The sequence below is a fragment of the Agrococcus sp. ProA11 genome (assembly GCF_039880525.1).
Taxonomy (GTDB): Bacteria; Actinomycetota; Actinomycetes; order Actinomycetales; family Microbacteriaceae; genus Agrococcus; species Agrococcus chionoecetis.
Genome location: NZ_CP156989.1, coordinates 1,125,037 through 1,181,823, shown reverse-complemented (window position 1 = coordinate 1,181,823; position 56,787 = coordinate 1,125,037). Strand labels below are relative to the sequence as shown.

The window sequence follows — 56,787 nt, the reverse complement described above, 5'->3', positions numbered from 1 at the left end:
GTGCTGCAGCAGCGTCGCGCCGATGCCGTAGCGCTCACGCTGCCGGTCGTACAGGGCCAGCAGGTCGGTCGGCACGGCGGCGACGCGATCGCCGCGTTCCGCGCGCGCGTCAGCGAGCTCCCGCTCCAGCGCCTCGGCCTCGGCGTCGCGCTCGGCCGCGAGCCGCTCGCGCTCGGCGCGTGCGGTCGCCGCCTGACCTCGCGCGGCCGCCAGCGCCGCGGCGGCATCCTCCTGCTGCTGCATCGACTCGAGCTCGAGATCCTCCAGGTCGCCGCGACGGCGCTCGAGCGTGGCGATCTCGTGCTCGGTCGCCGTGGCGACCTTCGCGTCGGTGATCGACGGCAGACGATCGCGATTGCGCTTGAGGCGAGCCTCGACGGTCTGCACGTCGTTCTCGATCCTGGCGACCTCGGCGGCGATGTCGTCGTGCTCGCCGAGCCGCTCGAGCACGGCGCGGTCGAGCGCGACGAGCTCGGTGTCGAGCTCGTCGATGCGCTTCGTCTGCGGCAGCGCCTTGAGCTTGCCCTGCAGTCGCACGATGCGCGTGTCGACGTCCTGCAGCGTCAGCAGTCGTCGCTGATCCTGATTGCTGGCCTTCAGTGCCATGTCTGCTCCTCTTGTGGAACCGCGAAGTCCCACGGGTCTGTTCTGATCTCGCTCACGATGACCTCGACCCCCGGCAGGGCGCTGCGCAGCTGGTCGGCAGCGGGACGCAGCCACAGCGACTCGCTCGCCCAGTGGGAGACGTCGACGAGCGCCGGCCCCGCTCCGGCGGCGTGCCGCTCGCGCGCATCCGAGGCCGGATGGTGGCGAAGGTCGCTGGTGATGTAGACGTCGGCGCCTGCGACGGGGGGTTCACGCAGCAGCGAGTCGCCCGCGCCGCCGCAGATCGCGACGCGCCGCACCGACCGCTCGGGGTCGCCAGCGGCGCGCAATCCTCCGGCGACCGACGGGAGGAGCGCCGCGAGGTGCTCCACGAGCTCGCGCAGGGCGACGGGCTCCGGCAGCTCGCCGACGCGCCCGAGCCCCTTGTCGGGGTCCACGCGGTTCACCACGATGGGCGCGACCTCGACGAGGCCGAGCATGGTCGCGAGCTCGCCGCTCGTGCCGCGGTCGACGGCGTCGGCATTCGTGTGCGCCGCGAGCAGCGCCACACGCTCGCGCACGAGCCGGGTGATGACGCGGCCGGCGGGGTTCGTCGCCGCCACGCTCGTCGCGCCGCGCAGCAGCAGCGGGTGATGCACGAGCAGCAGATCGGCCGCTCGCTCCACGGCCTCCGCGGCGGTGGCCCCCACCGCGTCGACGGCGAGCAGGATGCGGCGCACGGGATCGGCCGGATCCCCGGCCACGAGCCCCACCGCGTCCCAATCCTCGGCGGTGGCGGCGGGCCAGAGCTGCTCCACCGCCAGCTGCACATCGGCGACGCTGGTCATGCGCTCCATCCTAGGGAAGCGCGAGGCCCCCGGTCGCCGCGGCGACCGGGGGCCGTTCGTGAGCCTGGACGGGATCGAACCGCCGACATCCTCGGTGTAAACGAGGCGCTCTGCCAGCTGAGCTACAGGCTCCGGGGTGCGGATCCACAATAAGGGCCGAGTGCCGCGAGCGCGTCACGATAGGTCGCCATGTCGCGCGACCGGGACGGGCTGACGCGGAAGTGCTGGTCGATCCGGCCGTCACGGTCGATCACGTAGGTGGCCCTGGTCGCGACGCCCCGCTCTGGCAGGAAGGCGTCATAGCTCTGCGCCACCGCGCCATGCGGCCAGAAGTCGCTCAGCAGCGGGAAAGTCAGGCCCTCCTGCGCGTGGAAGACCGCGAGCGATGCCGCGGTGTCCACCGAGATGCCGTAGACCTGCACACCGGCATCCTCGAACGCGGCGATCTCGTCGCGGATCGAGCAGAGCTCGCCGGTGCAGCGGCCCGTGAACGCCGCCGGGTAGAAGACCAGCACGACGGGTCGGCCGCGCATGGCCGAGAGCGTCACGGCCTCGCCCGTGTGATCGCGCAGGGTGAAGTCGGGGGCGAGCTCGCCGATCTCCAGGGCCACAGGCATCCTCTCGTCACGCGGACTCCCCGCGCCCGCCATCGTGCCACGACCCCCAGTGTCAGGTGTGAGCATCGGGCGGTGGCCAGGTGTGAGCATCGGGCGGTGGATAGAGTGGGGGCGCGGGCGCCATGACCCAGGCGCGCCTTCAGAACGACGTCAGGAGCTTCGGTGCTGAACGACCAGGACCCCTACTCGGGCCACACGAACGACGCAGACCCGAGCGAGACCGCTGAGTGGCAGGAATCGCTCGATCAGCTCGTCGCGGCGCACGGCCCGCAGCGCGGTCGCGAGATCATGCTCAGCCTGCTCAAGCGCTCCAAGGAGCTGCACCTCGGCGTGCCGATGGTGCCCACGACCGACTACCTCAACACCATCGCCGCCGAGGACGAGCCGAAGTTCCCCGGCGATGAGCAGCTCGAGCGCACCTACCGCCGCTGGATCCGCTGGAACGCGGCGATGATGGTGCACCGCGCGCAGGCGCCCGGCATCGGCGTCGGCGGCCACATCTCCACCTACGCCTCCTCTGCGGCGCTCTACGAGGTGGGCCTGAACCACTTCTTCCGCGGCCAGGACGCTCCCGGCGGCGGCGACCAGATCTTCTACCAGGGTCACGCCTCCCCCGGCATGTATGCCCGGGCCTTCCTCGAGGGCCGCCTCTCCGAGAACCAGATGGATGCGTTCCGGCAGGAGAAGTCGAAGGCGCCGAACGGCCTGCCCTCCTACCCGCACCCGCGGATGATGCCCGACTTCTGGCAGTTCCCGACCGTGTCGATGGGCCTGGGCCCGATCGGCGCCATCTACCAGGCGCAGGCGAACCGCTACCTGGCGAACCGCGGCATCAAGGATGTCGCCGACTCGCAGGTGTGGGCGTTCCTGGGCGACGGCGAGATGGATGAGGTGGAGTCGCGCGGCGCGCTGCAGCTCGCAGCCAACGACGGGCTCGACAACCTGAACTTCGTCATCAACGCCAACCTGCAGCGGCTCGACGGCCCGGTGCGCGGCAACGGCAAGATCATCCAGGAGCTGGAGTCGTTCTTCCGCGGCGCCGGCTGGAACGTCATCAAGGTGGTCTGGGGTCGCGAGTGGGATTCGCTGCTCGCCAATGACCACGAGGGCGCGCTCCGCGACCTCATGAACGCAACCCCCGACGGCGACTACCAGACCTACAAGGCGGAGTCCGGCCTGTTCGTGCGCGAGCACTTCTTCGGCCGCGACCCGCGCACGCTCGAGATGGTCAAGCACCTCAGCGACGACGAGATCTGGGCGCTGAAGCGCGGCGGGCACGACTACCAGAAGGTCTACGCCGCCTATAAGGCCGCCGTGGAGCACAAGGGCCAGCCGACCGTCATCATCGCGAAGACGGTCAAGGGCTATGGCCTGGGCAAGAACTTCGAGGGCCGCAACGCCACGCACCAGATGAAGAAGCTCACGCTCGACGACCTGAAGTCGTTCCGCGACGCCATGCAGCTCGACATCTCCGACAAGCAGCTCGAGGCCGACCCGTACCGCCCGCCCTACTGGAACCCGGGCGCGGACTCGCCCGAGCTGCAGTACATGGTCGAGCGTCGCCGCGAGCTCGGCGGCTTCACGCCCGAGCGGCGCGCCAAGCACACGATCATCCCGCTGCCGGACTCGAAGCTCTACGACATGCCGAAGAAGGGCTCCGGCAAGCAGGAGGTCGCCACCACCATGGCGTTCGTCCGACTGCTGAAGGACCTGCTGCGCGACAAGGGCTGGGGCAACCGCATCGTCCCGATCATCCCCGACGAGGCGCGCACCTTCGGCATCGACGCGTTCTTCCCGACCGCGAAGATCTACAATCCGCACGGCCAGAACTACACCTCGGTCGACCGCGACCTGCTGCTGAAGTATCGCGAGGCTCCTGACGGTCAGATCGTGCACGTCGGCATCAACGAAGCCGGCGCGATGGCCGCCTTCACCGCCGCGGGCACGTCCTACTCGACGCACGGCGAGCCGCTCATCCCGATCTACGTCTTCTACTCGATGTTCGGGTTCCAGCGCACCGGTGACTCGATCTGGGCGGCCGCCGATCAGATGACCCGCGGCTTCCTCATCGGCGCCACCGCCGGTCGCACGACGCTGACCGGCGAGGGCCTGCAGCACGCCGACGGCCACTCGCCGCTGATCGCGTCGACGAACCCGGCCGTGCTCGCCTACGACCCGGCCTACGGCTACGAGATCTCGCACATCATGCAGTCCAGCCTGGAGCGCATGTACGGCGAGCAGCCCGAGAACGTCATCACCTACATGACGGTGTACAACGAGCCGATGGTGCAGCCGGCCGAGCCCGAGGGCGTCGACGCCGAGGGCATCGTCCGCGGCATCCACCGCATCTCCGTGAGCGACCACCACCCGCTCAAGGTGCAGCTGCTCGGCTCGGGCGTCGCCCTGCCGTGGCTGCACGAGGCGCAGGAGCTGCTGGGCAGCGACTGGGGCATCTCAGCCGACATCTGGTCGGTCACCTCGTGGAGCGAGCTGCGCCGCGACGGTCTGGCCGCCGACGAGCACAACTTCCTGTACCCGCAGGAGCCCGCGCGGGTGCCGTATGTCGCACAGCGCCTGTCGGAGGCCGAGGGCCCGTTCGTGGCCACGACCGACTACATGCGTGCGGTGCCCGACCAGATCCGCGAGTGGGTGCCCGGCGACTACGCGACGCTGGGCGCGGACGGCTTCGGCTTCTCCGACACCCGCGCGGCCGCCCGTCGCTTCTTCACCATCGACAGCCACTCGGTGGTCGTGCGCGCGCTCGACGCGCTCTCGAAGCAGGGTAAGGTGCCGCTCGGCATGGTGATGCAGGCGATCGACAAGTACAGCCTGCACGACGTCAACGCCGGCAGCTCGGGCGTCGGCGGCGGCGACGCGTAGAGGCTCCGGCGCTGTCGGCACAGAGTGACCTGAAGGCGCAGCAGCTTGCCTGGCTGCGGCGCATCTCCGGCGACCTCTCGACGCAGGTGACGCGCGCGCTCGACGACCGGCTCCCCTGGTACGGCACCATGCCGCCGTCGCGGCGCAGCGCGGTCGGGCTGGTGGCGCAGTCGGGCATCACGTCGTTCATCGCCTGGCACGAGGATCCGGAGGCGCAGCCCTGGATCGCGGCCGACGTGTTCGCGGCCGCGCCCCGCGAGCTGCTGCGCAGCGTGAGCCTGCAGCAGACGCTGCAGCTGATCCGCACCGTGGTGTCGGTGTTCGAGGAGCGCATCGCCGACGCCGACCCGGCCATGCGCGAGCCGATCCTGCGCTACTCGCGCGAGATCGCCTTCGCGGCGGCGGACGTCTACGCGCGGGCTGCCGAGTCGCGCGGGCTCTGGGATGCGCGCCTCGAGGCGCTCGTGGTCGACTCGATCCTCACCGGCGAGCACGACGACGAGCTGCCCAGCAGATCCGCGGCGCTCGGTTGGCACGGCCGCGGTGAGTGCGCCGTGCTGGTGGGTCTGGCGCCGAAGACCCTGGATGTGGACGTCGTGCGCCGCAAGGCCAGGCATGCCGGCTGCGATGTGCTGGTCGGCGTGCAGGGCACCCGGCTGGTCGTCGTCATCGGCCGCGCCGCCGGAAACGATCTTGCCGACACCACGATCGACTTCCTGGACATCGCCGGCCAGCTCGCGGAGGGCTTCGGTGAGGGCCACCTCGTCCTCGGGCCGGCGGAGCCGAGCATCGTCGACGCGGCCCGCAGCGCCAAGGCCGCGCTCGCGGGCTTCGCGGTCGCGGACGCCTGGCGCCGCACCCCGCGCCCGGTGCGCGCCGACGATCTGCTGCCGGAGCGCGCGCTCGCGGGCGATCCGCTCGCGCGCAGCGAGCTGGTGCGCGGCATCTACGAGCCGCTGCGCGATCACTCGAGCGATCTGCTGGCCACGCTCGCGTGCTACCTCGACACCGGCCGCTCGCTGGAGGCGACCGCCCGCGAGCTCTTCGTGCACCCCAACACGGTGCGCTACCGGCTGAAGCGCATCAGCGAGATCATCGGCTGGGACGCGACCGGCGCGCGCGAGGCGCTCGCCCTGCACACCGCGATCATCCTGGGGGCGATCCACGACTCGTCGCGCGAACGGGCCCAGCGACAGGCCAGAGGTCATGCCGCACGCGGCAAGTCACCGGTGGGAGGATGACGCAGTGATCGTCATCGTGGCTCCCGGCCAGGGCTCTCAGAAGCCCGGCTTCCTCTCTCCCTGGCTCGAGCGTCCCGGCGTGCCGGAGCGCCTCCGCGCGCTCAGCGACGCCGCGGGCGTCGATCTCGTGGAGCACGGCACCGTCTCTGACGCCGACACCATCCGCGACACGCTCATCGCGCAGCCGCTCATCGTCGCCGCCGGCATCCTGACGCTCGACGCGCTCGGCGATCGCGCTGGGCTCGCCGCCGGTGTCGCCGGCCACTCCGTGGGCGAGATCACTGCGGCGGTCGCCGCCGGTGTGCTCACCGCTGAGGATGCGATGGCGCTCGTGGGCGAGCGCGCCAGGGCGATGGCGGATGCGGCTGCCGCGACCCCGACCGGCATGGCCGCGGTCATCGGCGCAGACGAGGCTGCCCTCGAAGCGCGCCTGACCGAGCTGGGGCTTCAGCCCGCGAACTACAACGGCGGCGGCCAGATCGTCGTCGCGGGCGCGCTCGATGCGCTTGCCGAGCTCGCCGAGACCCCGCCGGAGCGCGCACGCGTCATCCCGCTGCAGACCGCCGGCGCGTTCCACACCGACTACATGGCGCCCGCGGTCGAGCGCTTCCGCAGCAAGGCAGCCGAGACGGCGACGGCGGACCCCACCACGACGCTCTGGACCAACCGGGACGGCAGCGTCGTCGCATCCGGCTCGGCATTCCTCGACCTGGTCGTCGGCCAGGTCTCGACCCCGGTGCGCTGGGATCGCTGCATGGCGGCGTTCCAGGAGGCGGGCGTGACGGGCATCGTCGAGCTCGCCCCGGCCGGAGCGCTCACGGGACTCGCCAAGCGCGGGCTCCGCGGGGTGCCCTCGGCCGGCATCACCTCCCCGGACGACCTGGACGCAGCCATCGCGCTGCTCGAGAGCGGAGCGTCAGCATGAGCAAGATCAGCAGCCTTCCCACGCGCGCCGGCTCGCGCATCCTCTCGGTCGGCGCCGCGCGCGGCGACCGCCTGGTGCCGAACGACGACCTCGTCGGCCCCATCGACTCCTCGGATGAGTGGATCCGGCAGCGCACCGGCATCGTCACGCGCGCCCGCGTCTCCGACGGCAGCGAAGCGGTCGATCTGGCGGAGACCGCCGCGAGGCAGGCGATCGAGCGCGCAGGCATCGATGGCGCGCAGCTCGACGCGGTCATCGTCGCGACCATCAGCAACACCGTGCAGACGCCCTCCATGGCGTCGCTGCTCACCGAGCGCGTCGGCGCCACCCCCGCACCCGCCTTCGACATCTCGGCCGCCTGCGCGGGCTACGCCTACGGCGTCGCGCAGGCCGACGCCCTCGTGCGCAGCGGCATGGCACAGCACGTGCTCGTCGTGGGCGTGGAGAAGCTCTCGGACGTCGTCGACCCGACCGACCGCTCGATCAGCTTCCTGCTCGGCGACGGCGCGGGCGCCGTGGTGATCGGCGCCGCCGACGAACCTGGCATCAGCCCCTCGGTCTGGGGCTCGGACGGCTCCCACTGGGAGACCATCCGGATGACGAATACGCTCGGCTCCATGCGTGACGGGCAGCCGTGGCCGACGCTGCGGCAGGACGGCCCGACCGTCTTCCGCTGGGCCGTCTGGGAGATGGCGAAGAAGGCTCGCGAGGCGCTCGACGCGGCCGGCATCGAGCCCGGCGACCTCGCCGCGTTCATCCCCCACCAGGCGAACATGCGCATCATCGACGAGTTCGCCAAGCAGCTGAAGCTGCCCGACACGGTCGCGATCGCGCGCGACATCGAGAGCACCGGCAACACCTCCGCCGCCTCCATTCCGCTGGCCATGCACCGGCTGCTCGAGGAGCAGCCGGAGCTCTCCGGCGGCCTTGCACTGCAGATCGGCTTCGGCGCGGGCCTCGTATACGGGGCCCAGGTCGTGGTGCTCCCCTAGACTCGACCCGTTCAATCCATCAGAAGGAGACACCCCATGGCATTCACCAAGGACGAGGTCCTCGCCGGGCTCGCCGACCTCGTGAACGACGAGACCGGCATCGCGACCGAGAACGTGCAGCTCGAGAAGTCGTTCACCGACGACCTCGACATCGACTCGATCTCGATGATGACGATCGTCGTGAACGCCGAGGAGAAGTTCGACGTCAAGATCCCCGACGACGAGGTCAAGAACCTCAAGACCGTTCAGGACGCCGTCGACTACATCACCGGCGCGCAGGCCTGAGCATCGCCCCGGCGATCGCGTGCGGCCGGGAGACCGGCCGCACGCGGCCCATTGGAGGACACGCATGACGAACAAGAAGATCGTCATCACCGGCATCGGCGCGACGTCGCCGCTGGGCGGGACGGCGCGCGAAAGCTGGGATGCGCTGCTGGCCGGCGAATCCGGCGCCCGCAGCCTCGAGTACGACTGGGTGCAGCAGTACGACCTGCCCGTCACGTTCGCCGCTGAGGCGAAGGTGCGCCCGCAGGAGGTACTGGCGCGCCCCGTCTGGAAGCGGCTCGACCCCTCCAGCCAGTTCGCCCTCATCGCCGCGATGGAGGCGTTCGCCGACGCTGGCTCGCCCGAGCTGCCGTCCGAGCGCCTCGGCGTCGACTTCTCCACCGGCATCGGTGGGCTCTGGACGCTGCTGGATGCGTGGGACACGCTGCGCGAGAAGGGCCCCCGCCGTGTCATGCCCATGACCGTGCCGATGCTCATGCCCAACGCGCCGTCTGCGGCCGTCTCCATGCACTTCGAGGCTCGCGCCTATGCACGCACCGTGGCATCCGCGTGCGCCTCCAGCACCGAGGCGCTCGTGAACGCCTACGAGCACCTGCAGGCGGGCGTCGCCGACGTCGTCATCGCCGGCGGCAGCGAGTCGGCCATCCACCCGATCACGCTCGCGTCCTTCTCGTCGATGCAGGCGCTCTCGCGCCGCAACGACGACCCGGCCACCGCATCCCGCCCCTACGACGTGACCCGCGACGGGTTCGTCATGGGCGAGGGCGCAGCTGCGCTGGTGCTGGAGACCGAGGAGCACGCGCTCGCGCGCGGCGCCCGCATCTACGCCGAGCTCGCCGGAGGCGGCGTGACGGCGGATTCGTACCACATCACGGCACCCGAGCCGGAGGGCAAGGGCGCCAGCCGCGCGGTCGCGTTCGCGCTCGAGGCGGCCGGCGCGACGGCCGATGACGTCACCCACATCAACGCGCACGCCACGTCGACCCCGGTCGGCGACGTCGCGGAGGTGCGAGCGATGCACCGCATCTTCGGCGACCGCATCAAGGACATCCCGGTCTCCGCGACGAAGGCCGCCCACGGCCACCTGCTCGGCGGCACGGGAGCCCTGGAAGCGGTCTTCACCGTGCTGGCGCTGGCCGAGCGCACCGCGCCTCCGACGATCAACGTCACCGAGCAGGACCCGGACGCGCCGCTGCAGATCTCCGGCACGCCGATGCCGCTCGGGGACGGCCCGCAGCTGGCGATCTCGAACTCGTTCGGCTTCGGCGGCCACAACGCCGTGGTGGCGATCCGCTCGGTCTGACCGGCTCGAACGATGCCGAGGGCCCCGCTGTACGCAGCGGGGCCCTCAGCGGTCTGTGGGGTCGGCGGGCGGCTCAGCCGACGCGGTGCAGCGCGATGACCGGCGAGCCGTCGGACGCGTGCCGGTAGACCTCCAGCTCGCGATCCCAGGCGCCTCCCATGGCGTCGTCAAGCGCTCCGACGAGCGCGCGGGCATCGGTGCCGGCGGCCTCGATCGCGGCGCGGATGCGCTCCTCGGGCACCATGAGCGAACCCGAGGCGTCGATGCGCTGCGCGGTGATGCCCAGCTGCGGCGTGTGCATCCATCGCATGCCGTCGCTGCCGGGCACCGGGTCCTCGGTCACCTCGAAGCGCACGCCGCGCCAGCCCGCGAGGGCGCTCGCGATCGCTGCACCGGTGCCGACTGGGCCCGACCAGTGCACCTCGGTGCGCTCGGTGCCGGGCTCGGCGGGCTGGCCCTGCCACAGGAAGCGCAGTGCATCGCCGACGGCATGGCCGACGGCCCACTCGAGGTGGGTGCGCATGGCGCGCGGGGACGCGTGGATCCAGACGACCCCCGCGGTCGTCGCGGGACGTCGTCTGAGCGTGTGCGCAGCAGTCATCGTCTCTCCCTCGTTCGATGCGACTTCCCCATCGGTCGAACCAGTCGAGACACTCCGAGTGTGCCACATGCGCCGCAAGAACAACAAGGCTGTCGTTCGCACTCCCACCGCAGGTCGAGGAGCGCACGGCCGTCGTAGGTCGAGGAGCACGCGGCCGTCAGGCCGCGCGCGTCACGAGACCGAACGCTCACCCCTCGCAGGTCGAGGAGCACGCTCGTAGGTCGAGGAGCACGCGGCCGCTAGGCCGCGCGCGTCACGAGACCGGATTCAGCCCCGGAACACTGGCCGCTGCTCCCCCGCCCGCACCGCGATCGACAGCCGGTTGCCCGCCGGCGGCAGCGGGCAGTTGAACTGATCGCTCATCGCGCACGGCGGCACGATGGCACGGTTGAAGTCGAGCGAGACCGTGCCGTCGTGGCGCGGCCGCGCGTAGAGGAAGCGGCCCACATCGTAGGTCTCCTCACCCGTGGTCGCGTCGGCGAAGACGATCTGCAGGCTGCTGTCGCCGTCGGGCAGCGCAACGAGCTCGATCTGCTCCCCCTCGTGCTCGAAGCGGATGGTGCCGGGCGAGAACGCCTTGCGCAGTGATCCACCCCGCGACTTGCCGTACTCGAACTCGACGCCACCGTCGACCGGCTCGAACGTGCCCTGCTTGTGCCAGGCGGGATCGTGGTCGAAGCTGCTGATGCCCTCGAAACCACGCTCGTCGGCAGCCTCGGCATCCCACACGCGGAGTGCGAACCGGCCATGGTGGTCCGGCCCGATCACGGTGGCAGTCAGGCGGTCGTCGAAGCGCACCGAACTCGGCGTCATGGAGGTCTGGCTGTAGACCATCGCGTCGCCGTCAACGGCCGCGCCGTCGACGATGATCCCTGCCGCAGCATCGGCTGAGACCTGCAGGCCGTCACCGGTCGGTGCCGGTGCCCAGGTGCCGGGCACACCCTCGATGTCGGTCGCCCCAGAGACCCACGCGGTCGTCTGCAGCGCGAGCGGGCCCTGCGGGGCACGCACCCCCTGGTCGCGCTTCTGCCGGAACGCGTCGTACTGCGCGCGCTCCGTCTCGACGGGTGCGGTCACGGCGATATCGGTCATGGATTCAGCCTACCGACGCCCACCCGTGCTGGCGCCCCACGGGCGCCCCGCGTACGTTCTCCCTATGCACGCAGCACCGACGCTCGGCCTCATCCTCCCGCCCGATCAGGCGCCCGAGCGGTTCCTCGATGTCGCCCGCGCCGCCGAGACCGCCGGCGTCGACGAGCTCTGGGTGTGGGAGGACTGCTTCGGCCAGTCGGGCACCTCGACGGCCGCCGCCGTGCTCGCCGCGACCGAGCGCATCCGAGTCGGCCTCGGCCTCATGCCGGTGCCGCTGCGCAACGTCGCGCTGACGGCCATGGAGATCGCGACGATCGCGCGCATGTTCCCGGATCGCTTCCTGCCGGGCATCGGCCATGGCGTGCTGGAGTGGATGGCGCAGGCGGGCGTACGCGCAGCGTCGCCGCTCACGCTGCTGCGGGAGCAGGCGACGGCGCTCCGCACGCTGCTCTCGGGCAAGTCGCTGACGGTCGACGGGCGTTACGTGCAGCTCGACGGCGTGCAGCTGCGGTGGCCGACGCCGGAGGCTCCGCCGCTGCTCATCGGCGGCGGCGGACCGAAGACGCTCGCGCTCGCCGCCGAGCTCAGCGACGGCGTGCTCCTGGCGGGCGATATGCGCCCCAGCCACCGCGTTGACGCGACGCGGGACGCCGTCGCGACGGTGCGGGCCGCCAGAGCAGCGGCAGGGCTGCACGAGACGATCCCGATCGTGCAGTTCGCGAACGTGCCGGCGGATGCCTCGGAGCAGCAGCTCGTCGACCTCGCGACCGCGCTCGGCGAGGCCGGTGCCACGAGCGTGCCGCTGCTCGCCCTCGGCGCCGATGGCGGGCCGGAGACCGGCGACGGCATCCTGCAGCTCGCGGCGACGATCGGTCGCGCCCGCGGCTGACGGGTCTCAGTGGTTGCGGCCTCGGGCCGCGACGCTCCACCGAGCCGACGGCACCGCGTCGTCGGCACGGTCGTAGACGCAGAGCTCGTCGACCATGTTGACGGCGATGCACACATGATTCGGGACCACGCGGACGACGCTGCCGAGCGGCGGCACGGGAGAGCCCGGCGCGTGCAGCTCGACCACGGCGTGGTGCTCACTCAGCTGCACGATGCGAGCCTCGGGATGGTCGAGCAGCCTGCCGTGGCCGGTCGCCCAGGGCGCGCGATCCGGGCCCAGCACCTTCGATCCCGCATCCAGCACCACTCGCCCGCCGGCGTGCGACACGACCGTCGCGTGGCAGGTGAGTGCGATCTGGTCCCGCTCGATCGACTCCAGCTCCCACTGCTGCGCATCGCCGAAGATCGTCACGCCGGGCCGCAGCTCGGTCACCGGCGATGGCATCGCGAGCGACGCCTCGAAGCTCGGGGTCGAGCCGCCCGACACCACCTGCGGTGCGATCCCAGCCGCGCGCATCGATTCGGCAGCAATGGTGAGCGCCGCCGCCTCGTCATGCGCGGCGCGTGCTCCGGCATCCGGCGCGTAAGCGTGACCGGGGAAGGCGAACACGCCCTCCACGTCGACGCCCGCGCGCAGCGCCGCGGCCGCGACCTCCCCCGCATTCGCCGGCGTGCATCCGGAACGATGATGGCCCGCGTCGACCTCGACGCGCACCGCGATCCGACCGGCGAGCCCCGCATGCACGAGCCGCTCCACGCCGTCGACCGAGTCGACACCGATCGAGATCGCGGCGCCCCGAGCGGTCAGGGCGCTGAGCCGCGCGGCCTTGCCTGCGTCCAGCCACAGCGGGAAGGCGATGAAGAGATCGTCGAGGCCTGCGGCGGCGAAGACCTCCGCCTCCCCCACGGTCGCCACGGTCAGTCCGTGAGCGCCCGCGGCGACCTGCATGCGCCCGATCTCGATCGTCTTGTGGGTCTTCGCGTGCGGGCGAATCGCGACGCCGCGAGCGTTCGCGGCCTCCGCGACGCGACCGATGTTCGCCTGCATGCGCTCGAGGTCGACGGCGAGGAACGGCGTTGCGGGGCCCACGCTCGCGAGCGTACCCGCAGACCACTCTCGGCGCGCGCTCGGCCCGCGAGGGCGAGAGACCACCAGGCTCCGCCGAGGGCCTACGCGAGTCGCTCGGCGAGGGCCTCAAGCGTGCGCACGGTGATGTCGGGTTGCGTGAAATGACTCGGATATGTCGCGCCCCGCCGGTTCACCCACACTGTGGAGAGGCCGGCTCGGGCGGCACCGTGGATGTCCCAAGGATGCACCGCGACCAGGTAGGCCCGACCGGCTACTCGTGCTCTGGAGAGCGCCGAACGGTACGAATCCCGGGCCGGCTTCCAGAGCGAGTGTCCCTCGACTGTCAGCAGCGAGTCCATGTGGTGCAGCGCATCCGCTGACTGCAGGAGACGCTCCGCTGTGCTCGTCGGTCCGTTCGACAGGGTGAGCAGGCGATGACCGGCACCGCGCAACGACTGCAACGCGGGTGCGACATCGGCATGCAGCGACACGCTCGCGAAAGCGTCCAAGACGATGTCGACGGCCTCATCGAGGGATGTCGTCAGTTGGAGGCCGCCGAGCACTTGGCGGGCGCTGTTCGCCGCGAGCTCGGCGAATCTAGCGTCGCTTCCGGACGCTGTGAGTGCGAATCCGTCGCGGAGGACCGTGGCGAACCAGGCGTCGCTCGAGCCCGGACCGGCGCCGACGCGCTCGAACGCATCTCCTACGGTGCTGAGGTCGGAGAGGGTCTCGTTGACGTCGAAGATGATGGTCAGCGGCTGCACGGTCATCGCTGCTCCGCGTGAAGCGTGGCTGACGCGCGTCGCGCAGCTCGGCTCGATGGCGATGGTACTTCTCTCATCGGTTCGTCCTTCTGTGGTCGGCTGCGACAGCATCCTGCGTAGCAGGATCGGTGACCCACCGTAGGGCGGACGGGACTTGAACCCGTGACCGAAGGATTATGAGTCCTCTGCTCTGACCAGCTGAGCTACCGCCCCGCGGGCCTTGCGGCCCGGCACACGAGCCTAGTCGGCGATCTCGACTCGGGTGTCGGGGTCGAGGATGTCTTCGCCGCGATACAGCCGCTCGAACGCCGTGATGGTCGCGTCGATGTCGTGCGGCGCCACCATCTGCAGGCTGTGCTGCTGGTACTTGGCGTAGTCCTCGTCGCTCAGGCGCAGGATGCGCTCGAGCTTCTCTGCCAGGTCGGGCGCGTCGTCCGGCCGGAACAGCCATCCGTTGACGCCGTCGGTGACCAGGTGCGGCAGCGCGACGGCGTTGGCGGCGACGACCGGCAGCCCGGTCGCCATCGCCTCCATGGTCGCGATCGACTGCAGCTCAGCTGTCGACGGCATGGCGAAGACCTCCGCCGACCGCAGACGGTCGCGCAGCTCCTGATCGGAGACGTAGCCCGTCAGCGTGACGCGGTCGGCGATGTGGAGCTCGCGCGCGAGCTTGCCGAGCTCATCGATCTGGTCGCCGCCCCCGACGATGTCGAGATGCCACGTCACGTCCTCCGGCAGGAGCGCGACCGCGCGCACGAGCGTGTCGAGCCGCTTCTCGCTCGTGACGCGGCCGACGAAGACGATGCGACCGCGCTGCCGCTCCGGATTCGGGCTGTACTGGTCGCCGGGCAGCCCGCAGGAGATCGCGTGCACGCCACGGAGGCCGGTCTTGAGCTCGAGGTAGTCGGCGCTGCGCCGCGTGGGCGTCGTGACGACATCGCAGCGCTGCAGCACCGTCGCGGCGTCCTTCCACAGCCGCTCGACCGTCTGCTCCTGCAGGAACTTCGGCACGTTCGAGTGGTCCATCAGGTTCTCGAACATGAGGTGGTTCGTGCCGATCACCCGGATGCCGCGCTTCTTCGCCTCGGTCGAGAAGGCCCGGCCGAGGATGACGTGCGACTGGAAGTGGACGACGTCGGGCTTGAGCGCGTCGAGCAGCGACGCTGCGTTCTGAAACATCCGCCACGGCTCCGCGAAGCGCAGCCATTCGTGGCCGGGGTAGAGCATCGAGCGCAGTCGGTGCACCGAGAACCGCTGCCCCTCGTGCTCCTCGACGCGCGTGCCCTGCCGACCGCGGCCCAGCGCCGAGGCCACGACATGCACCTCGTGCCCGCGGGCCGTCAGTTGGGCCGCGAGGCGGGTGGTGAACTTCGCTGCTCCATTCACGTCGGGCGCGAAGGTGTCGGTCGCGATCAGGATGCGAAGGGGTCGATCAGTCATTCTGCTCCTCGGGCGCCAGCGGCGTGCGGATCTGTGGATGGTGCTGAGCGAGCTGGAGCACGCCCCAGACGGCCAGCGCTCCTGCAGCGGCAAAGACCATGATGGCCCACGGCGGGGTGGCTGCGGCCTCGCCGAGCACGGTCACGCCGATGAGCACCGCGACGAGCGGGTCGACGACCGTGAGCCCGGCGATCACGAGGTCGGGCGGGCCTGAGGCGTGCGCGAGCTGCACCGCGTAGCTGCCGATGAGCATGGCCACCACGAGTGCCACGCCGCAGACGATCGTCAGCCAGTCGAAGTTGCCGGAGATGATGCGGTTGATGATGATCTTCGACAGCGTGACGACGAAGCCGTAGAGCACCCCGGCCGAGACGATGTAGAAGATCGCGTTCGCCCGGGCGCGCCAGCTCCACCACACGATGCCCAACCCCACGAGTGCGACCACGAGCAGTGACAGCACCGTGAGCAGCTGGCGATCCTGGATGGGCCGCTCAATGGCGAAGATCGCGGCGACGGTGACGAACAGCCCGATGCCGACCAGGCAGGTGACGATGGCTCGGATGGTGAGGTGGTCGAGCTTGATGCCCGCCAGGCGTGAGTTGAGGATCGCGGTGACCACGAGCGCGACCGCGCCGAGCGGCTGCACGACGATGAGCGGCGCGAGCGCGAGCGCGCCGAGCTGCATCACGATTGCGAGCCCGAGCAGCAGCGTCCCAACGACCCAGGCCGGATTCTTCAGCAGCCCCACGAGAGCAGACCCGCCCAGATGCGCACCGCGCTGGTCGCCGCCCTGGAAGTGCCCAACGCCCCGATGCTGGAACTGCGTCCCGACCGAGAGGAAGACGGCGCCCACGATCGCGACCGGAATCCCGAGCGCCTGCAGAGGGGTGAGCGAGATCTCAGCCGCAAGGTCGTCGAGCGCGGTGAACAGCACCTGACGACCGTACTGCGCCAGGCGCTCGATACTGTGGAGGACATGACCGTTCTGCCCATCTGCATCACCGGCGAGCCCGTGCTCCATCAGCCCGCGGCACCGGTGGTCGACTTCGACGGCGACCTCGCCGCGCTCGTCGCCGACATGTTCACCACCATGGAGGCAGCGCCCGGCGTCGGTCTCGCAGCGCCCCAGGTCGGCATCGGCAAGCGCGTGTTCGTCTACGACTGGACGGATGCGGATGGCACGCGCACGCGCGGCGTCGCGGTCAACCCGGAGCTCTGGGTCAGCCCGCCACCGGTGGGCATCCCCGACGAGGACGACGAGGAGGGCTGCCTCTCCATCCCCGGCGAGCGCTTCGCGCTGCAGCGCAGCGCTCGGGCGCTGCTGCGGGCACAGGATGAGCGCGGCGAGCACTACGAGCTCGAGACCTCCGGGTGGCTGGCGCGCATCCTGCAGCACGAGTTCGACCACCTGGATGGCGTGCTCTACGCCGACCGGCTGGATGCCTTCGGCACGAAGGGCGTGCAGAAGGCCATCAAGCGCAACAAGTGGGGGGTGCCGGGGATCAGCTGGCTGCCGGGGGTCGACGACCTCGAGGCGTGACCGGTTTCGGTCTCGTGACGCGTCCGCCTTCGGCGGGCGCTCCTCGACCTACGGAGGGGCCTACTCGACGAAGAAGGCCCCGCGCGATGCGCGGGGCCTTGTCGCTCCCCGAGATGGACTCGAACCATCAACCTGCCGGTTAACAGCCGGCTGCTCTGCCAATTGAGCTATCGAGGATCGCTGCAGGAGCGACAGCAATCGTAGCATCACTCCCAGCCAGCGGCCACATCGGGCGGCGCCGCCCGTGTCGAGCATCTGCGCCTCACGAGGTCGCGCATCCGCACCCGCTGTGCAGTTTCGGCCGCTAGCGTGCGTCGACAGCCCATCGCCCGCTCGACCAGGAGCATCGCATGACACCGCACCGCCGAACCTCGCCGACTCCGCTGCTCCTGCTCGCTGCCGGCGCGGCCCTCTCGCTCAGCGCCTGCATCACCCCGCCGCCGCTGCCGAGCGGCGCGCCCGCCGACCCGAGCTCGCCGTCCGTCTCCGAAGAGCCAGTCGAGACCGCAGCGCCATCGCCCACGACCGATCCGTCGGGCGCACCGGCCGAAGGCATCCCCGATCTCGTCGCGATCAACACAGAGCTGCCGCCCGGCACGCTCGCGGGCTGGGAGACGAGCCTGCTCACGGCCGACGGCTTCGAGGTGCAGCCCGACTCCACGTTCCCCGCGGGTCCGACCATCAGCGTCGTGGAGACGGCCACCGGATGCACGTTCTGGGCGTTCCAGGGCAGGCAGGACTCGGATGTGTCGGACGAGGCCGAGAATTCGGCCGTGACGCTGGGCATCCTGTCGGATTCGAGCCCCGAGGAATGGGATCCCGACGTCTTCACGCTGGAGGCATCAGCGTCGCAGGGCGCCGAGGTCGAGATGCTCTCGATCATCCAGGACGCCGATGACGGCAGCGCCGAGGCGTGGTTCGCGCGCAACTTCCAGTCCGGCGGCACCACCAGCTCGATCGTCGCCGAGTGCCCGGCGGACGCCGGCGGGGTCGACCACATCGACGACGTGATCCTGGAGCACCTGCAGATCAACTTCCTGGTGCCGTAGCCGAGCCCTACTCGGAGCGCAGCGTCCGCCGCTCGCGCTCCAGGTCGACCAGCTGCTCCTGCAGCCGCTTCGCGCCCTCGGGGTCTGCGGCGCCCATGCGCTGCAGGCTGCCGAGCAGCTCGGCCTTGCGGCGCAGGATGTCGCGGTCGACGAGCGACGAGACGATGCCGCGCACGTACGCCGTCACGCCCTCCTGCGTCGACTGCGGGATCGGCGCCATCGCCAGTGCGCGCACGAGCGGCACGATCTCCGCCGGCACCGTGTGCGCGACCCGCTCCGAGAAGTCGGATGCCTCGATGGCATCGAGCGACGCCAGCACACCATCGCGCACCACGGCGAGCGACGGGTTCGAGACATATGCCGACGCGCCGCGGGCCGCGAGATCCTTGCCCAGCACGGCAGGCTGCTGCAGCAGCGCGGCGATGGCGTCGCGCTCCATGCGCGAAGCCGGGTCGCGCTCGAGCTGCTTGAGCGCGACATCGGCGGGCGGATGCTCGGGCGCCGCTCCACCGGCGCTCGGCAGCGGCCGCGGCCCCGCGTCGCGCACGGCGCGACGCACCTCGTCCGGCCCGACGCCGAGCCAGCCGGCGACGGTGCGCACGTAGCCGTCGGCGAGCGCCCGGTCGCGGATGGACTGCAGCACCGGCGCGGCCCGGCGCATCGCCGCGACGCGACCCTCGACGGTCTCGAGATCGTGCTCGGCGACCACGCGGCGCAGCATGAACTCGAACAGCGGCCGACGCTGCTGCACCAGCTTCCGCACGGCGTCGTCGCCGCGCTCCAGCCGCAGGTCGCAGGGGTCGAGTCCACCGGGCGGCACCGCCACGAACGTCTGCGCGGCGAAGCGCTGCTCCTCGGCGAAGGTGCGCGCGGCGGCCTGCTGGCCCGCCTCATCCGGGTCGAAAGTGAAGATGACGCGCCCGAGCGAGCGGGTGTCGGAGGTCGAGACGTCGCCGAGCACGCGACGGAGCACCTTGATGTGGTCGACCCCGAACGAGGTGCCGCAGGTGGCGACCGCGGTCGTCACGCCCGCGAGGTGGCACGCCATCACATCGGTGTAGCCCTCGACCACGACCGCCTCGTGCCCCTTGGCGATGTCGCGCTTGGCGAGGTCGAGGCCGTACAGCACCTGGCTCTTGCGGAAGATCGGCGTCTCGGGCGAGTTCAGATACTTCGGACCCTTGTCGTCATCGGAGAGGCGACGCGCGCCGAAGCCCACCGTGGCACCGGCGACGTCGCGGATCGGCCACACGAGGCGCCCGCGGAATCGGTCGTAGCTGCCGCGCTGGCCCTCACTCAGGAGGCCAGCGCCCAGCTGCTCGGCCTCCGTGAAGCCGAGCCCCTTGAGGTGCCGTTTCAGTGCGTCGAACGATGCCGGTGCGAACCCGATCCCGAACCGCTGGGCGGCCGCGAGGTCGAAGCCGCGCTCCCCCAGGAACTGCTGCCCGAGCCGCGCCGCGGGCGTGAGCAGCTGCGCCTGGAAGTAGGCCTCGGCGGCTCGGCTCGCCTCCAGCAGGCGCAGGCGACCGCTGGTCTCCTCCTGCGGCTTGCCGTCCTCGTAGTGCAGCGTGTAGCCGAGCTGCGATGCGAAGCGCTCGACCGTCTCGGCGAACGAGGTGTGATCCATGGCCATCACGAACTGGAAGGCGTCGCCATCCTCGCCGCAGCCGAAGCAGTGGTACCGACCGACCGCCGGCCGCACGTGGAACGAGGCCGTGCGCTCGTCGTGGAACGGGCACAGGCCCTTCATGCTGCCGACGCCCGCCGACTTCAGCGTCACGTGCTCGCCGACGACATCGACGATGGAGATGCGCGACCGCAGCTCGTCGATGTCGCTGCGCCGGATCCGGCCCGCCACCGTCTCAGTCCCCCACGAAGCGCTCGTGCCAGGTGAACGCGCCCCGGTCGGTGAGGGTGGAGACCTGGTCGACCACCACGCGGGCGCGCGCCGCCTCATCGGGTGCCGCCGCCCAATCGTCCGCGTACGCGCGATCGAGGGCGGTCGGGCCGATGCGCAGCAGCGCATCGCACAGCTCCTGCAGCACGCGGCGCTGGCTCGCATAGATGGGCTGGCGCCGCTCGGCCAGGATGAAGCTCGCCGCCGTGCCCTTCAGCACCGCGATCTCGGCGCGCACCTCGCGCGGCACCTGCACGGTGCCGCCGAAGCGCACCAGCGGGCCCTCGTGCGACTGACGCGTGCGCTCGGTCGCGGCGTTCGCGAATCGACCGATGAGCTTCGACGTGAGGTTCTTGAGCTTCGCGTGGTCGGCGCGGGAGCCGTCGAACGAGCGCAGCCAGGTCTCCAGGTCGTCGAGGCGGTCGAACGCGGCGAGCAGTTCGTCGCGGGTGAACTCCGGCCCCACCCACGACAGCATCATCGACACGAGCTCATCATGGCCGACCCGGCTCTGCAGCTTGGCGACGTCCACGTAGCCGCCCACCACCGCATCCTCGAAGTCGTGCACCGAGTAGGCGATGTCGTCGGCGAGGTCCATGACCTGCGCCTCGATGCTGGGCCGCCCCTCCGGTGCGCCCTCCCGCATCCACTCGAAGGCCTCGCGGTCGTGCTCGTAGAAGCCGAACTTGATGCGACCGGATGCGTCATGCACGTCGGTCGCGGCCGGCCACGGGTACTTGCAAGCGGCGTCGACGCTCGCGCGCGTCAGGTTCAGCCCGTATGGCTGATCGCGGATGACCTTCGGCTCCAGCCGCGTGATGACCCGCAGGGTCTGCGCGTTGCCCTCGAAGCCGCCGATGGTGAGCGCCCACTCGTTTAGGCCCTTCTCGCCGTTGTGGCCGAAGGGCGGGTGGCCGATGTCGTGGGCCAGGCAGGCGGTGTCGACGACATCCGGGTCGAGATCGAGTTCGACGGCGAGCTCCCGGCCGATCTGGGCGACCTCGAGCGAGTGCGTCAGGCGGGTGCGGGAGTCGTCGAAGCCCATCGTCGGCGAGAGCACCTGGGTCTTCTGACCCAACCGCCGGAACGCGCTCGAGTGCAGCAGCCGGGCGCGGTCGCGCGCGAAGTCGGTGCGAGCGGAGCGGTGCACCTCGGGCAGCCGACGCTCGGCGTCGTGCTCGCTGTAGCCGCGCGCGTCAACCGCCACGGGTATCGCTCTCATCCTCGATGAGCGCCTCGCGCTGCGACGGGCTGAGCTCGGGGCTGTCGAGCCAGCCGTCCGGCAGCGCGGGCTTGCGTGGGCTGCCGGCGCGGCCCCGCTGACCCTCGACGCCCTCGGCGTTGTACGGCGAGGAGCGGTCGAGCGCACCCAGCAGGTCGTCGAGCTGCGCGAGCGACTCGACGACCGCGAGGGCGCGGCGTGCGTCGCCGCCGATCGGGTACCCCTTGAAGTACCAGGCGACGTGCTTGCGGATGTCGCGGCAGGCGCGGTCCTCCTCGTCGAAGAACTCGACCAGCAACTCGGCGTGGCGCCGGAACGCATCGGCCACCTGACCGAGATCCGGCCGGTGGCGCTCGTCGCTGCCGGCGAACGCGGCAGCGAGGTCGCCGAACAGCCAGGGGCGCCCGAGGCAGCCGCGGCCGACGACCACGCCGTCGGCGCCCGTCTGCTCCAGCATCCGCAGCGCATCCTCCGCCTGCCAGATGTCGCCGTTGCCGAGCACCGGCACCGAGGTGACGCGCTGCTTGAGCTGCGCGATCGCATCCCAGTCGGCCAGCCCGGAGTAGTGCTGCGCCGCCGTGCGCCCGTGGAGGGCTACGGCGGCGACACCGGCATCCTCGGCGATGCGGCCCGCATCGAGATAGGTCAGGTGCTCGTCATCGATGCCCTTGCGCATCTTGACGGTGACGGGGATGTCGCCCGCCCGCCGCACGGCGCGCTGCACGATGGCCGCGAACAGGTCGCGCTTCCACGGCAGCGCCGAACCACCGCCGCGGCGCGTCACCTTCGGCACGGGGCAGCCGAAGTTCAGGTCGATGTGATCGGCCCGGTTCTCATCGACGAGGATCGCCACCGCCTGCTCGACCGTCTTCGGGTCGACGCCGTAGAGCTGCACGGAGCGCAGCGTCTCGGACGGGTGGTGGCTGATGAGCCGCATCGTCTCCGGGGTGCGCTCGACCAGCGCGCGCGTGGTGATCATCTCGCTCACGTAGAGCCCCGCGCCGTACTCGCGGCACAACCTCCGGAATGCCGTGTTGGTGATGCCCGCCATGGGCGCGAGCACGACCGGCGTGTCCAGGGCGATGGGCCCGATCGACAGCGCCGGCCTCGTGCTCGTCGCCATGCTCACGCTCTCCCCATTCAAGCTCCGATGAGTCCCTGCGCCAGGTGCGCCTCGAGCTCGTCGACCTTCACTCGCGTCTGCTGCATCGAGTCGCGCTCGCGCACCGTCACGGCACCGTCCTCGAGCGAGTCGAAGTCGACGGTGACGCAGTACGGCGTGCCCACCTCATCCTGGCGACGGTAGCGACGGCCGATGGCGCCGGCGTCATCGAACTCGATCGCCCAGAGCTTGCGGAGGCGGTCGGCGATGCCGCGGGCGAGCGGCGAGAGCTGCTCGTTGCGGCTCAGCGGCAGCACGGCGACCTTGACGGGCGCCAGCCGCGCATCGAGGTGGAGCACGGTGCGGGTGTCGGTGCCGCCCTTGGCGTTCGGCACCTCCTCCTCGTCGTAGGCGTCCACGAGGAAGGCCATCATGCTGCGCGTGAGGCCGAACGACGGCTCGATCACGTAGGGCGTGTACTTGGTGCCGGAGGCCTGGTCGAAGTAGACGAGGTCCTTGCCGGAGGCGCTGGAGTGCGACGAGAGGTCGAAGTCCGTGCGGTTCGCGACGCCCATGAGCTCGCCCCACTCGGAGCCCTGGAAGCCGAATCGGTACTCGAAGTCGATCGTGCCCGCCGAGTAGTGCGCGCGCTCCTCATCCGGCACGTCGAAGCGACGCATGTTGCCCTCGTCGATGCCGAGGTCGAGGAACCAGGCCCAGCACGCCTCGACCCAGGTGTCGAACCACTCACCAGCCTCGTCGGGGTGCGTGAAGAACTCGATCTCCATCTGCTCGAACTCGCGCGTCCGGAAGATGAAGTTGCCGGGCGTGATCTCGTTGCGGAACGCCTTGCCGACCTGGCCGATGCCGAACGGCGGCTTCTTGCGCGAGACCGTCACCACGTTCAGGAAGTTGGTGAAGATGCCCTGCGCGGTCTCCGGGCGCAGGTAGTGCAAGCCTGCCTCGTTGTCGACCGGGCCGAGGTTCGTCTTCATGAGGCCCGAGAACATCTGCGGCTCGGTCCACTTGCCGGTGGTGCCGCAGTCGGGGCAGGTGATGTCCTCCATCGACGCGGCGGCGCGGCCCTTCTTGGCCTCGAACGCCTCCTCCAGGTGATCCTGCCGGTGACGCTTGTGGCACTGCAGGCACTCGACCAGCGGGTCGGTGAACGTGGCGACGTGCCCGGATGCGTGCCAGACGGCCGTCGGCAGGATGATCGACGAGTCGAGGCCGACCATGTCGTCGCGACCCTGCACGAAGGTCTTCCACCACTGGCGCTTGATGTTGTCCTTCAGCGCCACGCCCAGGGGCCCGTAATCCCACGCCGACCGGGATCCTCCGTAGATCTCGCCAGCCTGGAACACGAAGCCTCGACGCTTCGCGAGGTTGATGACGGCATCAAGACGGTTCTGGACCACGGGTGCTCCTTGCGATCGGCCGTGCGCCCCTGGCTGGGGTGCGGCACGTGAACCTCGATTCTACCGAGCCGCACAGGTGCTCGCGGCCCGTCGGGATGCGGCCGTGGAGTGTGTCGACATCCGTGCCTGGGCTAGGCTCGTGGCTTGGGCGCGCGCGCCCGTCGACTCGGCAAGGAGGGCCTATGCAGACCGATGAGCATCTCGAGCTCTATGGTGCATGGGCTGAGCGCTGGCCATCGGATGCCGCGGACCTGCTGGATGGCTATTCGGGCACCTGGTGGATCGGCGGAAGCTGGGCGATCGACACCGCGCTGCGCCGCGCGCGGCCGCACGGCGACATCGATGTCGTCATCCCCCGCAGCGAGCTGAGCCTGCTGCGCGGCTGGCTGGGCGACAAGTGGCAGCTCTGGTGCGCGTTCCAGGGTGCGCTGAAGCCGTTGCTCCCCCACGACTCCGATGTGCTGCCGATCGGCACCTCCAGCATCTGGCTGCGCCGCAGCGCCTACAGCCTGTGGGAGTTCGAGGTGCTGCTGGACCCCAGCGATGCCGAGACGTGGCGCTTCCGCCGCGACACCGCGGTCACGATGCCGCTGGAGGATGCACTCATCGCCGCCGACGGCGTCCGCTTCGCGAAGCCGCAGATCGTGCTCGCGTACGCGGCTGCCGAGCACGCGGACGTCGAGTGGCTTGACGAGGCGATGCCGGCGCTCGACACCGAGGGGCGCACGTGGCTGGCCGAGCGCCTCGCCGACGACCACCCCTGGCGCAAGCGCCTCGCGACCCCGTAGGCCCCGTCGGCGTCGGGTTCCGGTCTCGTGACGGCGGCTCCGCCGCCTCCTCGACCTACGAGGTAAGCCGTAGATCGAGGAGCGGGCGTGCGCAGCGCGACCGCGTCACGAGATCGAAGGCCCCGACGGTTCCGGTCTTGTGACGGCGGCGGGCTCCGCCCGCGACCTCCTCGACCTGCGGGGGCAGCTCGACCTACGCGGAGGGGGTGGGGGCGTCGACGGCACCGCCGAAGCGGCGGTCGCGGCCCGTGTAGATGTCGAGCGCGTGCCAGAGATCCCGCCGGGTGAAATCCGGCCACAGTCGGTCGAGGAACACCATCTCAGCGTAGGCGCCCTGATAGGTCAGGAAGTTCGAGATGCGCTGCTCGCCGGACGACCGGATGAACAGGTCGACGTCCGGCACATCCGGGTTGTACATGCGGCTGCGCACGAGCTTGTCGGTGACGCCGGAGGGCTTGAGCTTCCCGGCCGCGACATCCGCGGCGATCGACCGCAGGGCATCCGTGATCTCCATCGTGCCGCCGTAGTTGACGCACATCTGCAGCGTCATCGCGGAGTTGCCTGCGGTGCGTCGCTCGGCCTCCTCGAGCTCGCGCACCACGCTCGGCCACAGCCGCGGCCGCCGGCCGGCCCAGCGCACGCGCACGCCCCAGGCGTCGAGCTGATCGCGCCGGCGCCGCAGCACATCCTTGTTGAAGCCCATGAGGAAGCGCACCTCGTCGGGGCTGCGCTTCCAGTTCTCGGTCGAGAACGCGTAGACCGAGAGGTGCTGCACGCCCGCCTGCAGGGCGCCCGCGACCACGTCGAGCAGCACCGCTTCGCCCGCGGCATGCCCCTGCGTGCGTGTGAGGCCGCGCTGGTTCGCCCAGCGCCCGTTGCCGTCCATGATGATCGCGACGTGCTTCGGCACGCTGCCGCGGCCGTACGTGGGCGGATGCTCGCCCGTCCAGTCGATCGGCTTGCGCTCGAGCTCGGTCACGGCTGGCTCCGATCGACGTGCTCGAGGCTGCGCAGTCCGCGCTCCAGATGCCACTGCACGTAGGCCGAGACAGCACCGGATGCGCGGTTCCGGACACCCTCGTGGCTCGCCTCGGCCGCGACCCAATCGCCGGTCAGCAGCGCCGAGAGCAGCGCCAGCGTGGTCTGGTCGATGCGCAGCGCTCCGGGAGGGGCGGAGTGGTCGGCGACCATGCCGCCGAGCTGCGGCACGAACGCGCGGTGCGGACCCGGCTCACCGGTGACGGCGCAGTCGCCGAACGAGGGCGCCCAGCCCGCGACCGAGAGGGCGCGCAGCAGGTAGGAGTCGAGGGTGAGCGACGGATCGTGCTCCGCGCGCGCGAGGCTCCGCAGCGCACCCACGAGCAGGAGGTACTGCTGCCGTGACCCGTCCTCATCCGTCAGCCGATCGGCGGTCTCGACCATCGCTGTGGCGGCGGTGTAGGCGCGATAGTCGGAGACGATCACCGGCGCGTAGGAGCCGAGCGTCACCGCCTGCGTGACGATGTCGAGGCTGCGACCCACGGCGAGCTGCAGGTCGGCGACCATGAAGGGCTCCAAGCGCCCCCCGAATCGCGACGAGGTGCGCCGCACGCCGCGCGCGACCGCGCGGACCTTGCCGTGCTCTCGCGTCAGCAGCGTGACGATGCGGTCGGCCTCCCCCAGCTGGTGGGTGCGGAGGACGACCCCTTCGTCGCGATAGGTGGGCACGGTCAGGCGACCGGGAGCGCCCGACGGTCGTGGATGCGCAGGCCCCGGTTCACGCCGGAGATGATCGCCTGCAGCGATGCCGACGTGGAGCTGGGGTCGAGGCCGACGCCCCATACCGTCGCGCCGTCGACATCCAGCTCGATGTAGCTCGCCGCCGTCGCGTCCGAACCCGCGCTCATCGTGTGCTCGACATAGTCGGTGAGCGTCACCTGCACGCCCTCGGCGCGCAGCATCGTCAGCATGGCGTCTATCGGGCCGTTGCCGGTCGCCGCGACCTCGCGGACGAACTCGCCATCGCGCAGCCGGGCGGTGAGCCGCGCCTCGCCCTCGTTCGACGATGTGGTCGAGAAGCCGACGAGCTCGAACCGGCCCCACTGCGTGGCGTTGTTGCGCGGCTCGCTCGGCAGGTACTCGTCGCCGAAGATGTCCCAGATCTCGTCACTCGAGACCTCGCCGCCCTCGCTGTCGGTGCGCGCCTGCACGATGTTCGAGAACTCGATCTGCAGCCTGCGCGGGAGGTCGAGGCCGTGGTCCGACTTCAGCAGGTACGCGACGCCGCCCTTGCCCGACTGCGAGTTGACGCGGATGACCGCCTCGTAACTGCGGCCGACGTCCTTCGGATCGATCGGCAGGTACGGCACCGCCCAGGTGATCTCGTCGATGCTCTTGCCCTGCGCCTCGGCGTCGGCGGCCATCCGTTCGAAGCCCTTCTTGATCGCATCCTGGTGCGAGCCCGAGAAGGCGGTGTAGACGAGGTCGCCCGCCCACGGGCTGCGCTCGTGCACCTTGAGCTGGTTGCAGTGCTCGGCGACGCGGCGCACGTGGTCGAGGTCGGAGAAGTCGATCTCGGGGTCGATGCCCTGCGTCAGCAGGTTGAGGCCGAGCGCGACCAGGTCGACGTTGCCGGTGCGCTCGCCGTTGCCGAACAGGCAGCCCTCGATGCGGTCGGCACCGGCCAGGTAGCCGAGCTCTGCGGCTGCGACGCCCGTGCCGCGGTCGTTGTGCGGGTGCAGCGAGAGGATGACCGACTCGCGGCGAGCGAGATTGCGATGCATCCACTCGATCGAGTCGGCGTAGACGTTGGGCGTCGCCATCTCGACGGTCGCCGGCAGGTTGATGATGACGGGCCGCTCGGGGCGCGCGTCGAGCGTCTCGATGACCGCGTTGCAGACCTCGACCGCGTAGTCGAGCTCGGTGCCCGTGTAGGACTCCGGGCTGTACTCGTAGAAGACCTGCGTCTGCTGCAGCATGCCCTCGAGCTCGAGGCACAGCTTCGCACCGTCGACGGCGATCTGCTTCACGCCCTCGCGGTCGGAGCGGAAGACCACATCGCGCTGCAGCACGCTCGTCGAGTTGTAGATGTGCACGATCGCCTGCTTGGCGCCGTCGATCGACTCGAAGGTGCGGCGGATGAGGTGGTCGCGGCACTGCGTCAGCACCTGGATGGTGACGTCATCGGGGATGAGCCGCTCGTCGATCAGCTTGCGCACGAAATCGAAGTCGGTCTGGCTCGCGGAGGGGAAGCCAACCTCGATCTCCTTGTAGCCCATCTGCACCAGCAGCTCGAACATCGCCAGCTTGCGGTCGGGCGTCATCGGGTCGATGAGCGCCTGGTTGCCGTCGCGCAGGTCGACGGCGCACCAGCGCGGCGCGCGCTCGATGCGCTTCGACGGCCACGTGCGATCGGGGAGGTCGACCTTGATCTGCTCGTGATACGGGGTGTAGCGGTGTGCCGGCATCCCGCTCGGCTGCTGCATGTTCTTCATCGTTGCTCCTGTCGCTCGCTCCTGAGTCCGGGCAGGACGGCCTCCGCGACGAGGAAGCCCGGGTGTTCAGGCCTCGTCGCGGCGACGAAGGAGCAGCACGTTCTGCATCGATCCAGAATACACGCACGTGCCTCGGCGCGGCTGCATGCAAAGCGGTCAGTCGGCAGCGACCGCCGCGAGCGGAGCGATGCGTGCCGCGCGCCGACCCGCGGGCCAACTGGCTGCGACGGCGACCGCGAGGCCCGCGATGAGGAGCGCGACGGGCAGCTGCCACGGGATCGTCGGTGCCGTCGAGACGACGCCGAGCACCGATCCGACAGTCGACTGCACGCCGATCCAGCCGAGCAGCACGCCGATGCCGAAACCGGTCGTGACCGCGACGAGGGTGATCGCGCCCGCCTCGGCCAGCAGCATCCGCAGGGTCTGCGCACGCCGCAGGCCGAGCATGCGCAGCAGCCCGATCTCTGGCGTGCGCCGACGCACCGACAGCAGCATCGACGCGACGAAGCCCAGCACGCCGAGCACCGCCGAGAAGGCGACGATCGCGGTGATCACTGCGGTGACGCCCGAGAAGAGCGCCGTGAGCTCCGCGCGGAACACGGGGTCGCGCTCGATCGTGGTGACTGCGGTCGTGAGCGAGGCTCCTGCGGTGACCATCATCACGACGATCGCGGTGCCCACGAAGAGGGCGAGCACGAGCGACGCCGTGCGGCCGGGATGCGTTGCGAGCGTGCCGGCCGCGACCCGCGCGGGCACGGAGCGGCCCATCGCGCGGCCGGCGAGGGCGACGAGCGGTGGTGCGGCGAGCGGTGCGATGCCGACGATGCCGATGACGAGCACGACGCCGCCTGCGAAGCCCACCAGCACGGCGAAGGGCGTGATCGCACCGAGCAGCACGGCTGCCACGAGCAGCAGCGCGCCGAGGGCGAGCGAGACGCGTGTCCCGACGCGGCGGCCGCGCGGGCCCGCCGTCTCGACGTCGACGCCGGCGCCCCGCAGCGCCTCGAGCGGTGTGACGGCGAGCACCGTGCGGGTCGCGACCCACGCCGCGATGGCGGCGGCGAGGGCGACCGCGACCGCGGGCACGAGTGCCGCGGGCATGACGGGCGGCATGCCGGTGAGCTCGAGCCCCTCCTCAGGCTGCGTGAGCAGATGCTCGATCGGGATCGCGGCGAGCACGCCGACTCCCCAGCCGAGCACTGCGCCGCCCACGCCGACCGCGGTGCAGCGGCCGAGCATCCGTCGTCGCTCGGACCGCGCTGCAGCGCCCAGCAGCCGGCGCAGCGCGATCTCGCCGCGCAGATCCTCGACCGCGCTCGTGCATGCCTGGCGCACGACGATCGCGGCGACGACGACGGAGACCCCGATGAGCAGCGTTCCCGAGAGCGCGAGCAGCAGCCTGGCGGTCTCGCTCTCGGCCACCATCCGCTCACCGTAGAGCGCGAGCGCGGCATGCTCCATCAGGGTCGACAGCGCCGTGCCGAACGCGGCGGCCAGCGCTGCGACGGCGAACGCGAGTGCGGCGCCCGTGCGGGAGGAGCGCGCGGACGCGTCGGCGCGGGTCGCGGAGGGCGCGGCCTCGGGCGCGGTGGCGGGCGTCGTGGTGGCGGTCATCGCACACCACCGCTCGTGCGCTGTGCGCGGGGTCCCGGGTCCACCGGATCCGGGCGTCGCAGCATGCGCTGCGCGATGGTCGCGGCGTCGGTCGCCACCAGGTCGTCGTCGATGCGGCCGTCGCGCAGCAGCACGACCCGCTCCGCGCGCGCGGCGACCACGGGGTCGTGCGTGACGACGACGATCGCCTGACCGGCAGCGGCCTGCGCGACGAGGATCTCCTGCACCTCGAGCGACGTCGCGCTGTCGAGCGCGCCCGTCGGCTCGTCGGCCAGCACGATGGAGGGTCGATGCGCGAGCGCGCGCGCGATCGCGAAGCGCTGCTGCTGACCGCCAGAGAGCTCGTGCGGTCGTCGCGCGCCGAGTCCGGCGACGCCGAGGTCGTCGAGCAGGTCCTGGATGCGCCGTCGCTCGGGCGCCCTGCCCGCGAGCAGCGCCGGCAGCTCGACGTTCTCGAGCGCCGTGAGGCTGGGGACGAGGTTGAACGACTGGAAGACGACGCCGACCTGCTCGCGGCGCAGCGCCGTGAGCGCGTCGTCGTCGAGCCCGACGACGGACGTGCCGCCGATGACGACGTCGCCCGAAGTGGGCGCGTCGAGGCCGGCGGCGAGGTGCAGGAGGGTCGACTTGCCGGAGCCGGACTGGCCCATGACCGCGGTGAGCGTCCCGGGCGCGATCTCGAGGTCGAGGTGATCGAGGGCGGTGACGGATGCGTCACCGAGGCCGAAGCGCTTCGTGACGGCGTGGAGCCGGAGTGCGTGCTGGTGCATGCCTCCAGTCTTCGACCGCGGGGGCGCGGCGTCGTCAGACCCCGGGCCGACCTTGCGTCATCCGAGCGGATGATCCGCCGGGTCGGCGGCGCTCGTCAGAAGCATCAGCGCACGACCGCGGTGAGCTCAGAGGCGAGGTGCGAGGCATCCGCGCGCCCACCGGTCCAGCCTCCGGTAGGCGTCCTCGCGCGGCTCCTTCCGCGAGAGGAAGACGTCGTGGAGCGCACCGTCGATGCGCTCGATCGTGACGGAGGAGCCGAGCCGCAGCGCCGCGCGCGCGATGTCATCGACGACGAGCACCGAGTCGACGTTCGTCAGGTCGGCCGACCACCGCAGCGGCGGGGCGCTGCGCGCCGAGAGCAGCACGCACACGGGTGCGTCGATGTCGAGGCCCGCAGCGACCAGGTTGTGGCCCTTGAGGATGGCGTCGAGCCAGGCGGCGCGCACCGGCCAGCTCAGCTCCGGCCGCCAATCGAGATTCACCGTGACGGGGTCGTCGGCGTCGGCGACCGTCTCGAGTGCGCGGGCGTAGTAGCCGAAGTCCAGCTGCGGGGCGGCGTCGAGAGGCCGACGCTTCGCACGCAGTTCCACGACGGGGCTGAGCGCCGCGCGGGCCGCGGCGCTGAACTGGAACTCGAGCCACGGGCTGTTCAGGATCACCGCCTGCGCCTTGCCCGGATGCCGACATGTCCACAGGCTGAGGGTGAGGCCGCCCGTCGAGTGACCGAACAGCACGAGGCGCCGGCGCGGCGCATCGCGTCGCATCTCGGTCAGCGCGGCGGCGATGTCCTCGTCGTAGGTCTCGAGGTCGGTAATGAAGCCCTCGGTCTGCCCCTCGCGCAGGCTCCTGCCGTGCTTCCGCAGGTCGAGCGCGAAGAAGCGCGCGCCCCGATCCGTCCAGAAGCGGGCAAGCGAGATCTGGAAGAAGTAGTCGGTCCAGCCGTGCACGTACAGCACGTCGACATCATGCAGCGGGCGCGGCCGCAGCCGCCACGGCGGCAGGCTCCGCACGAGGGTCGCGACGACCGGGCCCTCGTCGTCGGTGCCGAGCGGCAGCGTCAGCTGCTCGAACCCCTCACCGAGCACGTCCGGCCGCCACACTTCTGCCATGTCGCCAGCCTAGGAGCCCGCTCCTCCTGCACGCCCCACCGCCGCCTTCCGCAGGATTGTCGCTCTCTGCGCGCATCCGCGCTGCGTGTGCGCCGCTGGCGACATCTCTGCCGCGCGGGTGCCCGGGGCGGGTGCGGCGAGGGCTGGCGCTTCAGGCGCGCTCGCCTGCGAGGCCGTGCTCGTAGGCGAAGACGACGAGCTGCACGCGGTCGCGCAGGCCGAGCTTGGTGAGGATGCGCGAGATGTGCGTCTTGACCGTGGCCTCCGAGACGAACTCGTTGCGTGCGATCTCGGTGTTCGAGAGCCCCTTCGCGGCCAGTCCGAAGATCTCCCGCTCCCGCTCCGTGAGTCCCGCGAACGTGCCCGGCGCCTGACGGCGCTGGGCACCGAAGGCCTTGAACAGCGCCCTGGTCGCGCTGGCCGCGACGACCTCGTTGCCGGCGTGCACCGTGCGGATCGAGGCCAGCACGAGCTCGGGCTCGGCGTCCTTCAGGATGAAGCCGGATGCGCCAGCGCGGATGGCGCGCGCAGCCGCCTCGTCGAGGTCGAAGGTCGTGAGCACCATGACGCGGGTCTGCGGGCGCGCCGCGACGATGCGGGCGGTGGCCGAGATGCCGTCGAGCACGGGCATCCGCACGTCCATGAGCACCACATCGGGCTGCTGCTCCTCGGCCAGCCGCACCGCCTGCGCGCCGTCGGCGGCCTCGCCGACGCAGACCATGTCTGCCTGCGACTCGACGAGCATCCGGATGCCGCCGCGGAACAGCGCCTGGTCGTCGACGATGAGCACCCGGATCATCGCAGGCCCCCCGGGAAGGCCGCGCGCACGCGGAACCATCCTTGGTCGATGCCGGTCCAGGCCTCGCCGCCGGCGAGTCGGGCGCGCTCGTGCATGCCGCGCACGCCGTGGCCGGCCATGCCGGGCTCGGACAGGAGGCGGTTGTGCACGTCGACCACGATGCCATCGGGGCCGCCGGGCAGCGGTACGCCATGCAGCCGCACGAGCACCGGCTGACTTCGGTCGCCGTGGCGGAGCGCGTTCGTCAGCGCCTCCTGCAGGATCCGGTATGCGGCGATGTCGGCGGTGCGCGGCAGCGCGACGCCGGGATGCAGTCGATCGAGGCGCACGTCGAGACCGCTCTCGCGCATCCGGTCGATGAGCGCGTCGACACCGGCCATCGACGCGATCGGATCCGGCGCCTCGGTGTGCCGCAGCTGCCCGAGCAGCAGCCGCACGTCGCCGAGCGCCTCCTTCGCGGTGCCGGCGATCGACTCGAGCGAGGCGTCCTTGGCCGCGGCATCCTGCGTGTAGCGCGCGCCGTTCGCCTGCGCGATCACGACCGCGAGCGAGTGGGCGACCACGTCGTGCATGTCGCGAGCGAGGGCAGCGCGCTCCTCCTCCTGATCGGCACGCCGCAGCGAGACCTGCGCGACCGCGCTCGCGGCGGTGCTGCGATCCACGGCGGCAACGCCCCAACCGGTGAGGATCGCGAGACTGAACAGCAGCATGGGCGGGATCCACAGCAGCGACATCGCGCTGAACAGCCCCACGCCGGTCTCGACCCCGTTGAAGGAGGTCTCGACCGCGAACCAGTACGCCGCGAGCAGCGACGCGATGAACGAGAGGCCGACGCCGAGCAATCGCCCCGGCCAGCGGCTGAAGCGACCCACCGAGTAGAGCACGACGAGCACGCCGAACCACACCGGGAACAGCCACAGCTGCAGCGCGACATGCCCCGCCGCGAGCAGCGTGAGGCCGGCGAGCGCGAGCACCGGCCGCGTGCGGCGGACGAGGATCGCTCCCGCCATCGCAGCCGCGACGATCAGCGACAGCCCCCACTGGCCACCGTCGACCATCACGACCATGAGCAGCAGCGACGGGATCGCCAGCACCGCGAGCGTCACCGCGGCGAGCACCGCGTCGGCCTTCAGCGCCGAGCGGTGTATCCGAGGAGGCACCGCGGGGGTCGGCGAGGCTGGCTCGGTCTCCGTGAGCGCGGTCGTGGGCATGGAATCAGGCTACGTCGCGGCGGGGGGCGCGAGCGACGGAGCGGGTGGGAATCATCCGCTGGGCGGAGGCCGGGTGTCGCAGATCGAGGACGATCGCTCAGTAGAGGACGATGCGTCCTCTACTCGTGACGTTTCGCTGGATCGTCCTCTGCTCGGGACCGCGTCGGCGGCGTCGGCGGCGGCGTCGCCGGGGCAGCCGACCGACTGGTGCGCTTCCGCCTGAGCGGGGCTGGCGCGCCGGCACTGGTCGGGCAGGCCGGCACCGGTCGGGCGCAGCGGCACCGGTCGGGCGCAGCGGCACCGGTCGGGCGCAGCGGCACCGGTCGGGCGCAGCGGCACCGGTCGGGCGCAGCGGCACCGGTCGGGCGCAGCGGCACCGGTCGGGCGCAGCGGCACCGGTCGGGCGCAGCGGCACCGGTCGGGCAGGCCGGCGGCGCCGTCTACCGACTGGTTCGCTTCCGCCTGAGTGGGGCTGGCGCGCCGGCACCAATCGGGCGCAGCGGCACCGGTCGGCCGGATGCGCCGGCACCGGTCGGCCGGATCCGCCGGCACCGGTCGGCCGGATGCGCCGGCACCGGTCGGATGCGCGGGCACCGGTCGGGCGCGGTGGCACCGGCCGGGCGCAGCGGCACCGGTCGGGGCGAGCGTGCCGGTCGGGGCGGGCTAGAAGCCGAAGCGGCCGAGCTGCTTCGGGTCGCCCTGCCACTCCTTGGCGACCTTCACCCGCAGGTCGAGGTGCACCTGCGTGCCGAGCACGCGCTCGATCTCGGCGCGAGCATCCGCGCCCACCTGGCGCAGCCGCGAGCCGCCCTTGCCGATGATGATGCCCTTCTGGCTGTCGCGCTCCACCCAGAGGTTCGCGTAGACGTCGGTCAGCTCGCGATCCTCGCGCGCCACGATGTCGTCGATCGTCACCATGATCGAGTGCGGCAGCTCGTCGCGGACGCCCTCGAGCGCGGCCTCGCGCACGAGCTCGGCGATCCGCACGCTCAGCGATTCCTCGGTCGTGGTCTCGGCCTCGTAGAGCGGCGGGCCGTACGGCAGCAGCGCCACGAGCTGATCGACCAGCACATCGAGCTGGATGCCCGTGACCGATGAGAGCGGCACGATCGCATCCCACTCCCGCAGTTCGGAGACCGCGAGCAGCTGCTTCGCCACCGACTCCCGCGAGGCGACGTCGGTCTTGGTCACCACCGCGATCTTCTTCGCGCGCGGGAAGCCCTCGAGCTGCTGATCGATGTAGCGGTCACCGGTGCCGAGCGCCTCGTTCGCGGGGATGCACAGGCAGATGACGTCGACGTCGCCGAGCGTCGTCTTGACGACCGAGTTGAGCCGCTGGCCCAGCAGCGTGCGCGGCTTGTGCATGCCGGGCGTGTCGACGATCACGAGCTGCGCGCCCTCGCGATGCACGACCCCGCGGATCGCGTGCCGCGTGGTCTGCGGCTTCGACGAGGTGATGGCGATCTTCTCGCCCACGAGCGCGTTCATGAGCGTCGACTTGCCCGCGTTCGGGCGGCCGACGAAGGTGACGAAGCCGCTGCGGTGCGCGGCAGCGATCTGAGCCGCGCGGCCGGTGTCCTCGGGCTCTGGCCGCCCGGCCGGCGCGCGCTCTGCCTCTGCCTCGGACTCGCCGGGCTGGTTCTCGTCGGTCATGCCGCCCCCTCGGGTGCTGTCTGCTCGTCAGGTTCGGAGGTGCGCCACACGCCCATCTCCCCTGCGTTGCGCCCGCGACCGTCGATCGATCGCACCTCGATGTGCAGGCCATCGGTCTCGACGACGTCGCCGACCTCCGCAATGCGGCCGAGCTCCTTCTGCACGAGCCCGCCGACCGTGTCGACGTCCTCGTCGTCCAGGTTGAGCCCGAACAGGTCGCCGAGCTCATCGATCTGCAGGCGTGCGGAGACGTGCCAGGTGCCATCACCGGCATCGACCGCTTCGGCCCTGCCGCGGTCGTGCTCGTCGTGGATCTCGCCCACGAGCTCCTCCACCAGATCCTCCAGCGTCACGAGGCCGGCGATGCCGCCGTACTCGTCGACGACCATCGCCACGTGCATCCGCTCCGCCTGCATGAGAGCGAGGGTGTCGTCGGCCTTCTTCGACTCCGGCACGAGGATCGCCGGCCGCGCGAGATCGGCCGCGGTCTCGTCGGCGTCGGGTCGCCAGGTGTTGCTGCGCACCACATCGCGCAGATAGAGGATGCCGTCGATCTCGTCGGTCGACTCCCCCACCACGGGCATGCGCGAGAGCCCGTTGTCGAGGAACATGCGCAGCGCATCCTTCGCGGTCGTGTCGCTCTCGACCACGATCATGTCGGGCCGCGGCACCATCACCTCGCGCACGAGCGTCTCGTTGAACTCGAAGATCGAGTGGATCAGCTCGCGATCGTCGTCCTCGAGCACCGCGCTCTCGGCGGCGGCGTCGACCATCGAGAGCAGCTGCGCCTCGGTGCCGAACGCGGTCTCGCGCTGCCGCCCCGGCGTCACCTTGTCGCCCACCGTCACCACGAGCGAGGCGATCGGGCCCGTCAGCACGCGCCAGAAGCGGATGAACCCGGCGGATGCGCGCAGCAGCCCGAGCGCGTGGGCCCGGCCGACCGCACGCGGGCTGGAGCCCACCAGCACGAAGGAGATCACGATCATGGCGCCGCCGGCGATGAGCAGCGTGATCCACCACTCCACCACGAGCGAGTCGACGGCGAGCGTGATGAGCACCGCAGCGACCGTCTCGAACATGATGCGGCCGAACTGCAGCGTCATGACGTGGCCGCGCAGGTCGTCGGCGATGGCGCGCATCGCGCCGCTGCGCCTGGAGTGCTTCGCGGCGTCGTGGAGCTCGGCGCGAGAGACCACGCCGAGCGCCGCATCGCATGCCGCCAGCAGGGCGCCGAAGGCGACCAGCAGGGTCGCGACGAGGAAGAGTACGGTCGCGAACATCAGCGGATGCGGCCGGGAGCGCCGCTGTCCTGCGCATCGAACGCTGCGAGCAGCTTGTCCTGGAGCGCGAACATCTCGTCGCGCTCGCTCGGCTCGGCGTGATCGAAGCCGAGCAGGTGCAGCAAGCCGTGGGTGGTGAGCAGGCGCAGCTCTGCCATGAGATCGTGGCCGGCCTCCTTCGCCTGCTCGCGCGCGACCTCCGGGCACAGCACGATGTCGCCCAGCAGCCCGGCTGGGGTGACGCGGCCGGGCGTTCCGGGCCGCAGCTCGTCCATCGGGAACGACAGCACATCGGTCGGGCCGGCCTCGTCCATCCACTGCACGTGCAGCTGCTCCATGCTGCCCACGTCGACGAGCGCGATCGACACCTCGGCGTGCGGGTGGACGAAGAGCTCCTGCAGGTCGAATGCGACCAGCCGCAGCAGCTGCGTTTCGTCCACCGCCATGCCGGACTCGTTCAGCAGATCGATCGACATCAGCTGCGCCTTCCGCGTGCGTGGTGCTGGGATGCGCGCGCGGTGCGCGCCATCTGCCGCTGGTCGTGCTCGGTGTAGGCATCCACGATCTCGCCCACGAGCGTGTGCCGCACCACGTCGGCACTGGTCAGCGTGGCGAAGTGGATGTCGTCGAGGCGGTGCAGCACCTGCTTCGCGACCTGCAGGCCGGAGGTTCCCGCCGGCAGGTCGACCTGCGTCGCATCGCCGGTGACGACCATCTTCGAGCCGAAGCCGAGGCGCGTGAGGAACATCTTCATCTGCTCGGGGCTGGTGTTCTGCGCCTCATCGAGCACGATGAACGAGTCGTTCAGCGTGCGACCGCGCATGTAGGCCAGCGGCGCGACCTCGACGACACCCGTGGCGAGCAGCTTCGGCAGCAGCTCGGGATCCATCATCTCGTTGAGCGCGTCGAACAGCGGCCGCAGGTAGGGGTCGATCTTGTCGGTGAGCGTGCCGGGCAGGAATCCCAGCCGCTCGCCTGCCTCCACGGCCGGGCGCGTCAGGATGATGCGGCTGACCTCCTTGCGGTGCAGGGCCTGCACGGCCTTGGCCATCGCCAGGTAGGTCTTGCCGGTGCCGGCTGGCCCGATGCCGAACACGATCGTGTGCTGGTCGATCGCTTCGACGTAGTCGCGCTGGCCTTCGGTCTTGGCTCGGATCGACTTGCCCTTGGACGTGAGGATGACCTCGCCGATCGCGTCGGCGAGGCTGCGCGTGGAGTCCTGGCGCAGGATGCGCGTTCCCTCGCCCACCTCCCTGTCGGTGAGGTCGGTGCCCTGGCGCACGAGGTCGACGAGCTCCTGCACGAGTCGTGTGGCGACCTCGACCTCCTGCTCGGGGCCGGTGAGCGTGACGAGATTGCCTCGCACCGCCACCTGCACGTCGGGGTGCTCGCGCTCCAAGCGCGTCAGCAGCCGGTCCTGCGGCCCGAGCAGCCGCACCATCTCGATGCCGTCGATCTCTATCGACTGCGTGTCGTCAGGCAAGCGATCCCTCTCCGAGCGTTCCGGCGAGCACGTGCGCGTGCGCGTGGAACACGGTCTGCCCGGCGAGCTCGCCGGTGTTGAATACGAGGCGGAAGTCGCCCTGGGCGCGCTCCCGCGCGATGGCCCTCGCGACCTGGACGATCTCGGCGAGCAGATCGGGGTCGCCGGCCGCCAACTCGACCACGTCGCGGTACGCGGCGGTCTTGGGCACCACGAGCACATGCATCGGCGCCTGCGGATTGATGTCGGTGAACGCGATGATGCGATCGTTCTCGAGCACGATCTCCGCAGGGATCTCGCGCGCGACGATCTTCTCGAACACAGTTGGCTCAGCCATGCGATCAGCCTACCTTCGCGCTGCTCACCAGCGGCCGAGTCGAACCGAGAGCGCCGCGATCGCCGCGAGGCCCGCGGTCGAGGTGCGCAGCACATGGTCGCCCATGCGCACCCGCGTCGCACCGGCGGCGTCGAGCGCCTCGAGCTCGGCGGGATCGATGCCGCCCTCCGGACCCACGATCAGCAGCACGTCGCGATCGATGGTGACCTCGGCGATCGAGACGGCAGCGGTCGGATCCAGCACCACCAGCTGCCACGTGTCGGCGAGCGCCGCAAGGCCGCCGGTGTCGACGACCGGGGTGACCTCCGGCAAGTGCGGACGGATCGCCTGCTTGCCAGCTTCCCGCACCACCTTGCGCCAGCGCTCGAGCGACTTCTCGCCGCGCTCGCCCTTCCACTGCACGACGCTGCGGCGCGCCTGCCACGGCACGAGCGCGTCGACACCGAGCTCGGTCGACGCCTGCACGGCGAGCTCGGCGCGGTCGCCCTTCGCGAGCGCCTGCGCGAGCCCGATGCGCGGGCTGGGCACGGCGACGAGCGCCACGTGCTGCAGCACGACATCGACGCCGTCGCGCTCCGCGCGGTCGATCACGCCCTCGGCGAGCGCCCCTCGGCCGTCGCTGACCAGCACGCGCTCGCCGCGACGCATCCGCGAGACGACGGCCGCGTGATGCGCCTCGTCACCCGTCAGCGTCACGACATCGCCCGCCGCCGCTCCGGCGAGCGCGTCGTGCCAGTAGCAGTGGGCCATCAGAGCCGGAAGCGGTCGCGCATCTTGGCGAAGAGACCCTGCCGGAACTGCGACAGCTGCGGCCCCGGCGCCTTCGTGCGCTCGCGCAGCTCGCGCAGCAGCTCCTCGGTGCGTCGGTCGGTCTTCGTGGGTGTGAGCACCTGCACACCGAGCTTGAGGTCGCCGCGACCCGCCCCGCGCAGGCGCGTCACGCCGCGGTCCGCGATCGAGATCACGTCGCCCGACTGCGTGCCGGGGCGCACCTCGACCTCGATGGGCCCGTCGATGCCTTCCAGCGTCGCGCGCGCGCCGAGCGCGGCATCCGGCATCGAGACCTCGACCGTGCCGAGCAGGTCGTCGCCGTCGCGGCTGAAGACCTCGTGATGGCGCACGTTGATCTCGAGGTACAGCGTGCCAGCAGGCCCACCGCCCTCGCCGACCTCGCCCTGGCCGGGCATCTGGATGCGCAGGCCGGTGTCGACGCCGGCCGGGATGTCAACGGGGATCGTGCGCTCCGCGCGCACGCGGCCGTGGCCCGCGCAGGTGTGGCACGGCTGCGGGATGACGGTGCCGTAGCCCTGGCAGACGACGCAGGGCTGGCTGGTGACGACGTTGCCGAGCAGCGATCGCACCTGGCGCTGCACGTGGCCGGAGCCGCCGCACTGCATGCAGCGCTCGGGGCTCGTGCCCGGCTCGGTAGCGGCGCCCTCGCACGTCTCGCAGAGCACTGCGGTCTGCACGCGCAGCTCGCGATGCACGCCGAAGACGACGTCGGCGAGATCGAGGTCGACGCGCAGCAGGCTGTCCTGCCCGGGCTGCCGGCGCGAGCGCGGGCCGCTCGTGCGGCCACCGCCGCCGAAGAACTGCTCGAAGATGTCGCCGAAGCCGAACGAGCCCGCGCCCGCGGTCGGGCCGCGGTCGTACTCCGCGCGCGACTGGGCGTCGCCCAGCACGTCGTAGGCGTGCGTGACGTCCTTGAAGCGGTCCGACGCCTCAGCGCTCGGATTCACATCCGGATGCAGCTCGCGGGCGAGCTTGCGGTACGCCTTCTTGATCTCGTCCTGGCCGGCGTCACGCGCGACGCCGAGGGTCTCGTAGTGGTCTGTCACTCAGTCCTCGCTCAGCAGCCGCGTCAGGTAGCGCGCCACTGCGCGCACCGCGGCCATGTTTCCTGCATAGTCCATGCGGGTCGGTCCCAGCACCCCGATGTGGCCCTCGATGCCGTCGGTGCTGTAGGTGGAGGTGACCACGGAGGCCTCCCCCAGTGGGCCGGTGAGCTCGCGCCCGATGCGGGTCGCGACCTCGCCTTCGAGGCCCATCTCGTCGAACAGGCGCAGCAGCGTGACCTGCTCCTCGATGGCGTCGAACACGGGCGTCACCGTGCCCTGGAAGTCGCGCTCCTCGCGGACGAGGTGCGAGGCTCCCGCCATCACGATCCGGTCGCCACCGCCCGCCTGCAGCATCTCGCCCAGGGCCTGCGCGACCGCGCCGGTGGCGGGTCGAAGCGCCTCGGGCGCGGATGCTGCGGCGCCGGCCAGTCGCGCGATCGCCTCGGCGGGCGTGTGCTCGCCGACGGTCTCGGTCAGCGCGCGTCCGAGGGCGGTCGCCTGCTCCGGGTCGATCCGCTGCTGCGCGTCGACGACGCGCTGCTCGACTCGCCCGGAGTCCAGGATCAGCACCGCGAGCAGCCGGTGCTCCACCACTGCGACCAGCTCGACGCGGCGCACCACAGTGTGGCGGCGCAGCGGCACCTGCACGAGCGCGACCTGGTTGGTCAGCTGCGAGAGCAGCCGTGCCGTGCGGTCGAGCACATCCTCCCGATCGACGGAGTCAGCGAGGAAGCGGGTGATCGCCACGCGCTGAGCGTGCGAGAGCGGCTGCATGCGCTGGAGCCGGTCGACGAAGACCCGGTAGCCCTTGTCCGTGGGGATCCTGCCGGACGACGTGTGCGGAGCCGCGATGAGCTCCTCCTCCTCCAGCAGCGCCATGTCGTTGCGGATGGTCGCCGCCGAGACGCCGAACGCGTGCCGTTCGACGATCGATTTCGAGCCGACCGGCTCGCGCAGCGCGACGTAGTCCTGCACGATCGCGCGAAGCACATCGAGACCGCGATCCGAGACCATCCGCGCTCCTCTCCGCTCCTGGCACGGGGACGCCCCGGCCTGGCACTCTCTACTGCTGACTGCCAATCCTACCCGTCTGGAAGTTTGGCATGGGATCCTCAGGCGAGAAGGCGCACAATGGTGAGGAGCAGAGCGCTCCGGCGCCTCGCGACGACGATCGAAGAAAGGCACACCATGTCTGATCCGAACACGCCTCGAGCAGAGGGCGTCGATCCCGCCGAGCAGCCCGCTGACGGCTTCGCCGTGACCGACGAGCAGCACGCGACGCCGAGCGCTCCGGCAGCTCCCGCCGCACCCGGCGTCGGCGAGCCCGCGCAGTCCTTCTCCTCCGCGCCCGTCGCGCCCGAGCCGGCACCGGGGCAGCCCGCGTTCAGCGCCGGCGAGGGCGACCAGAGCTGGCAGCAGAACCAGCAGCCGGGCGCCGCCGACGCCGCCTCGGGCAGCGCGCCCGCGTATGGGCAGGGCGGTGCGCCCGGCTACGGTCAGCCCGGCCAGGCCCAGGGGGGTCAGGCCCAGGGCGGTCAGGCACAGGGCGGTCAGGCACCGCATGCGCAGCACGGTCAGCACGGTCAGCCCCAGCAGGGCCAGCCCGGCCAGCCCCAGTACGGCGCCGCCGGTCAGCCGCAGTACGGTCAGCCCGGCCAGCCCCAGTACGGCGCCCCCGGTCAGCCGCAGTACGGCGGCGCGTCACCGATGTCGCCAGTCGACGAGAAGAACGCGGGCATGTGGGGTCACCTGTCCGGCCTGTCGACGATCGTGACCGGCGGCTACGGCGGCTGGATCGGCCCGCTGATCGTCTTCCTCATCTACAAGGACCGCAGCGCATTCGCCCGTCAGGAGTCGAAGGAGGCGCTCAACTTCGGCATTCTGATGACGATCGCGGCCGTCGGCCTGCTCGTGCTCGGCACGATCCTCAGCATCGTCGGCATCGGCCTCATCCTGCTGGCGCTCTGGTGGATCCCGGGTCTGCTGCAGGTGATCTTCTCGATCATCGGCGCGATGCGCGTGAACGGCGGCGGCTCGTACCGCTACCCGTTCAACTGGCGCATCGTGAAGTAGCGCCGGTTCACGGCAGCAGTCGGCGCACCACGGCGTCGGCCAGGAGCCGCCCTCGCAGCGTCGGGACCACCCGGCCGGCGAGGGCGGCTCTTCCGTCTGCCAGCCCCTCGGCGACGAGCCCCGCGACGGCGACGCGCCCCTCGGGCTCGAGCAGGTCGATCGCCAGCCCCTCCGCGATGCGGGATTCGAGCAGCACGCGCTCGACGCGGCGCGTCTCGTCGTCCAGCACCTCACGAGCGAGGGCCGGTGAGGCGCCCGCGAGCAGTCGATCGCGATACGCCGCGGGATGCTTCACGTTCCACCAGCGCACGCCGCCGACGTGGCTGTGCGCGCCGGGCCCGAAGCCCCACCAGTCGTGCCCGCGCCAGTAGGCGAGGTTGTGCCGCGCGACGCGGTGCTCCTTCGCCCAGTTGGAGACCTCGTACCAGGCGTAGCCCGCGGCGGCGAGCGAGGCATCCGCTGCCTCGTACATCGCTGCCTGCAGGTCGTCGTCGGGGGTCGTGAGCTCGCCGCGACGGATCCGCCGGGCCAGCGCCGTGCCCTCCTCGACGATCAGCGCGTAGGCGGAGATGTGGTCGGGCTGCATCGCGATCGCCGCGTCGAGCGAGGCCTGCCAGTCGTCGAGCGATTCCCCAGGTGCGCCGTAGATGAGGTCGAGGCTGACCTCCAGGCCCGCCTCCCTGGCCCACTCGACCACGAGCGGCACGCGCGCCGGGTCGTGAGTGCGATCGAGCGCCGCCAGCACGTGCGACCTCGCCGACTGCATGCCGAACGACACGCGGGTGACGCCGCCATCGCGCAGCTGCCGCAGCCCGGCCGCATCGATCGAGTCCGGGTTCGCCTCGGTCGTCACCTCGGCGCCGTCGGCGAGGCCGAACGCGGCGGTCACGCCCTGCAGCATCCGCACCAGGTCACCGGCGGGCAGCAGCGTCGGCGTGCCGCCGCCGAAGAAGACGGTCTGCATCGGCCGCAGCGGTCCGAGGTCGCCGAGCACGCGCGCGGCGAGCTCGATCTCGGCGGCGACGTCTGCCGGGTAGCCGGCTCTGGTGGCGCCGCGCAGCTCGTCGGCCGTGTAGGTGTTGAAGTCGCAGTAGCCGCAGCGCACCGAGCAGAACGGCACGTGGATGTAGACGCCGAACGGCGCGTCGGCCGCGGTGCCCGCGGGCAGCGCGCCATCCGCCGGCGCCGTCTCGCCCTCGGGCAGCCGAGCCACGGTCAGCGGACGTCGATGGACCGCAGCACCGTCAGGTAGCGGTCGTGGTACTTGCTGCGCATCGCCTTGGCGACGGGAGCGCCGGCCTTCACCCACCACTTCGCGTTGCGCACGATGGCGCGGAAGTGCAGGAAGACGGTCTCATCCTCGGCGATCTCGATCGTGAAGCGCTCCTCGCCGGCCTCGGGGTGCCCGTCGAGGGTGCCGAGGATCACGCCGTGGCTCGACGGCTCCTCCTCCACGGCGATCACGCGCATGGGGGCGTGGATCTGCAGCCCCAGGAAGCGCACGCGCTGATCGACGGAGTCCCCCGGCTGCAGGAACGGCTCACCGTCGGGACCGAAGTCCTGCTGCGGCTCGATGCTCGCCGCACGCGTCGCCTCGGTGCCCTCGAAGCCGACCGGGCGGTAGGTGCTGCCGTCCTCGGTGCCGACCACGTCGACCTCGATGCCGGCGAGCCGCTGGATCTTCCAGGTGCGCAGCGCGGCGACTGCGGCGTCGTAGCGCGGCCGGCCGTGGCCGATGCGGCTGCGCAGCTGCACGACCTCGAAGCCCTTCGGCGGGAAGCGGTGGAAGTCGAAGTGCGCCGTGGCGCCCACCGAGCCGTAGTTCGTCGCGCGATCGCGGATGGGGGTGGTCATTTCGCGTCCTTCTTCGTCTCACCGCTGGAGAGGGCGGCGATGAAGGCCTCCTGGGGCACCTCGACGCGACCGACCATCTTCATGCGCTTCTTGCCCTCCTTCTGCTTCTCCAGCAGCTTGCGCTTGCGGGTGATGTCGCCGCCATAGCACTTGGCGAGCACGTCCTTGCGGATCGCGCGGATGGTCTCGCGGGCGATGATCCGCGCACCGACGGCAGCCTGGATCGGCACCTCGAACTGCTGCCGGGGGATGAGCTCGCGCAGCTTGCCGGCCATGAGCACGCCGTAGGCATAGGCCTTGTCGCGGTGCACGATGGCGCTGAACGCGTCGACCTGCTCGCCCTGCAGCAGGATGTCGACCTTGACGAGGTCGCCCTCCTCCTCGCCGTCGACCTCGTAGTCGAGCGAGGCGTAGCCCTGCGTCTTCGACTTGAGCTGGTCGAAGAAGTCGAAGACGATCTCGCCCAGCGGCAGCCGGTAGCGCAGCTCGACGCGGTCCTCCGAGAGGTACTCCATGCCGCCGAGCGTGCCGCGGCGGGACTGGCACAGCTCCATGATCGCGCCGACGTAGTCCTTGGGCGCCAGGATCGTCGCGCGCACCATCGGCTCGACGATCGAGCTGATCTTCCCGTCGGGGAACTCGCTCGGGTTCGTCACCGTGTGCACGGTGCGGTCCTCGGTCTGCACCTGGTAGACCACGCTCGGGGCCGTGGCGATCAGGTCGAGGTCGAACTCGCGGCGGAGGCGCTCCGTGATGATCTCCAGATGGAGCAGGCCGAGGAAGCCGCAGCGGAAGCCGAAGCCGAGCGCGACCGAGGTCTCCGGCTCGTAGACGAGCGCCGCATCCGAGAGCTTGAGCTTGTCGAGCGCCTCGCGCAGCACGGGATAGTCGCCGCCGTCGATCGGGTAGATGCCGGAGAAGACCATCGGCTTCGGGTCGGCATAGCCCTGCAGCGCCTGGGTCGCGGCATTGCGCGCGGTCGTGACGGTGTCACCGACCTTCGACTGCCGCACATCCTTCACGCCGGTGATGAGATAGCCCACCTCGCCGGCGGCGAGACCCTTGGAGGGCTTCGGCTCCGGGCTCGAGACGCCGATCTCGAGCAGCTCGTGCTTGGTGCCGGTGGACATCATCTGGATGTGGTCTCGGGGCGCGAGGCGGCCGTCGATGACGCGCACGTAGGTGACGACGCCGCGGTAGGTGTCGTAGACCGAGTCGAAGATCATGGCGCGCGCGGGGCCGTCGACGTCGCCGACCGGTGCGGGCACGGAGCGCACCACGCGGTCAAGCAGCTCCGCGACGCCCTCACCGGTCTTGCCGCTCACCCGCAGCACGTCGTCGGGGTCACCGCCGATGAGGCGGGCGATCTCTCCCGCATACTTCTCCGGGTCGGCGGCCGGCAGGTCGATCTTGTTGAGCACCGGGATGATCTCGAGGTCGTTCTCCATCGCCAGGTAGAGGTTGGCGAGGGTCTGCGCCTCGATGCCCTGCGCGGCGTCGACGAGCAGGATCGCGCCCTCGCAGGCGGCGAGCGAGCGCGAGACCTCGTAGGTGAAGTCGACGTGGCCGGGGGTGTCGATCATGTTGAGGGCGAAGGTCTCCCCCTCGAGCTCCCACGGCATCCGCACGGCCTGCGACTTGATGGTGATGCCGCGCTCGCGCTCGATGTCCATGCGATCGAGGTACTGCGCGCGCATGGCGCGATCCTCGACGACGCCGGTCAGCTGCAGCATGCGATCGGCCAGGGTCGACTTGCCGTGGTCGATGTGCGCGATGATGCAGAAGTTGCGAAGCTGCGCGGGGCTGGTCGCGGCTGGCTCGAGTGCCTTGGTCGCTCGGGGGCTCACGGGTCCTTCTCATTGAAACGCTCAGGGGGCCGCGGGGTGGGCGCGGTGGGGAATGCCCCATTCTTCCACAGCGGATGCCGGGCGCCGCGTTGCGAGTGGCGTCCGCACGCTGATAGCATCGTTCGTTGGCTTCCCCTTCTTCTGCGCGCTTGTCGCGCGAGAGCGGGTCGCGGCGGGCTCTGGTGAGCAGAAGCCGCCGCCAATCAACTCGTACGAACCAAGAACAGGACACCATGGCGAACATCAAGTCGCAGATCAAGCGCATTCTGACGAACCAGAAGGCGACCGACCGCAACCGCGCGCTCAAGAGCGAGCTCCGCACCGTCGTGCGCGAGGCCAAGAAGGCCATCGCCGCTGGCGACAAGGACGCCGCGCAGGAGAAGGTCACCGCTGCCACGCGCAAGCTCGACAAGGCCGTGTCGAAGGGTGTCATTCACAAGAACCAGGCCGCGAACCGCAAGTCGGCCATCGCGAAGCAGTTCGCCGCGCTCTAAGCCGCACCGCACGCTCGAAGGGGACCCCACTCGGGGTCCCCTTCGTCGTCCCCCGGCATCCGACCCTCACCGCATCCGCCACGCACCCCGCATCCCGGGCGTGCGGCGATAGCGGTACCGAACGGTCGCCTGCCGCCCGCTTGCACGACCAATTCGTACCGGTCCGCGGGCACACCCTCTACCCCGCAGGCCACCGGTACCGAATCGTCGCGCGGCGCCCTCCCAGGCGACCACTTCGTGCCGGTCCGCGGATGCGCCTCGGCGCGGCCACCCACCGGTACAGGTACCGGTAGCGGGACTGGTACCGAATCGTCGCGCCGCGCCCTCCCGGGCGACCACTTCGTGCCGGTCCGCGGGCACACCCTTCGCGCCGCAGGCCACCGGTACCGAATCGTCGCGCGGCGCCCTCCCGGGCGACCGCCTCGTACCGGTCCGCGGATGCGCGCGCGGGCACGGATGCGCGCGGGCGCGGGCGAACGTGCGCTCGCCCGGAGGCGCGCGGTCAGGCGACGCTGCGGTCGGCGATCTGGCGCACCAGGCGCTCGACCGCGTACTGCGGATCGCGCTCGGCGCCCTTCACCGCGTGGTCGGCGTGCGCGATCGCCTCGATCGCGTCGCAGAGTGTGGCGTCCGTGAAGGCACGCAGGTCGCGCCGGGCATTGTTGAGCTGCCAGTCCTGCATGCCGAGCTGCCGGGCGGCCTGCCCGCCGCCTCCGGAGATGCCCGAGACCTTCGCGAGCTGCCGGAATCGCATGGCGAAGGCCGCCACGATCGGCACCGGATCGGCACCGGTCGCGATCGCCTGGCGCAGCGTGACGAGCGCCTTCGCGGTGTCGCGCGCGACGACCTCGTCGACGACGGCGAACGCAGTCGTCTCGACCCTGCCCGCGTAGTAGGTGCGCACGACCTGCTCGGTGACGGGGCCCTCGGTGTCGAGCGCGACCTGCCGGATGGCGTTCGCGAGCTCGGCGATGTCGGAGTGGAAGGCGTCGACGAGCGCCGCGATGGCGCCGGGCGTCGCCTCGCGCTCGAGCAGCCGCAGCTCGTTGCGCGCGAAGGGCACGAGATCGCCGCGGCCAAGCGGCTGGCACAGCACCTCGATCGCGCCGGATGTCTTGCGGATCGCATCCAGCAGCTTCTTGCCGCGCACCGTCGATCCGTCGTGGCGGATCACGAGCGTGGTGCCGTCGACCGGCTGCTCGAGGTAGCGCAGCGCGTCGGCGATGAACGCATCCGTCGCCTTGACGCCGTTCTCGACCCGCACGAGGCGCGGCTCGTCGAACAGCGAGGGACTCGCGATCAGCTCGAGCGCACCGTCGGTGTAGGCGCCCGCATCGAGATCCGAGACCTCGAGCTCCGGGTCCTCCAGCAGCAGCAGCGACTTCAGCCGCTGCAGCGCGCGGTCCGCCAGGAACGACTCCTTGCCGAACACCAGCACCACGGGTGCCGGCGACACCTGCTCCCAGCCGATCTTGGGGATGCTCGCTGCCATGCCATCAGCCTACGGCGCGCCGCCGACACGCTCAGACCACACGCGCACGCCCTGTTCGTCGAGCGCCAGCGCGATCGTGCCGAGCTCGTCGGTGCGCAGGGCCGCAGTGCCGGCATCGCGCACGAGGCGCAGGGCGGCATCCGTCGGATGGCCGTAGTCGTTGGCGCCGACGCCGACGAGACCGACGGATGCTCCCACCCGGCGATACAGCGCCGGCAGCTGGTCGGCGGAGCCGTGGTGAGCGACCACCACGACCGCGGCCGAGGGCACGCCGGCGCGGAGCAGGCGCGACTGCGCCTCGGCGCCCAGGTCGCCGAGCACCAGCAGCTCGACGCCCGCACCCGGCAGGTCGACGGTCACCGCGACGCTCGCGTCGTTGCCGGGCGCCGCATCGCCGATGGGCCAGAGCGCATCGATGCGCAGCCCGCCGAGCTGCCACGCGTCGCCGCGACGAGCCTCCTGCACGGCGGCGCCTGCGGCGGCGAGCTCATCGACGACGGGCCCCGCGCGATCATCCAGCGGTCCGTGCACGACCATGGCGGTGCGTCCGGCCAGCGCTGATGCGCCGCCGACGTGATCGGCGTCGAAGTGCGTCAGCACCAGCAGATCGATGCGCTGCACCCCGAGCGTGGTGAGGCAGCGGCGCACGAGGGCGGGATCCCTGCCCGTGTCCACCAGCACGACGGCGCCGCCATGCCGCACGAGCGTGGCACTGCCCTGCCCCACGTCGCACTGGGCGATGCGCCAGTCGGCGAGCGAGCCCAGGCGGATGCTCGGCCACGCGGCCCCCGCACCAACGACGAGTCCCACGATCAGTGCGACTGCGATGCCTCGCACGAGACGACCCCTGGCATGGCCGATCGTGACGATGACGAGCATGGCGGACGCTGCCACCGCACCCCACGGCGCTGCGGGCCAGGGCGTCTGAGCGCCTGGCAGCTGCTGCGCCACCATCGCGACGCCGGCGATCCACGCGGCCGGGATCCACGCGACCCAGGCCAGGCCCACGGCCACCGCCGGGGCGAGCGGCGCGGCGAGGCAGGCGGCCAGGCCGACGACCGTGACCAGCGGCGCAGCGGGCCCGGCCAAGAGGTTCGCGAGCACCGAGACGAGGCTCACGCGGGCATCGAGCGCGACGAGCACGGGCAGGCACCACAGCTGGGCGGCGAATGGCACCGCGATGAGCGCCGCGATCGGCAGCGGCAGCCAGCGCCCGAGTGCTCGCGCGATGGGCGGCCCGTGCATGATGAGGCCGCAGGTGGCGAGCGCCGAGAGCGCGAAGCCCGCGCTCGTCGCCAGGTGCGGCTGCAGCACGAGCACGAGCAGCACCGCAAGCGACAGCACCGCTACGGCACCCGCGCGACGCCCGGTGACGATGCCGAGCAGCCCGATCGCCGCCATCGCCCCGGCGCGCACGACAGAGGGCTCCGGCGTGACGAGCACGACGAACGCCGCGAGCGCACCGACCGCGATCGCCACACGCACCGCTCGCCGCGCCCCGAGCGCTGCCGCCGACTGGAACGCGGCGCCGACGACGATGACACAGTTCGCGCCCGAGACCGCCGTGAGGTGCGAGAGGCCGGTCTCGAGCATCGCGGCGCGCAGCTGCGCACTCACTCGCCGCTCATCGCCGATCGCGAGACCGGGCAGCAGCTCTCCCCCGGCGCCCGGCAGCTGCGCTGAGGCGGCGAGCAGCCCGTCGCGCAGCGGTCCGGCCCAGGCCAGCCAGGCTACGGGTTCGGCGACCATCAGCTCGCTGCAGGTCAGCAGCCAGCGCGAGCCGTCGAGCCATGCACTGCACGCGCCGGTGGCGGTCGCACCGATCGTGAGCGGCGCATCCGGCGCTCGCAGCAGCATGGCGCTGCGCATGTCGACGAGCGCGATCGGTGCTGCGCCGTCGCAGCCGGTGACGAGCACCTCGGTCGGCGTCGCCTGCCCGAGCAGCAGCAGCGACAGCTCCCCGCACTCGTCGAAGCCGCTCGCGACCATCGCGTCGGCCGCCGCCAGCAGCGGACACGCCAGCGCGGCACCCACCGCGACGGTGCGGACCGCGTCGACGGCGATCGCCGGCAGCCGGCGAGCGAGCAGGTGCGCCGTCAGCAGGCACGCGAGAGCGGCGGATGCCGCGACGACCGCAGCGTTCGCCAGCAGCGCCGCATGCGCGCTCAGCGCCGCGAGCGCCGCCCACGCGATGCCAACGGGGAGCGCGAGCCGTACGTCGCGCATCAGAGCGTCACGAGCGGCGTCAGCGACGACAGCAGCGCGGGGCCGATGCCCGAGACGTCGTCGAGCTGCGCGATGTCGGTGAAGGGGCCGTGCGCCTCGCGGTGGGCGATGATGGCGAGCGCCAGCGTCGGGCCGACGCGGGGCAGCGTCTCGAGCGTGGTCTGGTCGGCCCGGTTGAGCGATACGAGCCCGCCAGGGCCCGCGCCGCCCCCGGAGGGACCCGCCTCGGCGGCAGCGGCCTGCTCCTCGACCGTCGGCACGATGAGCTGCTCGCCGTCGACGAGCACGCGGGCGAGGTTCAGGGCGCCTGGCGCGGCATCGTCTGCGGTGCCGTCCGCGCGCGCGATCGCATCGAGCACGCGGGCGCCCTGCGGCAGCCGATAGACCCCCGGTTCGCGCACGGCGCCCTGCACGTCGACGACGAGCTCGCCGGCGACGGTCGCGACCGGCGACGGCAGCACGGCGGCCGGCTGCGCGTCGACCACCATTCGCTGCGCGACGCCGCCCGCGACGGCGCCGAGCACGAGCAGCACCGCGGCGCCCGCGCCCAGCCGCCAGCGCGCATCCGTTCCGGACATTCCGGCACGGTAGGGCGGATGCGGGTGGGGGCGCGGGCGGCGCGGGCGCGGTTGTGGACGGTTGGGGCAGGGGCGCGTCCGGTCTCGTGACGCGCCCGCCTACGGCGGGCGCTCCTCGACCTACGGGGGTGGCGGACGCTCCTCGACCTACGGGGGTGGCGGACGCTCCTCGACCTACGGGGAGGCGGCCGCTCCTCGACCTACGGTTGGATGACGAAGTTCACGAGGCGCGGGGCTCGCACGATCGCCTTGCGGATCTCGGCGTCACCGATGGCCCGCTGCACGCCCGGCAGGTCGCGAGCGAGCTGCTCCAGCTCGGCGTCGGTGATGCCGGCCGCCACGTCGATGCGGTCGCGCACCTTGCCGTTGACCTGCACGACGGCCGTGACGCTCTCCTCCTTGGTGAGCGACAGATCGGCCTTGCGCCAGCCCGCGTTCGCGATCGACGGCTGGTGGCCGAGGTTCGCCCACATGTCCTCCGCCGTGTACGGGGAGAAGAGCGACAGGCCCAGCGCAATGGTCTCGACCGCCTCGCGCACCGCGGGGTCGCCCGCGCCGGGACCGGCGTCGACGGCCTTGCGCGTGACGTTCGTGAGCTCCATCAGCCGGGCGACGACCACGTTGAACTTCAGGCCCTCGATCAGGCCCGGCGCATCCGCCAGGAACTTGTGCGTCTCGCGCCGCAGCGCGCGGTCGCCCGGCTTCGGGTCGGTGCCGGGCTTGGCGAGCGCCTCCTTCGACAGGCGCCAGGCCCGCGCGAGGAACTTCTGCGCGCCGGTGGGGCTGACGTCCTTCCAGTCGATGTCGTCCTCGGGCGGGCCGGCGAACGACATCGTCAGGCGCACGGCATCGACGCCGAAGCGCTCCAGCTCCTCCGACAGCGTGACGAGGTTGCCCTTCGACTTCGACATCTTGGAGCCGTCGAGGATGACCATGCCCTGGTTGAGCAGCGACTCGAAGGGCTCCGTGAACGGCACGTGGCCGAGGTCGAAGAGCACCTTCGTGATGAAGCGCGCATAGAGCAGGTGCAGGATCGCGTGCTCGACGCCGCCGACATAGCGGTCCACCGGTGCCCAGCGCTCAACCTGCGCGCGGTCGAAGGCCTGGGTGTCGTCCTTCGGGCTCAGGAAGCGCAGGTAGTACCAGGACGAGTCGACGAACGTATCCATCGTGTCGGGGTCACGCTGCGCGGGGCTGCCGTCGATGGGCGACTCCACGGCCATCCACTCCTCCGCCGCGCCGAGCGGGCTCGTGCCCTTCGGCGTCAGGTCGAGGCCCGCCGAGTCGGGCAGCGTGACCGGCAGCTGCTCGAGCGGCACCGGCACCTCCTGTCCGTCCGCGGTGTGGATGATGGGGATGGGGGTGCCCCAGTAGCGCTGCCGGCTGACGAGCCAGTCGCGCAGCCGGTAGGACTTCGCCGAGCGGCCGACGCCCTTGGCATCCAGCAGCTGCACCATGCGGCCGATCGCGTGCGTCTTCGACAGCCCGTCCAGCTCGCCCGAGTTGATCAGGCGGCCGTCGCCCGTGAGCGCCTCGCCCGTCGACTTCGGGTCGAGCGCGGGAACCTCGTCGGGCCACACGGCGTTGCCGTCCTCATCGAGCGGCACGACCGGCATCACGCCGGTGACGGGTGCGTTCGTGTCGACCACGACCCTGACCGGCAGGTCGAAGGCGCGCGCGAAGTCGAGGTCGCGCTGGTCGTGGGCGGGAACGGCCATCACGGCGCCGTGGCCGTAGTCGGCGAGCACGTAGTCGGCGGCCCACACGGGCATCCGCTCGCCCGTCAGCGGGTGGATCGCGACGCGGCCCAGGTCGACGCCGGTCTTGACGCGCTCGGTGCTCTGGCGGTCGATCTCGGTCATGCGCCCGACGTCGTCGAGGTACGCCTGGAAGCGCATCCGAACCTCCGCGTCAGCACCGGCAGCCAGCTCGGCCGCCAGGTCGGAATCCGGCGCGACCACCATGAATGTCGCCCCGTAGAGCGTGTCGGGTCGGGTGGTGAAGACAGGCACGCGGCCCGGGTGGCCCTCGATCTCGAACTCGACCTCCGCGCCCTCGGAGCGGCCGATCCAGTTGCGCTGCATGCGCAGCACCTTCGACGGCCAGCGGCCCTCGAGCTGGTTCAGGTCGTCGAGCAGCCGATCGGCGTAGTCGGTGATCTTGAAGTACCACTGCGTGAGCTTCTTCTTGACCACCGGGGTGCCGCAGCGCTCGCAGCGACCGTCGACGACCTGCTCGTTGGCGAGCACCGTCTGATCCTGGGGGCACCAGTTGACGTTCGACGGCTTGCGGTAGGCGAGGCCGGCCTTGTAGAGCTCCAGGAACAGCCACTGGTTCCACTTGTAGTACTGCGGATCGCTCGTGTGCAGGATGCGGTCCCAATCGAACGCCGTGGCGTACTTGCGCATCGAGCGCTTGTGCTGCTCGATGTTCGACTCGGTCCACTGCTTCGGATCCTCGCCGCGCTTGATGGCCGCGTTCTCCGCCGGCAGACCGAAGGAGTCCCAGCCGATCGGGTGCAGCACGTTGAAGCCCTGCTGGCGCCAGTAGCGCGCGAGCACATCGCCGTAGGCGTACGACTCTGCGTGGCCCATGTGCAGGTCGCCCGACGGGTACGGGAACATGTCGAGCACGTACTTGCGCGGGCGCGTGTCCGTCTCGTCGTCCGTCGCGAACGGTCGCAGGGCTTCCCACTGGGGCAGCCAACGCTGCTCGATGCGGGCGAAGTCGTATGTCTCGTCAGTCACTGATGCTCCTGGGTGGGGCCAACCGCGGCGGCTGCGGCCGGCTGTCCAGTCTAAGCGGGCTGGCCACCGTGTGCGTCGTGCCTAGAATCGAGGGGCAACGTCGAGGAGGTGATCGGTGCCGGAGTTCGAGAATCCGCCAGCGACCGTCGACGTGCCTGCGTCGCGCGTGACGCGCATCGTCGCCGTCGACGCGCCCGTCGCCGCGGTCTGGCGGTGCCTGGTGGAGCCCGATCTGCTCGCGCAGTGGCTCGGCGACATCGCCGCCTTCCCCGATGGCGTCGTCGAGGGTGCGACGGGGCGCTTCGCGTGGACCGGCGAGGTCGTGCTGGCCGCGCGCATCCGCGAGGTCGTGACCGAGGAGCGCTTCGCGTTCGAGTGGGCGGAGGGGATCCTCTCCGGTCGGGCCTCAGCGGTGCAGATCACGCTCTCCCCCGCCGATCAGGGCACGCAGCTGCACCTGGTCGAATCGGGGTTCCCGCTCGAGGGCGACGACGCGACCCGCCGTGAGGCGCTGCGGGCGCTCGCCGCCGGCTGGACGGTCGAGCTCGACGAGCTGGTCGAGCTCGCGGAGTCGCTCCCCGCCTGAGCGCATCAGGTCGAGCTTCCCGAGATCGCGCGTGCTCGCGTGCAACCGAGCGGGTTCGGGAGGCTCGACGCCTCAGCGGGGGACGAGGGCGGCGAGCAGCGCAGCCGCCTTCACGTGCAGCTCCTCGACCTCGAAGGCGGGCTCCGAGAGCGCCGTCACGCCGCCACCGACGCCGATGAGCGTGCCGTGCTCGTCGGCGACCACGCTGCGGATCACCATCGCCAGGTGACAGGTCTCCCCCGCGACGAGTCCGAAGCATCCCGAGTAGATGCCCCGGGGCGCCCCCTCGAGCGCCTGCAGCAGCTCGACCGTGCGCCGCTTCGGCGCGCCGGTCATCGAGCCGGCCGGGAACAGCGCGCGCACCGCGTCCAGGGGCCCCGATCCCGGCAGCAGCCTGCCCTGCACCGTCGACACGAGCTGATGCACCGTCGGGTAGGTCTCGACCTCCAGCAGCCTCGTCACCTCGACCGTGCCGGGCGCGCACACCCGCTGCAGATCGTTGCGGCACAGGTCGACGATCATGACGTTCTCGGCGCGCTCCTTCTCGCTCTCGAACAGCTCGAGCGCGAGCGCCGCGTCGTCGTCGGCGCCGCGCCGCCTGGTGCCCTTGATCGGGCGTGTCACGGCCACGCCGCCCTCCACGCGCAGGAACGTCTCCGGGCTCGCGCTCGAGACCGTGACGCCCGCGATGCGCAGCAGCCCACCGTGGTGGACGGGGCTCGCCGAGCGCAGTCGCGCGTGGCTGGCGATCGGGTCGATGTGCGGTGCGTCGATCGCGGTCGTCAGGCACAGCACGTAGGAGTCGCCCTCGTGGATGTGCCCACGGCAGCGCTCGACCTTCTCGGCGTAGGCGGCGTCGTCGTCGCGCCAGCGCAGCGCCCCCGCATCGATGCCGGCCATCGACGGCAGCCGCACCGGCGCCGGCTCGAGCGACCACGGATGGCCGTCGCGCGACTGCAGCTGCGCCTCGCCGTCGGCCACCACGACCCAGCGATCGAGCAGCAGCCACGCGGCTTCGGGGAACCGTGCAGGCCCCGGGGCGTCGGCCACGGGCGTGATCCCGAGCATCCGCACCCCGGCCTCGTACCCGAACCAGCCCACCCAGGCACCCGGGAGCGCAGACCGGGCCGACTCGAGCGCAGCTACCGCATCGCCCGCGATCGGCGCACCGTCCAGCTCGGCACGGCCGTCGCGACTGAGCAGCACGTGCGCACCGATGCCCACCACGTGCGTACCCTGCGATGAGGAATCCAGCCACACGACATCGCCGCCCAGGGCCTCGAGGGCGGCGAAGGCAGCCTCGGGCGAGACGGTGACCGGCTGCGCCCAGCGCGCACCGAGGTGCGGCAGGAGCGGCGCATGGGTCGCAGGCATAGGGTCGATCCTATGAGCGGGATCGAGGGCGTGCGCGCCTGGACGCACTCGACCTTCCTCCCCGTCGAAGCGCAGGTCACGACGACCCTCGCCGCCGATTCCTGGCTCGTCGTCGACGGCCGCGTGCTCGCCTTCGAGCGCCATCGGCGACGGTTCGCGGATGCGGTGGCCGAGGCCGGTGGCGACCCGCACGAGGCGCTGGCGGCCAGTGCTGCGGCGACGCAGCTCGTGCCGCCCGCGGGCCGCTGGTCGCCGCGGCTCGATCTGACGCCCGAGGGCATCCGACTGCGGCTCCGGCCCGCCCCGGAGCCGTCGCGCAGCGTCACCGTGACGACCGCGCAGCAGGACCCGCGCTCGCTGCCGCTGCGCAAGGGACCGGACCTCGCGGCGCTGGGTCGGCTGCAGGCGGCGGAGTCGGAGCGCGTCGGTGCCAGCATCGAGCCGATCATCACGGTCGACGGCCTCGTCGCCGAGAGCGCGTGGTCTGCAGTGCTGTGGTGGCGAGGCGACGCGCTGTGCGTGCCGGATGCGCGGATCCCGCGCCTCCCCTCGGTGACGGCCGCGGTGCTGCGCGAGCTCGCACGCCGCGACGCCATCGAGCTGCAGGAGGAGTCCGCGACACCGGCAGACCTCGACGGCTGCGAGATCTGGCTCGCGAACGCCCTGCGGGGCATCCGAGCGGTGTCCGACTGGGTGGATGGGCCGCGCGTCGCGCCAGCGACTCGCGCGGCGGACTGGCAGCGCCGGCTCGAAGGCGAGCGCAATGCGGCGAGCGTGATCCCGCGGTGATCGACGACGTCATCGGCAGCTTCCTCGACGCGGTCGGCTCGGTCGATCCGCTGCTGCGCACGCTGATCGCCGGTGCCGCGATGCTGCTGGAGACCAGCGTGCTGCTCGGTCTTGTCGTGCCGGGCGACACCATCGTGATCGTCGCAGCGCTCGCGGTCGAGGTGTGGCCGTGGTGGCTGGGCCTCATCGGTGCGGTGGTGCTCGGCTCGCTCGCCGGGGAGTCGATCGGCTTCGCGATCGGGCACTGGCTGGGGCCGAAGATCGACGCCTGGCTCGCGCGCCGCTGGCCACGAGCGTCGCTGCGCTGGCGGCGCACGGAGCGCTACCTCGCTCGGCGCGGCGGCCCGGCGATCTTCCTGTCGCGCTTCCTGCCGGTCGCCCACTCGCTCGTGCCGCTCATCGTCGGAGCGTCAGCGATGCGGTACCGGAGGTTCCTGGCCTGGACGATCCCGGCGTGCGTGCTCTGGGCGACCGCCTACGCGAGCGCCGGATGGCTCGCCGGCGGCACGTACCGCGAGCTCGCGGATCGGCTGCATGGCGCGGGCTATGTGCTCGTCGCCGTGATCGGCGCCTTCATCCTGCTCGTCTGGATCGTGAAGCGCGCGCTCGGCCG

At 71.2% G+C, this 56,787-nt stretch carries 52 protein-coding genes and 3 tRNA genes (2 of these 55 cut by a window edge); 15 read left to right on the top strand and 40 right to left on the bottom strand.

Going from position 1 to position 56,787, the window contains the following annotated elements; translation table 11 throughout:
• The 4 genes from ABG090_RS05675 to ABG090_RS05660 form a co-directional block, all read right to left on the bottom strand.
• Positions 1–606: the 5' portion of a hypothetical protein gene (locus ABG090_RS05675; protein ID WP_347757205.1), read on the bottom strand. The gene continues 135 nt to the left of window position 1, outside the view; only the first 606 of its 741 coding nucleotides appear in the window; it begins with the start codon at positions 604–606; its stop codon lies beyond the left edge, outside the window.
• Entirely contained in the window at positions 597–1,433 is an 837-nt protein-coding gene (locus tag ABG090_RS05670) for a Nif3-like dinuclear metal center hexameric protein (RefSeq protein ID WP_347757203.1), read from the bottom strand. Before ABG090_RS05670 ends, ABG090_RS05675 begins: the two co-directional genes overlap by 10 nt.
• 59 nt (positions 1,434–1,492) lie before the next feature.
• A tRNA-Val gene (locus ABG090_RS05665) sits at positions 1,493–1,565 on the bottom strand.
• Entirely contained in the window at positions 1,556–2,044 is a 489-nt protein-coding gene (locus tag ABG090_RS05660) for a peroxiredoxin (RefSeq protein ID WP_347757201.1), read from the bottom strand. Before ABG090_RS05660 ends, ABG090_RS05665 begins: the two co-directional genes overlap by 10 nt.
• 168 nt (positions 2,045–2,212) lie before the next feature.
• Here ABG090_RS05660 and aceE point away from each other — a divergent pair, with 168 nt between their 5' ends.
• The 6 genes from aceE to ABG090_RS05630 all read left to right on the top strand — a co-directional run bounded on the left by aceE (position 2,213) and on the right by ABG090_RS05630 (position 9,676).
• Complete coding sequence (gene aceE, locus ABG090_RS05655) at positions 2,213–4,930, top strand: pyruvate dehydrogenase (acetyl-transferring), homodimeric type (protein WP_347757199.1); 2,718 nt, start codon at positions 2,213–2,215, stop codon at positions 4,928–4,930.
• 86 nt (positions 4,931–5,016) lie between these two features.
• The gene (locus ABG090_RS05650; RefSeq protein ID WP_347757197.1) at positions 5,017–6,171 is read left to right on the top strand and encodes a helix-turn-helix domain-containing protein; all 1,155 of its coding nucleotides are present in this window, start codon (positions 5,017–5,019) and stop codon (positions 6,169–6,171) included.
• Positions 6,172–6,175: 4 nt separating this feature from the next.
• A complete protein-coding gene (locus tag ABG090_RS05645; RefSeq protein ID WP_347757195.1) occupies positions 6,176–7,096 on the top strand; it encodes an ACP S-malonyltransferase in 921 nt (306 codons plus the stop codon).
• The gene (locus tag ABG090_RS05640) at positions 7,093–8,088 is read left to right on the top strand and encodes a beta-ketoacyl-ACP synthase III (RefSeq protein ID WP_347757193.1); all 996 of its coding nucleotides are present in this window, start codon (positions 7,093–7,095) and stop codon (positions 8,086–8,088) included. Before ABG090_RS05645 ends, ABG090_RS05640 begins: the two co-directional genes overlap by 4 nt.
• Positions 8,089–8,124: 36 nt before the next feature.
• The gene (locus tag ABG090_RS05635) at positions 8,125–8,373 is read left to right on the top strand and encodes an acyl carrier protein (protein WP_072313678.1); all 249 of its coding nucleotides are present in this window, start codon (positions 8,125–8,127) and stop codon (positions 8,371–8,373) included.
• 64 nt (positions 8,374–8,437) lie between these two features.
• On the top strand, positions 8,438–9,676 hold the full coding sequence (locus ABG090_RS05630) for a beta-ketoacyl-[acyl-carrier-protein] synthase family protein (RefSeq protein WP_347757191.1): 1,239 nt from the start codon (positions 8,438–8,440) through the stop codon (positions 9,674–9,676).
• 73 nt (positions 9,677–9,749) lie between these two features.
• Here ABG090_RS05630 and ABG090_RS05625 read toward each other — a convergent pair whose 3' ends face one another.
• On the bottom strand, positions 9,750–10,277 hold the full coding sequence (locus ABG090_RS05625) for a DUF3145 family protein (RefSeq protein ID WP_347757189.1): 528 nt from the start codon (positions 10,275–10,277) through the stop codon (positions 9,750–9,752).
• Positions 10,278–10,544: 267 nt separating this feature from the next.
• On the bottom strand, positions 10,545–11,369 hold the full coding sequence (locus tag ABG090_RS05620; RefSeq protein WP_347757187.1) for a DUF1684 domain-containing protein: 825 nt from the start codon (positions 11,367–11,369) through the stop codon (positions 10,545–10,547).
• Positions 11,370–11,433: 64 nt separating this feature from the next.
• On the opposite strand from ABG090_RS05620, the gene ABG090_RS05615 reads away from it, so the two are divergent.
• Positions 11,434–12,258 (top strand): LLM class flavin-dependent oxidoreductase, encoded by an 825-nt coding sequence (locus ABG090_RS05615; protein ID WP_347757185.1) that lies wholly within the window; start codon positions 11,434–11,436, stop codon positions 12,256–12,258.
• A 6-nt stretch (positions 12,259–12,264) separates the two neighbouring features.
• Here ABG090_RS05615 and ABG090_RS05610 read toward each other — a convergent pair whose 3' ends face one another.
• The 5 genes from ABG090_RS05610 to ABG090_RS05590 form a co-directional block, all read right to left on the bottom strand.
• Positions 12,265–13,347 carry an alanine racemase gene (locus tag ABG090_RS05610; protein ID WP_347757183.1) on the bottom strand — a complete coding sequence of 361 codons (1,083 nt, stop codon included), beginning with the start codon at positions 13,345–13,347 and terminating at the stop codon, positions 12,265–12,267.
• 80 nt (positions 13,348–13,427) lie between these two features.
• The gene (locus ABG090_RS05605) at positions 13,428–14,096 is read right to left on the bottom strand and encodes a haloacid dehalogenase type II (RefSeq protein ID WP_347757181.1); all 669 of its coding nucleotides are present in this window, start codon (positions 14,094–14,096) and stop codon (positions 13,428–13,430) included.
• 133 nt (positions 14,097–14,229) lie between these two features.
• Positions 14,230–14,303: transfer RNA gene (locus ABG090_RS05600), tRNA-Ile, on the bottom strand.
• Positions 14,304–14,330: 27 nt separating this feature from the next.
• Positions 14,331–15,530 carry a glycosyltransferase gene (locus ABG090_RS05595; protein ID WP_347757179.1) on the bottom strand — a complete coding sequence of 400 codons (1,200 nt, stop codon included), beginning with the start codon at positions 15,528–15,530 and terminating at the stop codon, positions 14,331–14,333.
• Positions 15,523–16,464 carry a DMT family transporter gene (locus tag ABG090_RS05590; RefSeq protein ID WP_347757177.1) on the bottom strand — a complete coding sequence of 314 codons (942 nt, stop codon included), beginning with the start codon at positions 16,462–16,464 and terminating at the stop codon, positions 15,523–15,525. The genes ABG090_RS05595 and ABG090_RS05590 overlap by 8 nt, the downstream gene beginning before the upstream one ends.
• A gap of 42 nt (positions 16,465–16,506) precedes the next feature.
• Here ABG090_RS05590 and def point away from each other — a divergent pair, with 42 nt between their 5' ends.
• Positions 16,507–17,070 (top strand): peptide deformylase, encoded by a 564-nt coding sequence (def, locus tag ABG090_RS05585; RefSeq protein WP_347757175.1) that lies wholly within the window; start codon positions 16,507–16,509, stop codon positions 17,068–17,070.
• A gap of 104 nt (positions 17,071–17,174) precedes the next feature.
• On the opposite strand, the gene ABG090_RS05580 is transcribed toward def, so the two are convergent.
• Positions 17,175–17,247: transfer RNA gene (locus ABG090_RS05580), tRNA-Asn, on the bottom strand.
• A 173-nt stretch (positions 17,248–17,420) separates the two neighbouring features.
• On the opposite strand from ABG090_RS05580, the gene ABG090_RS05575 reads away from it, so the two are divergent.
• Positions 17,421–18,119: a hypothetical protein gene (locus tag ABG090_RS05575; RefSeq protein WP_347757173.1), complete on the top strand. Its 699-nt coding sequence runs from the start codon at positions 17,421–17,423 to the stop codon at positions 18,117–18,119.
• 7 nt (positions 18,120–18,126) lie between these two features.
• Here the strand turns inward: ABG090_RS05575 and dnaG are convergent, their stop codons facing one another.
• From dnaG to ABG090_RS05555, 4 genes are read right to left on the bottom strand one after another with little or no spacing between them, the layout of a single operon-like run.
• Positions 18,127–19,977, bottom strand: a complete 1,851-nt coding sequence (dnaG, locus tag ABG090_RS05570) for a DNA primase (RefSeq protein ID WP_347757171.1) — start codon at positions 19,975–19,977, stop codon at positions 18,127–18,129.
• Positions 19,978–19,981: 4 nt separating this feature from the next.
• Entirely contained in the window at positions 19,982–21,238 is a 1,257-nt protein-coding gene (locus tag ABG090_RS05565) for a deoxyguanosinetriphosphate triphosphohydrolase (protein ID WP_347757169.1), read from the bottom strand.
• A complete protein-coding gene (gene dusB / locus ABG090_RS05560) occupies positions 21,213–22,361 on the bottom strand; it encodes a tRNA dihydrouridine synthase DusB (protein WP_347757506.1) in 1,149 nt (382 codons plus the stop codon). Before dusB ends, ABG090_RS05565 begins: the two co-directional genes overlap by 26 nt.
• Positions 22,362–22,378: 17 nt before the next feature.
• The gene (locus ABG090_RS05555) at positions 22,379–23,758 is read right to left on the bottom strand and encodes a glycine--tRNA ligase (protein ID WP_347757167.1); all 1,380 of its coding nucleotides are present in this window, start codon (positions 23,756–23,758) and stop codon (positions 22,379–22,381) included.
• A 182-nt stretch (positions 23,759–23,940) separates the two neighbouring features.
• Here ABG090_RS05555 and ABG090_RS05550 point away from each other — a divergent pair, with 182 nt between their 5' ends.
• Positions 23,941–24,546, top strand: coding sequence for a hypothetical protein (locus ABG090_RS05550; protein WP_347757166.1), 606 nt, complete (start codon positions 23,941–23,943; stop codon positions 24,544–24,546).
• 193 nt (positions 24,547–24,739) lie between these two features.
• Here the strand turns inward: ABG090_RS05550 and ABG090_RS05545 are convergent, their stop codons facing one another.
• The 16 genes from ABG090_RS05545 to hrcA form a co-directional block, all read right to left on the bottom strand.
• Positions 24,740–25,525, bottom strand: a complete 786-nt coding sequence (locus tag ABG090_RS05545) for an isoprenyl transferase (RefSeq protein ID WP_347757164.1) — start codon at positions 25,523–25,525, stop codon at positions 24,740–24,742.
• Positions 25,522–26,253 (bottom strand): DNA repair protein RecO, encoded by a 732-nt coding sequence (gene recO / locus ABG090_RS05540; protein ID WP_347757162.1) that lies wholly within the window; start codon positions 26,251–26,253, stop codon positions 25,522–25,524. The genes ABG090_RS05545 and recO overlap by 4 nt, the downstream gene beginning before the upstream one ends.
• A 2-nt stretch (positions 26,254–26,255) precedes the next feature.
• Complete coding sequence (leuA, locus tag ABG090_RS05535) at positions 26,256–28,019, bottom strand: 2-isopropylmalate synthase (protein ID WP_347757160.1); 1,764 nt, start codon at positions 28,017–28,019, stop codon at positions 26,256–26,258.
• A 156-nt stretch (positions 28,020–28,175) separates the two neighbouring features.
• On the bottom strand, positions 28,176–29,633 hold the full coding sequence (locus ABG090_RS05530) for an FtsX-like permease family protein (RefSeq protein ID WP_347757158.1): 1,458 nt from the start codon (positions 29,631–29,633) through the stop codon (positions 28,176–28,178).
• Positions 29,630–30,403 (bottom strand): ABC transporter ATP-binding protein, encoded by a 774-nt coding sequence (locus ABG090_RS05525; protein WP_347757156.1) that lies wholly within the window; start codon positions 30,401–30,403, stop codon positions 29,630–29,632. Before ABG090_RS05525 ends, ABG090_RS05530 begins: the two co-directional genes overlap by 4 nt.
• Positions 30,404–30,529: 126 nt before the next feature.
• The gene (locus ABG090_RS05520; protein WP_347757152.1) at positions 30,530–31,513 is read right to left on the bottom strand and encodes an alpha/beta hydrolase; all 984 of its coding nucleotides are present in this window, start codon (positions 31,511–31,513) and stop codon (positions 30,530–30,532) included.
• A gap of 151 nt (positions 31,514–31,664) precedes the next feature.
• Positions 31,665–32,312: a response regulator transcription factor gene (locus ABG090_RS05515; protein WP_347757150.1), complete on the bottom strand. Its 648-nt coding sequence runs from the start codon at positions 32,310–32,312 to the stop codon at positions 31,665–31,667.
• The gene (locus ABG090_RS05510; protein ID WP_347757148.1) at positions 32,309–33,523 is read right to left on the bottom strand and encodes a histidine kinase; all 1,215 of its coding nucleotides are present in this window, start codon (positions 33,521–33,523) and stop codon (positions 32,309–32,311) included. The genes ABG090_RS05515 and ABG090_RS05510 overlap by 4 nt, the downstream gene beginning before the upstream one ends.
• A 663-nt stretch (positions 33,524–34,186) precedes the next feature.
• Complete coding sequence (era, locus tag ABG090_RS05505) at positions 34,187–35,176, bottom strand: GTPase Era (protein WP_347757146.1); 990 nt, start codon at positions 35,174–35,176, stop codon at positions 34,187–34,189.
• Entirely contained in the window at positions 35,173–36,456 is a 1,284-nt protein-coding gene (locus ABG090_RS05500; RefSeq protein ID WP_347757144.1) for a hemolysin family protein, read from the bottom strand. Before ABG090_RS05500 ends, era begins: the two co-directional genes overlap by 4 nt.
• Entirely contained in the window at positions 36,456–36,932 is a 477-nt protein-coding gene (gene ybeY / locus ABG090_RS05495; protein WP_347757142.1) for an rRNA maturation RNase YbeY, read from the bottom strand. Before ybeY ends, ABG090_RS05500 begins: the two co-directional genes overlap by 1 nt.
• Positions 36,932–37,897 carry a PhoH family protein gene (locus ABG090_RS05490; protein ID WP_347757504.1) on the bottom strand — a complete coding sequence of 322 codons (966 nt, stop codon included), beginning with the start codon at positions 37,895–37,897 and terminating at the stop codon, positions 36,932–36,934. Before ABG090_RS05490 ends, ybeY begins: the two co-directional genes overlap by 1 nt.
• Before the next feature lie 34 nt (positions 37,898–37,931).
• Positions 37,932–38,276: a histidine triad nucleotide-binding protein gene (locus ABG090_RS05485; RefSeq protein WP_347757140.1), complete on the bottom strand. Its 345-nt coding sequence runs from the start codon at positions 38,274–38,276 to the stop codon at positions 37,932–37,934.
• A 24-nt stretch (positions 38,277–38,300) separates the two neighbouring features.
• On the bottom strand, positions 38,301–39,026 hold the full coding sequence (locus ABG090_RS05480) for a 16S rRNA (uracil(1498)-N(3))-methyltransferase (protein WP_347757138.1): 726 nt from the start codon (positions 39,024–39,026) through the stop codon (positions 38,301–38,303).
• Positions 39,026–40,114 (bottom strand): DnaJ C-terminal domain-containing protein, encoded by a 1,089-nt coding sequence (locus tag ABG090_RS05475; RefSeq protein ID WP_347757136.1) that lies wholly within the window; start codon positions 40,112–40,114, stop codon positions 39,026–39,028. Before ABG090_RS05475 ends, ABG090_RS05480 begins: the two co-directional genes overlap by 1 nt.
• Positions 40,115–41,128, bottom strand: a complete 1,014-nt coding sequence (gene hrcA / locus ABG090_RS05470) for a heat-inducible transcriptional repressor HrcA (RefSeq protein WP_347757134.1) — start codon at positions 41,126–41,128, stop codon at positions 40,115–40,117.
• A 174-nt stretch (positions 41,129–41,302) separates the two neighbouring features.
• Here hrcA and ABG090_RS05465 point away from each other — a divergent pair, with 174 nt between their 5' ends.
• A complete protein-coding gene (locus ABG090_RS05465; RefSeq protein WP_347757132.1) occupies positions 41,303–42,187 on the top strand; it encodes a DUF4870 domain-containing protein in 885 nt (294 codons plus the stop codon).
• A gap of 7 nt (positions 42,188–42,194) precedes the next feature.
• Here the strand turns inward: ABG090_RS05465 and hemW are convergent, their stop codons facing one another.
• The 3 genes from hemW to lepA are packed head-to-tail and all read right to left on the bottom strand — an operon-like array spanning position 42,195 to position 45,888.
• Positions 42,195–43,400, bottom strand: coding sequence for a radical SAM family heme chaperone HemW (hemW, locus tag ABG090_RS05460; RefSeq protein WP_347757130.1), 1,206 nt, complete (start codon positions 43,398–43,400; stop codon positions 42,195–42,197).
• A 2-nt stretch (positions 43,401–43,402) separates the two neighbouring features.
• Entirely contained in the window at positions 43,403–44,041 is a 639-nt protein-coding gene (locus ABG090_RS05455; RefSeq protein ID WP_347757128.1) for a DUF1990 domain-containing protein, read from the bottom strand.
• Complete coding sequence (lepA, locus tag ABG090_RS05450; RefSeq protein ID WP_347757126.1) at positions 44,038–45,888, bottom strand: translation elongation factor 4; 1,851 nt, start codon at positions 45,886–45,888, stop codon at positions 44,038–44,040. The genes ABG090_RS05455 and lepA overlap by 4 nt, the downstream gene beginning before the upstream one ends.
• Positions 45,889–46,121: 233 nt before the next feature.
• Here lepA and rpsT point away from each other — a divergent pair, with 233 nt between their 5' ends.
• Positions 46,122–46,382, top strand: a complete 261-nt coding sequence (rpsT, locus tag ABG090_RS05445; RefSeq protein WP_347757124.1) for a 30S ribosomal protein S20 — start codon at positions 46,122–46,124, stop codon at positions 46,380–46,382.
• Positions 46,383–46,884: 502 nt separating this feature from the next.
• Here the strand turns inward: rpsT and holA are convergent.
• The 4 genes from holA to leuS form a co-directional block, all read right to left on the bottom strand.
• Positions 46,885–47,874: a DNA polymerase III subunit delta gene (gene holA, locus ABG090_RS05440; RefSeq protein WP_347757122.1), complete on the bottom strand. Its 990-nt coding sequence runs from the start codon at positions 47,872–47,874 to the stop codon at positions 46,885–46,887.
• Positions 47,875–47,883: 9 nt separating this feature from the next.
• On the bottom strand, positions 47,884–50,100 hold the full coding sequence (locus tag ABG090_RS05435) for a ComEC/Rec2 family competence protein (RefSeq protein ID WP_347757120.1): 2,217 nt from the start codon (positions 50,098–50,100) through the stop codon (positions 47,884–47,886).
• Entirely contained in the window at positions 50,100–50,678 is a 579-nt protein-coding gene (locus ABG090_RS05430; RefSeq protein ID WP_347757118.1) for a ComEA family DNA-binding protein, read from the bottom strand. The genes ABG090_RS05435 and ABG090_RS05430 overlap by 1 nt, the downstream gene beginning before the upstream one ends.
• Positions 50,679–50,878: 200 nt before the next feature.
• The gene (gene leuS, locus ABG090_RS05425; RefSeq protein WP_347757116.1) at positions 50,879–53,425 is read right to left on the bottom strand and encodes a leucine--tRNA ligase; all 2,547 of its coding nucleotides are present in this window, start codon (positions 53,423–53,425) and stop codon (positions 50,879–50,881) included.
• Between the two features lie 115 nt (positions 53,426–53,540).
• Between leuS and ABG090_RS05420 the strand changes: the two genes are divergently transcribed.
• A complete protein-coding gene (locus tag ABG090_RS05420) occupies positions 53,541–54,011 on the top strand; it encodes an SRPBCC domain-containing protein (protein ID WP_347757114.1) in 471 nt (156 codons plus the stop codon).
• A 72-nt stretch (positions 54,012–54,083) separates the two neighbouring features.
• Here the strand turns inward: ABG090_RS05420 and ABG090_RS05415 are convergent, their stop codons facing one another.
• Positions 54,084–55,385, bottom strand: coding sequence for an anthranilate synthase component I family protein (locus ABG090_RS05415; RefSeq protein WP_347757112.1), 1,302 nt, complete (start codon positions 55,383–55,385; stop codon positions 54,084–54,086).
• Positions 55,386–55,397: 12 nt separating this feature from the next.
• On the opposite strand from ABG090_RS05415, the gene ABG090_RS05410 reads away from it, so the two are divergent.
• Together ABG090_RS05410 and ABG090_RS05405 are read left to right on the top strand one after the other, a co-directional pair.
• Positions 55,398–56,174, top strand: coding sequence for an aminotransferase class IV (locus tag ABG090_RS05410; protein ID WP_347757110.1), 777 nt, complete (start codon positions 55,398–55,400; stop codon positions 56,172–56,174).
• Positions 56,174–56,787 carry the 5' portion of a DedA family protein gene (locus ABG090_RS05405; RefSeq protein ID WP_347757502.1) on the top strand. Its footprint extends 46 nt past the window's final position, so only the first 614 of its 660 coding nucleotides appear in the window; the start codon lies at positions 56,174–56,176; its stop codon lies off the right edge, out of view. Before ABG090_RS05410 ends, ABG090_RS05405 begins: the two co-directional genes overlap by 1 nt.

Coding starts and splice junctions, on each gene's coding strand:
- ABG090_RS05670 (WP_347757203.1), bottom strand. CDS start 1,433: ATGACCAGCGTCGCCGATGTGCAGCTGGCGGTGGAGCAGCTCTGGCCC.
- ABG090_RS05640 (WP_347757193.1), top strand. CDS start 7,093: ATGAGCAAGATCAGCAGCCTTCCCACGCGCGCCGGCTCGCGCATCCTC.
- ABG090_RS05635 (WP_072313678.1), top strand. CDS start 8,125: ATGGCATTCACCAAGGACGAGGTCCTCGCCGGGCTCGCCGACCTCGTG.
- ABG090_RS05630 (WP_347757191.1), top strand. CDS start 8,438: ATGACGAACAAGAAGATCGTCATCACCGGCATCGGCGCGACGTCGCCG.
- ABG090_RS05625 (WP_347757189.1), bottom strand. CDS start 10,277: ATGACTGCTGCGCACACGCTCAGACGACGTCCCGCGACGACCGCGGGG.
- ABG090_RS05620 (WP_347757187.1), bottom strand. CDS start 11,369: ATGACCGATATCGCCGTGACCGCACCCGTCGAGACGGAGCGCGCGCAG.
- ABG090_RS05615 (WP_347757185.1), top strand. CDS start 11,434: ATGCACGCAGCACCGACGCTCGGCCTCATCCTCCCGCCCGATCAGGCG.
- ABG090_RS05605 (WP_347757181.1), bottom strand. CDS start 14,096: ATGACCGTGCAGCCGCTGACCATCATCTTCGACGTCAACGAGACCCTC.
- ABG090_RS05595 (WP_347757179.1), bottom strand. CDS start 15,530: ATGACTGATCGACCCCTTCGCATCCTGATCGCGACCGACACCTTCGCG.
- def (WP_347757175.1), top strand. CDS start 16,507: ATGACCGTTCTGCCCATCTGCATCACCGGCGAGCCCGTGCTCCATCAG.
- ABG090_RS05575 (WP_347757173.1), top strand. CDS start 17,421: ATGACACCGCACCGCCGAACCTCGCCGACTCCGCTGCTCCTGCTCGCT.
- ABG090_RS05565 (WP_347757169.1), bottom strand. CDS start 21,238: ATGAGAGCGATACCCGTGGCGGTTGACGCGCGCGGCTACAGCGAGCAC.
- dusB (WP_347757506.1), bottom strand. CDS start 22,361: ATGGCGACGAGCACGAGGCCGGCGCTGTCGATCGGGCCCATCGCCCTG.
- ABG090_RS05550 (WP_347757166.1), top strand. CDS start 23,941: ATGCAGACCGATGAGCATCTCGAGCTCTATGGTGCATGGGCTGAGCGC.
- leuA (WP_347757160.1), bottom strand. CDS start 28,019: ATGAAGAACATGCAGCAGCCGAGCGGGATGCCGGCACACCGCTACACC.
- ABG090_RS05530 (WP_347757158.1), bottom strand. CDS start 29,633: ATGACCGCCACCACGACGCCCGCCACCGCGCCCGAGGCCGCGCCCTCC.
- ABG090_RS05525 (WP_347757156.1), bottom strand. CDS start 30,403: ATGCACCAGCACGCACTCCGGCTCCACGCCGTCACGAAGCGCTTCGGC.
- ABG090_RS05520 (WP_347757152.1), bottom strand. CDS start 31,513: ATGGCAGAAGTGTGGCGGCCGGACGTGCTCGGTGAGGGGTTCGAGCAG.
- ABG090_RS05515 (WP_347757150.1), bottom strand. CDS start 32,312: ATGATCCGGGTGCTCATCGTCGACGACCAGGCGCTGTTCCGCGGCGGC.
- ABG090_RS05510 (WP_347757148.1), bottom strand. CDS start 33,523: ATGCCCACGACCGCGCTCACGGAGACCGAGCCAGCCTCGCCGACCCCC.
- era (WP_347757146.1), bottom strand. CDS start 35,176: ATGACCGACGAGAACCAGCCCGGCGAGTCCGAGGCAGAGGCAGAGCGC.
- ABG090_RS05500 (WP_347757144.1), bottom strand. CDS start 36,456: ATGTTCGCGACCGTACTCTTCCTCGTCGCGACCCTGCTGGTCGCCTTC.
- ybeY (WP_347757142.1), bottom strand. CDS start 36,932: ATGTCGATCGATCTGCTGAACGAGTCCGGCATGGCGGTGGACGAAACG.
- ABG090_RS05490 (WP_347757504.1), bottom strand. CDS start 37,897: ATGGTGCGGCTGCTCGGGCCGCAGGACCGGCTGCTGACGCGCTTGGAG.
- ABG090_RS05485 (WP_347757140.1), bottom strand. CDS start 38,276: ATGGCTGAGCCAACTGTGTTCGAGAAGATCGTCGCGCGCGAGATCCCT.
- ABG090_RS05480 (WP_347757138.1), bottom strand. CDS start 39,026: ATGGCCCACTGCTACTGGCACGACGCGCTCGCCGGAGCGGCGGCGGGC.
- hrcA (WP_347757134.1), bottom strand. CDS start 41,128: ATGGTCTCGGATCGCGGTCTCGATGTGCTTCGCGCGATCGTGCAGGAC.
- ABG090_RS05465 (WP_347757132.1), top strand. CDS start 41,303: ATGTCTGATCCGAACACGCCTCGAGCAGAGGGCGTCGATCCCGCCGAG.
- ABG090_RS05455 (WP_347757128.1), bottom strand. CDS start 44,041: ATGACCACCCCCATCCGCGATCGCGCGACGAACTACGGCTCGGTGGGC.
- rpsT (WP_347757124.1), top strand. CDS start 46,122: ATGGCGAACATCAAGTCGCAGATCAAGCGCATTCTGACGAACCAGAAG.
- holA (WP_347757122.1), bottom strand. CDS start 47,874: ATGGCAGCGAGCATCCCCAAGATCGGCTGGGAGCAGGTGTCGCCGGCA.
- ABG090_RS05435 (WP_347757120.1), bottom strand. CDS start 50,100: ATGCGCGACGTACGGCTCGCGCTCCCCGTTGGCATCGCGTGGGCGGCG.
- ABG090_RS05430 (WP_347757118.1), bottom strand. CDS start 50,678: ATGTCCGGAACGGATGCGCGCTGGCGGCTGGGCGCGGGCGCCGCGGTG.
- ABG090_RS05415 (WP_347757112.1), bottom strand. CDS start 55,385: ATGCCTGCGACCCATGCGCCGCTCCTGCCGCACCTCGGTGCGCGCTGG.
- ABG090_RS05410 (WP_347757110.1), top strand. CDS start 55,398: ATGAGCGGGATCGAGGGCGTGCGCGCCTGGACGCACTCGACCTTCCTC.